General features: G+C 41.7%; 53 protein-coding genes, 1 tRNA gene and 2 pseudogenes (1 of these 56 running past the window's edge). 23 read left to right on the forward strand and 33 right to left on the reverse strand.

Going from position 1 to position 57,118, the window contains the following annotated elements:
- Together HWQ40_RS26850 and HWQ40_RS26855 are read left to right on the forward strand one after the other, a co-directional pair.
- Positions 1-1,032: the 3' portion of a 1-acyl-sn-glycerol-3-phosphate acyltransferase gene (locus tag HWQ40_RS26850; RefSeq protein ID WP_292784119.1), read on the forward strand. It extends 375 nt beyond the left edge of the window; only the last 1,032 of its 1,407 coding nucleotides appear in the window; its start codon lies off the left edge, out of view; it ends in the stop codon at positions 1,030-1,032.
- A gap of 241 nt (positions 1,033-1,273) precedes the next feature.
- Positions 1,274-2,281 carry an aldo/keto reductase gene (locus tag HWQ40_RS26855; protein WP_292784121.1) on the forward strand — a complete coding sequence of 336 codons (1,008 nt, stop codon included), beginning with the start codon at positions 1,274-1,276 and terminating at the stop codon, positions 2,279-2,281.
- 473 nt (positions 2,282-2,754) lie between these two features.
- Here the strand turns inward: HWQ40_RS26855 and HWQ40_RS26860 are convergent.
- A tRNA-Ala gene (locus HWQ40_RS26860) sits at positions 2,755-2,827 on the reverse strand.
- Between the two features lie 450 nt (positions 2,828-3,277).
- Here HWQ40_RS26860 and HWQ40_RS26865 point away from each other — a divergent pair.
- Positions 3,278-3,991 carry a Uma2 family endonuclease gene (locus HWQ40_RS26865; protein ID WP_292784123.1) on the forward strand — a complete coding sequence of 238 codons (714 nt, stop codon included), beginning with the start codon at positions 3,278-3,280 and terminating at the stop codon, positions 3,989-3,991.
- 38 nt (positions 3,992-4,029) lie between these two features.
- Here HWQ40_RS26865 and HWQ40_RS26870 read toward each other — a convergent pair whose 3' ends face one another.
- The 3 genes from HWQ40_RS26870 to HWQ40_RS26880 form a co-directional block, all read right to left on the reverse strand.
- On the reverse strand, positions 4,030-4,326 hold the full coding sequence (locus tag HWQ40_RS26870) for a hypothetical protein (RefSeq protein ID WP_292784125.1): 297 nt from the start codon (positions 4,324-4,326) through the stop codon (positions 4,030-4,032).
- 160 nt (positions 4,327-4,486) lie between these two features.
- The gene (locus tag HWQ40_RS26875) at positions 4,487-6,067 is read right to left on the reverse strand and encodes a reverse transcriptase domain-containing protein (RefSeq protein WP_292784126.1); all 1,581 of its coding nucleotides are present in this window, start codon (positions 6,065-6,067) and stop codon (positions 4,487-4,489) included.
- A 573-nt stretch (positions 6,068-6,640) separates the two neighbouring features.
- Entirely contained in the window at positions 6,641-7,093 is a 453-nt protein-coding gene (locus tag HWQ40_RS26880; RefSeq protein ID WP_292784127.1) for a VOC family protein, read from the reverse strand.
- Between the two features lie 75 nt (positions 7,094-7,168).
- Here HWQ40_RS26880 and HWQ40_RS26885 point away from each other — a divergent pair, with 75 nt between their 5' ends.
- A complete protein-coding gene (locus HWQ40_RS26885; protein WP_292784128.1) occupies positions 7,169-7,642 on the forward strand; it encodes a DUF4385 domain-containing protein in 474 nt (157 codons plus the stop codon).
- Between the two features lie 471 nt (positions 7,643-8,113).
- Here HWQ40_RS26885 and HWQ40_RS26890 read toward each other — a convergent pair whose 3' ends face one another.
- The 3 genes from HWQ40_RS26890 to HWQ40_RS26900 all read right to left on the reverse strand — a co-directional run bounded on the left by HWQ40_RS26890 (position 8,114) and on the right by HWQ40_RS26900 (position 8,987).
- Positions 8,114-8,362, reverse strand: a complete 249-nt coding sequence (locus HWQ40_RS26890; RefSeq protein ID WP_292784129.1) for a hypothetical protein — start codon at positions 8,360-8,362, stop codon at positions 8,114-8,116.
- Between the two features lie 84 nt (positions 8,363-8,446).
- On the reverse strand, positions 8,447-8,782 hold the full coding sequence (locus HWQ40_RS26895; RefSeq protein ID WP_292784130.1) for a DUF5615 family PIN-like protein: 336 nt from the start codon (positions 8,780-8,782) through the stop codon (positions 8,447-8,449).
- A complete protein-coding gene (locus HWQ40_RS26900) occupies positions 8,766-8,987 on the reverse strand; it encodes a DUF433 domain-containing protein (protein ID WP_292784131.1) in 222 nt (73 codons plus the stop codon). Before HWQ40_RS26900 ends, HWQ40_RS26895 begins: the two co-directional genes overlap by 17 nt.
- 152 nt (positions 8,988-9,139) lie before the next feature.
- Between HWQ40_RS26900 and HWQ40_RS26905 the strand changes: the two genes are divergently transcribed.
- The gene (locus tag HWQ40_RS26905) at positions 9,140-9,334 is read left to right on the forward strand and encodes a DUF433 domain-containing protein (protein WP_292784133.1); all 195 of its coding nucleotides are present in this window, start codon (positions 9,140-9,142) and stop codon (positions 9,332-9,334) included.
- A 39-nt stretch (positions 9,335-9,373) separates the two neighbouring features.
- Here the strand turns inward: HWQ40_RS26905 and HWQ40_RS26910 are convergent, their stop codons facing one another.
- The 4 genes from HWQ40_RS26910 to HWQ40_RS26925 all read right to left on the reverse strand — a co-directional run bounded on the left by HWQ40_RS26910 (position 9,374) and on the right by HWQ40_RS26925 (position 14,971).
- Positions 9,374-13,081, reverse strand: a complete 3,708-nt coding sequence (locus HWQ40_RS26910; protein ID WP_292784136.1) for a tetratricopeptide repeat protein — start codon at positions 13,079-13,081, stop codon at positions 9,374-9,376.
- A gap of 58 nt (positions 13,082-13,139) precedes the next feature.
- Positions 13,140-14,159, reverse strand: coding sequence for an aldo/keto reductase (locus HWQ40_RS26915; protein WP_292784139.1), 1,020 nt, complete (start codon positions 14,157-14,159; stop codon positions 13,140-13,142).
- A 196-nt stretch (positions 14,160-14,355) separates the two neighbouring features.
- Positions 14,356-14,691: a cytochrome c6 PetJ gene (gene petJ / locus HWQ40_RS26920; protein WP_292784142.1), complete on the reverse strand. Its 336-nt coding sequence runs from the start codon at positions 14,689-14,691 to the stop codon at positions 14,356-14,358.
- A 55-nt stretch (positions 14,692-14,746) separates the two neighbouring features.
- Positions 14,747-14,971 carry a hypothetical protein gene (locus HWQ40_RS26925; RefSeq protein WP_292784144.1) on the reverse strand — a complete coding sequence of 75 codons (225 nt, stop codon included), beginning with the start codon at positions 14,969-14,971 and terminating at the stop codon, positions 14,747-14,749.
- Between the two features lie 191 nt (positions 14,972-15,162).
- Here HWQ40_RS26925 and HWQ40_RS26930 point away from each other — a divergent pair, with 191 nt between their 5' ends.
- Entirely contained in the window at positions 15,163-15,963 is an 801-nt protein-coding gene (locus tag HWQ40_RS26930; protein WP_292784146.1) for a histidine kinase, read from the forward strand.
- 297 nt (positions 15,964-16,260) lie between these two features.
- Here the strand turns inward: HWQ40_RS26930 and HWQ40_RS26935 are convergent, their stop codons facing one another.
- From HWQ40_RS26935 to HWQ40_RS26950, 4 genes are all read right to left on the reverse strand, one after another.
- Positions 16,261-16,452 carry a YqaE/Pmp3 family membrane protein gene (locus HWQ40_RS26935; protein WP_292784149.1) on the reverse strand — a complete coding sequence of 64 codons (192 nt, stop codon included), beginning with the start codon at positions 16,450-16,452 and terminating at the stop codon, positions 16,261-16,263.
- Between the two features lie 125 nt (positions 16,453-16,577).
- Positions 16,578-16,979 carry a phage holin family protein gene (locus HWQ40_RS26940; RefSeq protein WP_292784151.1) on the reverse strand — a complete coding sequence of 134 codons (402 nt, stop codon included), beginning with the start codon at positions 16,977-16,979 and terminating at the stop codon, positions 16,578-16,580.
- Between the two features lie 354 nt (positions 16,980-17,333).
- Positions 17,334-17,666, reverse strand: a complete 333-nt coding sequence (locus HWQ40_RS26945) for a 2Fe-2S iron-sulfur cluster-binding protein (RefSeq protein WP_292784153.1) — start codon at positions 17,664-17,666, stop codon at positions 17,334-17,336.
- Positions 17,667-17,679: 13 nt separating this feature from the next.
- Positions 17,680-19,839 carry a Tex family protein gene (locus tag HWQ40_RS26950; RefSeq protein ID WP_292784155.1) on the reverse strand — a complete coding sequence of 720 codons (2,160 nt, stop codon included), beginning with the start codon at positions 19,837-19,839 and terminating at the stop codon, positions 17,680-17,682.
- Positions 19,840-20,374: 535 nt separating this feature from the next.
- Between HWQ40_RS26950 and HWQ40_RS26955 the strand changes: the two genes are divergently transcribed.
- The 8 genes and pseudogenes from HWQ40_RS26955 (at position 20,375) to HWQ40_RS26990 (ending at position 28,999) form a co-directional block, all read left to right on the forward strand.
- On the forward strand, positions 20,375-20,593 hold the full coding sequence (locus tag HWQ40_RS26955) for a hypothetical protein (RefSeq protein WP_292784157.1): 219 nt from the start codon (positions 20,375-20,377) through the stop codon (positions 20,591-20,593).
- A 1,776-nt stretch (positions 20,594-22,369) separates the two neighbouring features.
- The gene (locus tag HWQ40_RS26960; protein ID WP_292784159.1) at positions 22,370-22,753 is read left to right on the forward strand and encodes an EamA family transporter; all 384 of its coding nucleotides are present in this window, start codon (positions 22,370-22,372) and stop codon (positions 22,751-22,753) included.
- 27 nt (positions 22,754-22,780) lie between these two features.
- Complete coding sequence (locus tag HWQ40_RS26965; protein ID WP_292784161.1) at positions 22,781-23,137, forward strand: EamA family transporter; 357 nt, start codon at positions 22,781-22,783, stop codon at positions 23,135-23,137.
- A 90-nt stretch (positions 23,138-23,227) separates the two neighbouring features.
- The gene (locus HWQ40_RS26970; RefSeq protein WP_292784164.1) at positions 23,228-24,532 is read left to right on the forward strand and encodes an NAD(P)/FAD-dependent oxidoreductase; all 1,305 of its coding nucleotides are present in this window, start codon (positions 23,228-23,230) and stop codon (positions 24,530-24,532) included.
- A 45-nt stretch (positions 24,533-24,577) separates the two neighbouring features.
- The gene (locus HWQ40_RS26975) at positions 24,578-25,402 is read left to right on the forward strand and encodes a glycosyltransferase family 2 protein (RefSeq protein WP_292784167.1); all 825 of its coding nucleotides are present in this window, start codon (positions 24,578-24,580) and stop codon (positions 25,400-25,402) included.
- Positions 25,403-25,713: 311 nt separating this feature from the next.
- Entirely contained in the window at positions 25,714-27,186 is a 1,473-nt protein-coding gene (locus HWQ40_RS26980; RefSeq protein ID WP_292784170.1) for a TldD/PmbA family protein, read from the forward strand.
- 33 nt (positions 27,187-27,219) lie between these two features.
- Positions 27,220-27,579 (forward strand): annotated as a pseudogene (locus HWQ40_RS26985) (four helix bundle protein).
- Between the two features lie 79 nt (positions 27,580-27,658).
- Complete coding sequence (locus HWQ40_RS26990; RefSeq protein WP_292784173.1) at positions 27,659-28,999, forward strand: TldD/PmbA family protein; 1,341 nt, start codon at positions 27,659-27,661, stop codon at positions 28,997-28,999.
- A gap of 65 nt (positions 29,000-29,064) precedes the next feature.
- Here HWQ40_RS26990 and HWQ40_RS26995 read toward each other — a convergent pair whose 3' ends face one another.
- From HWQ40_RS26995 to HWQ40_RS27010, 4 genes are all read right to left on the reverse strand, one after another.
- Complete coding sequence (locus tag HWQ40_RS26995) at positions 29,065-29,505, reverse strand: pentapeptide repeat-containing protein (protein WP_292784175.1); 441 nt, start codon at positions 29,503-29,505, stop codon at positions 29,065-29,067.
- 171 nt (positions 29,506-29,676) lie between these two features.
- The gene (locus HWQ40_RS27000) at positions 29,677-30,690 is read right to left on the reverse strand and encodes an aspartate carbamoyltransferase catalytic subunit (RefSeq protein ID WP_292784178.1); all 1,014 of its coding nucleotides are present in this window, start codon (positions 30,688-30,690) and stop codon (positions 29,677-29,679) included.
- 165 nt (positions 30,691-30,855) lie between these two features.
- Complete coding sequence (gene mgtE, locus HWQ40_RS27005) at positions 30,856-32,208, reverse strand: magnesium transporter (protein ID WP_292784181.1); 1,353 nt, start codon at positions 32,206-32,208, stop codon at positions 30,856-30,858.
- A 419-nt stretch (positions 32,209-32,627) separates the two neighbouring features.
- A complete protein-coding gene (locus HWQ40_RS27010) occupies positions 32,628-33,749 on the reverse strand; it encodes a glycosyltransferase (RefSeq protein ID WP_292784185.1) in 1,122 nt (373 codons plus the stop codon).
- A gap of 1,696 nt (positions 33,750-35,445) precedes the next feature.
- Between HWQ40_RS27010 and HWQ40_RS27015 the strand changes: the two genes are divergently transcribed.
- The 3 genes from HWQ40_RS27015 to HWQ40_RS27025 all read left to right on the forward strand — a co-directional run bounded on the left by HWQ40_RS27015 (position 35,446) and on the right by HWQ40_RS27025 (position 39,687).
- Positions 35,446-35,745, forward strand: coding sequence for a type II toxin-antitoxin system RelE/ParE family toxin (locus tag HWQ40_RS27015; protein ID WP_292784187.1), 300 nt, complete (start codon positions 35,446-35,448; stop codon positions 35,743-35,745).
- A 10-nt stretch (positions 35,746-35,755) separates the two neighbouring features.
- Positions 35,756-36,055: a HigA family addiction module antitoxin gene (locus HWQ40_RS27020; RefSeq protein ID WP_292784190.1), complete on the forward strand. Its 300-nt coding sequence runs from the start codon at positions 35,756-35,758 to the stop codon at positions 36,053-36,055.
- 425 nt (positions 36,056-36,480) lie between these two features.
- Positions 36,481-39,687 (forward strand): glycoside hydrolase family 15 protein, encoded by a 3,207-nt coding sequence (locus tag HWQ40_RS27025; protein ID WP_292784193.1) that lies wholly within the window; start codon positions 36,481-36,483, stop codon positions 39,685-39,687.
- 66 nt (positions 39,688-39,753) lie between these two features.
- Here the strand turns inward: HWQ40_RS27025 and HWQ40_RS27030 are convergent, their stop codons facing one another.
- The 3 genes from HWQ40_RS27030 to HWQ40_RS27040 form a co-directional block, all read right to left on the reverse strand.
- Entirely contained in the window at positions 39,754-40,068 is a 315-nt protein-coding gene (locus HWQ40_RS27030; protein WP_292784196.1) for a YkvA family protein, read from the reverse strand.
- A 329-nt stretch (positions 40,069-40,397) separates the two neighbouring features.
- Positions 40,398-42,119 (reverse strand): serine/threonine-protein kinase, encoded by a 1,722-nt coding sequence (locus HWQ40_RS27035; RefSeq protein WP_292784199.1) that lies wholly within the window; start codon positions 42,117-42,119, stop codon positions 40,398-40,400.
- A 253-nt stretch (positions 42,120-42,372) separates the two neighbouring features.
- Complete coding sequence (locus tag HWQ40_RS27040; protein ID WP_292784295.1) at positions 42,373-43,221, reverse strand: alpha/beta hydrolase; 849 nt, start codon at positions 43,219-43,221, stop codon at positions 42,373-42,375.
- Between the two features lie 269 nt (positions 43,222-43,490).
- On the opposite strand from HWQ40_RS27040, the gene HWQ40_RS27045 reads away from it, so the two are divergent.
- Positions 43,491-45,023, forward strand: a complete 1,533-nt coding sequence (locus HWQ40_RS27045) for a SagB/ThcOx family dehydrogenase (RefSeq protein ID WP_292784297.1) — start codon at positions 43,491-43,493, stop codon at positions 45,021-45,023.
- Positions 45,024-45,098: 75 nt separating this feature from the next.
- On the opposite strand, the pseudogene HWQ40_RS27050 reads toward HWQ40_RS27045, so the two are convergent.
- The 3 genes and pseudogenes from HWQ40_RS27050 to HWQ40_RS27060 form a co-directional block, all read right to left on the reverse strand.
- Positions 45,099-45,224 (reverse strand): annotated as a pseudogene (locus HWQ40_RS27050) (IS4 family transposase); the annotation flags it as partial.
- A 947-nt stretch (positions 45,225-46,171) separates the two neighbouring features.
- Positions 46,172-46,900 carry an ABC transporter ATP-binding protein gene (locus tag HWQ40_RS27055; RefSeq protein ID WP_292784202.1) on the reverse strand — a complete coding sequence of 243 codons (729 nt, stop codon included), beginning with the start codon at positions 46,898-46,900 and terminating at the stop codon, positions 46,172-46,174.
- A 77-nt stretch (positions 46,901-46,977) separates the two neighbouring features.
- On the reverse strand, positions 46,978-47,202 hold the full coding sequence (locus HWQ40_RS27060) for a ferredoxin family protein (RefSeq protein ID WP_094353237.1): 225 nt from the start codon (positions 47,200-47,202) through the stop codon (positions 46,978-46,980).
- Positions 47,203-47,486: 284 nt separating this feature from the next.
- On the opposite strand from HWQ40_RS27060, the gene HWQ40_RS27065 reads away from it, so the two are divergent.
- From HWQ40_RS27065 to HWQ40_RS27075, 3 genes are all read left to right on the forward strand, one after another.
- A complete protein-coding gene (locus HWQ40_RS27065) occupies positions 47,487-48,845 on the forward strand; it encodes a GUN4 domain-containing protein (protein ID WP_292784204.1) in 1,359 nt (452 codons plus the stop codon).
- Between the two features lie 170 nt (positions 48,846-49,015).
- Complete coding sequence (locus HWQ40_RS27070; protein ID WP_214430640.1) at positions 49,016-49,210, forward strand: hypothetical protein; 195 nt, start codon at positions 49,016-49,018, stop codon at positions 49,208-49,210.
- On the forward strand, positions 49,185-49,367 hold the full coding sequence (locus HWQ40_RS27075; protein WP_292784210.1) for a hypothetical protein: 183 nt from the start codon (positions 49,185-49,187) through the stop codon (positions 49,365-49,367). Before HWQ40_RS27070 ends, HWQ40_RS27075 begins: the two co-directional genes overlap by 26 nt.
- A 68-nt stretch (positions 49,368-49,435) precedes the next feature.
- Here the strand turns inward: HWQ40_RS27075 and HWQ40_RS27080 are convergent, their stop codons facing one another.
- The 3 genes from HWQ40_RS27080 to HWQ40_RS27090 form a co-directional block, all read right to left on the reverse strand.
- Entirely contained in the window at positions 49,436-50,650 is a 1,215-nt protein-coding gene (locus tag HWQ40_RS27080; RefSeq protein ID WP_292784212.1) for an ATP phosphoribosyltransferase regulatory subunit, read from the reverse strand.
- Positions 50,650-51,606 (reverse strand): DnaJ domain-containing protein, encoded by a 957-nt coding sequence (locus HWQ40_RS27085; RefSeq protein ID WP_292784214.1) that lies wholly within the window; start codon positions 51,604-51,606, stop codon positions 50,650-50,652. The genes HWQ40_RS27080 and HWQ40_RS27085 overlap by 1 nt, the downstream gene beginning before the upstream one ends.
- A 74-nt stretch (positions 51,607-51,680) precedes the next feature.
- Positions 51,681-52,493, reverse strand: coding sequence for an inositol monophosphatase family protein (locus HWQ40_RS27090; RefSeq protein ID WP_292784217.1), 813 nt, complete (start codon positions 52,491-52,493; stop codon positions 51,681-51,683).
- Between HWQ40_RS27090 and HWQ40_RS27095 the strand changes: the two genes are divergently transcribed.
- The gene (locus tag HWQ40_RS27095; protein ID WP_292784219.1) at positions 52,487-52,684 is read left to right on the forward strand and encodes a hypothetical protein; all 198 of its coding nucleotides are present in this window, start codon (positions 52,487-52,489) and stop codon (positions 52,682-52,684) included. The two genes, HWQ40_RS27090 and HWQ40_RS27095, sit on opposite strands and share 7 nt — an antisense overlap.
- On the opposite strand, the gene HWQ40_RS27100 is transcribed toward HWQ40_RS27095, so the two are convergent.
- From HWQ40_RS27100 to HWQ40_RS27120, 5 genes are all read right to left on the reverse strand, one after another.
- A complete protein-coding gene (locus tag HWQ40_RS27100; protein ID WP_292784300.1) occupies positions 52,685-53,230 on the reverse strand; it encodes a thermonuclease family protein in 546 nt (181 codons plus the stop codon). It lies immediately after the preceding gene.
- Between the two features lie 25 nt (positions 53,231-53,255).
- Positions 53,256-53,624 (reverse strand): 2Fe-2S iron-sulfur cluster-binding protein, encoded by a 369-nt coding sequence (locus HWQ40_RS27105; RefSeq protein ID WP_292784303.1) that lies wholly within the window; start codon positions 53,622-53,624, stop codon positions 53,256-53,258.
- Positions 53,625-53,822: 198 nt separating this feature from the next.
- Entirely contained in the window at positions 53,823-54,440 is a 618-nt protein-coding gene (gene mreD, locus HWQ40_RS27110; RefSeq protein WP_292784222.1) for a rod shape-determining protein MreD, read from the reverse strand.
- Positions 54,441-54,465: 25 nt separating this feature from the next.
- Positions 54,466-55,260, reverse strand: coding sequence for a rod shape-determining protein MreC (mreC, locus tag HWQ40_RS27115; protein ID WP_292784224.1), 795 nt, complete (start codon positions 55,258-55,260; stop codon positions 54,466-54,468).
- 101 nt (positions 55,261-55,361) lie between these two features.
- Entirely contained in the window at positions 55,362-56,369 is a 1,008-nt protein-coding gene (locus HWQ40_RS27120) for a rod shape-determining protein (RefSeq protein WP_104908541.1), read from the reverse strand.
- 373 nt (positions 56,370-56,742) lie between these two features.
- Here HWQ40_RS27120 and HWQ40_RS27125 point away from each other — a divergent pair, with 373 nt between their 5' ends.
- On the forward strand, positions 56,743-57,105 hold the full coding sequence (locus tag HWQ40_RS27125) for a single-stranded DNA-binding protein (RefSeq protein ID WP_292745073.1): 363 nt from the start codon (positions 56,743-56,745) through the stop codon (positions 57,103-57,105).
- Positions 57,106-57,118: the final 13 nt, after the last annotated feature.

Below are 57,118 nucleotides of genomic sequence, written 5' to 3' on the forward strand. Positions count from 1 at the left end.
AAGTGGCTAGGTTGGCTGTTCTCTCTGCTGGGAGGTGTGCCGGTTCGTCGCGGTAGGCGACTAGATCGGCAAGCTATCCAAAATGCAAGGGAGTTGTTTGCTAATGGCGAACTTCCGATCGCAGTGGCACCGGAAGGCGGTACTAATGGTCATAGTGGCATTGTTAGCCCTTTAGAACCTGGCGTTGCTCAAATGGGGTTCTGGTGTGTAGAAGACTTAGAAAAAGCTAACCGTTCTGAGACTGTGATCGTTGTACCGATCGCTATCCAGTATCGCTACGTTGAGCCACCTTGGTCTAAACTGGATTGGCTGTTGAGTAAGTTAGAAGCTGATAGTGGCTTGAAAGTTTTGGAAATTGATTTGGGCAATAGCGAAGAGATTTACTATCAACGCCTCTGTCGGTTGGCTGAATATTTGATTACTGAAATGGAAGACTTTTATCGTCGCTTCTATCATCAAGACATTCCAAAAAGCATCTCAACTGATGAATCTGCTAGTGCTAATCAAGTATTAATTGCCCGACTCCATCGGTTACTAGATAAGGCTTTACAAGTTACCGAACAATATTTTGAAGTTCAAGGGCAGGGTAATTTTATTGACCGCTGTCGCCGTTTAGAAGAGGCTGGCTGGAGTTACATTTACCGAGACGATTTGCCAGATATCAATGCTTTAGCACCCTTCAAACGCGGTTTAGCAGATTGGATTGCTGAAGAAGCCGACTTGCGAATGCGGCACATGCGGATAGTCGAAAGTTTTGTTGCAGTCACAGCTACTTATATTCAGGAACAACCGACGGCGGAACGGTTTGCAGAAACAGCTTTGCTTTTATTCGATATGCTTTCTAGAATTCAGGATACAACACTTCCGGGGCGACCTCGGTTAGGTTTGCGACAGGCACAAATCACTGTGGGGGAGCCAATTTCAGTTACAGAACGCTTCAAAAATTGTCAGGGCGATCGCCAAGCGTCTAGACAGGCTGTGAGCGATTTGACACAAGATTTGCAAATCGCTTTAGAGAAGATGATTAAATAACAGAAATTCTAAGACTTTTTCGCTTGAATTTTGTTTGGAACAGCAATGATCATTATGAGAATAATTATTGTTATCATGTAATGCTATGCAAAAATTCCAGGCTATGACGCACATCGCTATTCAGGAACAGCTCGACAGCAAGACCGCCGACTGGATGGAAAAGGTCAGCGACGAACAATACCAGACCTAATCGTAGAGCAAGACAGTTCTGACCTTTAACTTAAAAACAGGAGTTCAAAAAATGCAGAAGCGCAAACTTGGAAACAGTAATCTGGAAGTCTCGGCTATCGGGCTTGGCTGCATGGGAATGAGCTTTTCTTATGGCCCGCCCAAAGACACGCAGGAGATGACCGCTCTTCTGGGGGCCGCCGTCGAACGCGGCGTTACATTCTTTGACACCGCCGAGGTCTACGGTCCGTTCACCAACGAAGAGCTTGTGGGCGAAGCCCTCGCTCCCTTCCGTGGGCAAGTGGTCATTGCCACCAAATTCGGGTTCGACCTGAGTCCTAATTTCGATCCTCGCGGGATGAAGGGTGCGCCCGGACTGAATAGCCGGCCGGAGCACATCAAGCAGGCCGTGGAGGGTTCACTCAAGCGACTCAAGGTCGAGACAATCGACCTGCTCTATCAGCACCGGGTTGACCCGAACGTGCCGATCGAAGACGTGGCAGGAGCGGTGAAGGAACTGATTCAGTCAGGTAAGGTTAAGCACTTTGGACTCTCTGAAGCAGGAGTGCAAACGATCCGTCGCGCGCACGCGGTTCAGCCGGTCACTGCTCTCCAGAGCGAATACTCGCTGTGGACGAGGACTCCTGAGAAGGAAGTGATACCGACCCTTGAGGAACTTGGAATCGGCTTTGTCCCATACAGCCCGCTGGGCAAGGGCTTTCTCACTGGCAAGATCGACGAAAACGCGACCTTTGACAGCTCCGACTTCCGCAGCACCCTGCCTCGCTTCACGCCCCTAGCTCTCAAGGCGAATCAGGCCCTGATTAATCTGCTCGGAAGCATCGCAGAACAAAAGAAGGCGACACCTGCTCAGATCGCGCTTGCTTGGCTGCTGGCCCAGAAGCCGTGGATTGTTCCGATCCCAGGCACTACGAAGTTGCATCGCTTGGACGAAAACATTGGGGCAGTCTCAGTCGAACTCACGCCCGACGATCTGCGTGACATTGATGACGCCGCCTCCAAGATCACGGTACAAGGGGCTCGGTACCCCGAAAAGCTGGAGCAAATGACCGGTCGTTGAGCGGCAAAAAATGTGTTCTCTGGTTGCATTCCGTAGCTCACTAAGCAAGGCAGATAGCTGGCAGCGATAGAGGAGGGAGAGCAGTATGCGAGTTGGCATTCTAGGTTCGGGATTGATGGGTGGCAAATTCGGGACGCTCTTCGCCCGTGCGGGGCATGAGGTGGTGTTCAGTTACGCGCGCCGCCACTTCGAGCCATCGAGCAATCATTTCTTCTACGCTTTTCCTTGCTTTCCTCTCCCTCTCCATTGTGCGACAATTGACAAGCATTAGTTGTCCTTTGAGAACAACAAGCATAAAGTGATCTTTTTGGACAACTAGTACCGCAAGGCGGAATTCAAAATTCAAAATTCAAAATTCAAAATGAATACAGCGTAAGCGTTTCGTTGATTTGGAATGGGTGGTTTATTTACGCCGTGCTGTACTAGTGCTTGTTGTCGCAAATAACAGGTTTTGAGTAATTAGGTTTTAATAATGGAGCTAAGCGGATTCGAACCGCTGACCCCCTCAATGCCATTGAGGTGCGCTACCAACTGCGCTATAACCCCAGAACCCTTAGTAGGTAAGCTTAAAAAGCTTACTAATTAGTTCTATAAATTGTATTAGCTTAATTATTATGCAAGTTTATGCAAGTTAAGTCAAGATAACTATATTAAGTTATATACCAGACAGTATGTCTAATTCAGCTTGATGTGCCTTAATTTCAACAACTACTCTATTTTCAGCAGTGTCAGCTAAATTTAAAGATAAGTATTTCTGATTACCATTAAGTGAACACCCTAGCCACCAATCGGTTTATCGAATTCTTGACGAACATATTAAGCAGAAAGAGAGAAAGGAGAAAGCGAGAAGCCCTGGCTATTTAGGAGAGCGATTGACGCACAGGACCCGCGATGGGCGAGAGTTGGAGGTGGAGGGTTGCTGATGCGGGAATTGCTCATCCGAGGTGATTTGCACAAGTCATAATACAGTAAGACTCCTTGCTAGAGCAGAAAATCATGGTCAACCTATCACTCAAGCAGCGAATTCCTCATTTAGAAAATGGCGATCGCCTCACTTGCTACGAATTTGAGCGACGCTATCAAGCAATGCCCCGTCATCAAAAGGCAGAATTAATTGAAGGAGTTGTATACTTGGCATCCCCATTGCGCTTTGAAAGTCATGCGGAACCACATGGTCATACAATCACTTGGTTGGGAGTTTATGAAGCATCAACCCCTGGTGTAAGATTGGGAATTGAGCCAACAGTCCGTTTAGATCGAGACAATGAACCGCAACCAGATGGAGTGCTATTAATCACACCAACATCTCAAGGACAATCTCGTTTGAGTGGTGATGATTACATCGAAGGTGCGCCAGAACTGGTAATAGAGATAGCAGCTAGCAGTGTTGCTATTGATTTACATGACAAGAAAAAAGTTTATGGTCGTAATGGAGTAAAAGAATATATTGTTTGGCAAATATTTGAAAACAAATTAGATTGGTTTAGCCTGCAACAAGGAGAATATATATCCTTAGAAGTGGACGCAGATGGAATTATCAAAAGTCAAGTATTTCCTGGTTTGTGGTTATCAATGTCCGATTTACTTGCTGGCAATATGCAGCAAGTATTGGCTGTATTGCAGTTGGGATTAAATTCGTCAGAACATCAAATATTTGTGCAGCAGTTGTCTAGTCAGAATTCAGGAGTCAGAATTCAGAAGTCAGAATAGTTACAGAATCAGGAAAATATTTGACAAATATTTTGGCATCAGTCTATTTTTTGAGGAATGAGACTGGCGCTTTTGGTTACACTATCCCAAACAATCCAGTTAAGAGAATTATCTAAATCTTCGGGACTGTTTGAAACTTTAAAATATAGCTTTTCTTCACGTTTTCTTTCAATGGCAAAGTCGGCATTTTGAGCATAAGCGACTATAAAACCTTTATCTCGCAAACAATATATCGCCCAGGCTTTCAATGATTGCTTGTATGGTTCGTGTGGAATTGGCGGTTTTGTGATTGTGTCTTCAATTACTTTAAATATTTGCGTGAGTTTAGCGGTCATAGTAGATACTTTTGTTATTACCCCTAAGTTAACTAGCTTCTGGATCGCAACGAATTTCAATCATAAAGCCATCTGTTTGAGTCGATGGGGAGTATTATCTCCCGCACCTCTCAGTTAAATCTGGGCGTGCGACTTTCACCGCACCCAGCTTCCGATGTTCTCAGCTTGCGCTTTTGCTCATGTGCTTGTAATCGTGGCAACTCTCATGAATTGCTTCTAGATTGTTTGTCTTCCAATTGGAATGGTTTTCGTCGATGTGATGCAGATGAATCCGTTCATCATCGATAAATTTTAATCCGCAGGAGGCACATCTATAGTTTTGCTTTTTAAGTGCTTTAGAGGTATCACCGAAATAAAGTTTACTGTTGCGTTCGCTCCAGTAGGATGTATCTCCGTCATAGGGTGATTTAGTTCCTGTGACTGGATTGTGTTTATTTTCGGAGTAGGAAACTTTTGGGAATGCTTTCTCTATTAGTTTTATGCTAGAGTGGCGATTTTGTTTAGTTTCTTTGTTGAACACCGTATAAGCTCTTTTTTGGATGTGGTATAGGGTATTCCTGGAACCATCCATCTTACAGAACTTGTGGTAATTTCTCCAACCTCTAACTACCGGGGCTAATCTCTTAGCTTTTGTGGTAGAACCATAATTCGAGTTGTTGACGATGTTTTTTACTTTCTTACGGAACGCTTTGAAGTTATCCACTGAGGGAGTACTTCTAAATTTTCCGTTGCTTTGAACTTTGAAATTCCAGCCAAGGAAATCAAATCCATCTGTCGCGGCGGTAATTTTGGTTTTCTTTTGGCTTACATTCATTCCGCGTTTGCGGAGGAACTCGCTGATTCTTTCAAGTATCTCTGTCGCATCGTCTTCGGGTCGGAGTATAATAACCATATCATCTGCGTATCGTACTGAAGGTTCGACGATTTTGTATGTCGATGTTTTAGGTGTTAATTTTCTACCTTCTTTGTACTGAGTATGATATCTGTGTATACTTTCGATTCCGTTGAGTGCAATATTTGCTAATAGTGGACTAACTACTCCCCCTTGAGGTGTACCCTGTTCAGGGAATTCTGGGTTGACTCCTGCCTTAAGGCATCGGAATATACCGAGTTTTAAGCCTTTTGGTGCGATGAGTTCGTCCATTATTGTTGAGTGGTTAATCCTGTCGAAGCATTTTTCGATATCGAGTTCTATGACTCGTTTTTCTATTCCATTGCTTTGAGAGCGTAGGTTAGTGAAGATGTACTTTTGTGCATCGTGGGCAGAGCGCCCAGTTCTAAATCCGTAGCTTCTAGCGTGAAATGTGGCTTCGTGTGCTGGTTCGAGTGCGTATTTTGCGAGGCATTGCCAAGCTCTATCTGCAATGGTTGGTATTTTAAGCACTCTGGTTGTCCCGTCCTTCTTAGGGATGGGGATTTCCCGTAGTCCTTGATGCTTCCAATTTCCATTATTCATTTTCAGTAGTTCTTCAAGGTTGAAGCGTTCTTCAAATGAGAGGGATTTCTTACCATCTATACCAGCCGTTTTCTTACCAGCGTTTAGCTGAGATACTTGTCTTATTGCAAGAAATCGAGCCGAGGTGGATTTTAGAATAAGCTTTTGGAGTAACCGTGCTTTCCGCTTGTCTCCAACTTGAACAGCTTTGTACACGCGCTTTTGAAGGCGGAAAAGATTTCGGCGGAATTTCTTCCACGGTAGGGCTTTCCAAGATTCACTAGTTTTGTAACTGTGTCTAATCATTTTCTCTTCTCTGGTTAGTGTATTCTGAACACCTCAGACCAATTACGGTCTGTCCTACCCGAATTGTGGGGATTCCTCCTCTCGTCTGGGCTACTTGGGGTTCGACTGCCCCTAGACCCACAGTTCGTTTTTATTCGTTCCCTCGGAGAGATTGATGAGCCACTGCGTTGCGGGGGTTCTCCCCGTTGTAGCATGTGGCGTTGTTCCGTTAGATGTAGCCAGTTCGACTACTGGATTCCCTAGACTCTTTGCCGCTATTCGATGCCATATTCGGCGGGAATGAACTCCAGTGAGGTCAGGGTTTTTAGTTGCGCCCTGCCTTTTCCTAAGTCGCTTTTTTAGGCTCGTTTTCATCATAGGAACTCCCTGTTAGCGCCAGTGTCAACCCGCAACGGTCGTCTGATTGCGCCCTGTTCCCAGCTTCACTCTACAAGAACCGAGCTTGTTCGGTGTGGGCAGATAAGGAGTCAATTCTGAGTCTGAATGGCAAGACTTGCACTTGCATCTGACCGAGAGTTCAGCCTTTTATGACAGTAATCTGCTGTCGGGCTGGATTAGTTATTTACGGGCTGATTACCGTGATTCACTAATCAACGAATCGCACGGATCGTAAAAATACACTCCTCTACCAGTAGGACGAGTGACTGGGCCATGTGCGATCGCTATTTTATTTTCTCTGATCACTGCCACCGCGCGATCAAATAACTGCGGATCGATGTCAAAGGCTAGATGATACGCTCTAGTGAACGTCTTTTCTGGATTCGGATTTGGTGGAGATAATTCTGGTTCCCCAAATAAATCTAGAATTGTACCATCGGGAGTGATGAAGTTGGCTACTTTCCCAGATGCGACTAGTTCCACTAGGGTTGCGGGTACTTCGTCGCCTGTGAGTTCGTGCAAACCCAGGATTGTGCCATAAAAATAGCGCGAGGCTTGCATATCCTTGACGTTGAGGGCAATGTGATGTACTCTACGCAGACTTCCTGGCGCAATAACACTGTTCAGGGATTGGGTGCTAGATAGCATAATCAACAAAATCTCAATACTTAGATAGAAGTTGAACTTTTTTTTAAAGTTTACTATTCCTAATAAAAATCTATCATGGCTTTTGATTATTCTTTAGACTTTAAAAATATTGATTTTCGCCAACATCCTGAACTCTATCGTGTTGGCAAGGGTGAGCAGGGTGTACTTTTGGTAGAACCATACAAATCAGAAATTCTTCCTTACTGGCGGTTCAAAACTCCAGATATTGCTAGAGAGTCGAGTGAAAAAATCTACGAGATTTTTCTTGATTATTTAGAGAAAGATGATTTTGTTGGTGCAGATATGGCAAGGAAGTTTATCCAAATGGGCTATACTCGCTCTCGCCGTTATGCTAATCATAAAAGCGGCAGGAAATATAAACAAAATTCGGAAACTTCAGGTTCCAAAAAAGAAATTCTTCCCTATGAAGTAGACCCAGTGAAAGCGGAATCAGCAGCAATATTTAAAGCCAAGTGGGTAGAAGCAAAGACAAACGAGAAATATCAAAAGCTTTTAGTCAAACATAAACAGATGTATGAAGTAGATTAGTAACTTTCGTAGGGTGCGTTACCTTGCTAACGCACCCTCCAAGATATTTTTGGTACGTTAGCAACAGCTAACGCACCTTACCAAACAGCTAATGAGTCTTTGATACTCGTGAACGAGTCTTTAATACTCGCCGACGAGTCTTTGATACTCGTGAATGAGTCTTTGATACTCGCTGACGAGTCTTTGATACTCGTGAATGAGTCTTTGATTCTCGCCGACGAGTCTTTTAGACTCGTGAATGAGTCTTTGATTCTCGCTGACGAGTCTTTTAGACTCGTGAATGAGTCTTTGATACTCGCCGACGAGTCTTTTATACTCGTGAACGAATCTAGAGGACTGATTTCAGAAACTTTTTACATTGTCGCTGATTAATTAAGAGTAATGCGATCGCATCTTTTCTCTCAGCAATCCAAAAATAATCATGCCCAGTATTACTAAATACGGCTCTCAAGGTGTGTTTAGTGGTAATGACTATGAAAACGCTTGTTCAGCTAGAATTTTATCGTGATTTACCGATGTATATTTAAATCCACTTCCCTTTGGTGCAGGAGTAAGAGATAGACCTTGCTTTCGTGGAGGTAAATAGCCACGTTGGCAAAGGAAATCTTCTAAAGCAATTTCTGTAACGACATTAGCAGGTATAGAAACTTTCTGATCTTTGATATAGGCATTGAGAGCATTAGCGATCGCATCTGGCAGTGTAATATTGAAGGATTGCATAAGCTGGTTATATTGTGGCCGATTAATTTAAGATTAACGCGATCGTATTTCCTCACTCAGAAATCCAATAATAATCATAGTTGCCTAAGTGATCGCATCTGGCAGTCTGATAGTAACCACATCACCTGGTTGAATCGTTACTAAAGCTTCTTGAACTTTAGGCATCAGAGGTTTTAGAACTTCTAAACGATTGCTGGGAGATGCGAGAACGATTATAGCTAGGTCAATATTATTCAAATTTTGTTGAGCTGTTAAGTTTTGATCAATGGTGATGAATACATCAAACTTTGTCTTCGCTAGTCGCAATAACTCACCATTCTTTTTACTTGCCCATCCTTGCTCTGGTACAGTCACAACCTGATGACCTGTGATTTCTGGCTTTAATTTCTTAGGTAGGCATTCATCAAGCAGCACTTTCATAAGAAGATAATACCGTTTTCAGAGCTAGCTTGAGAAATGCTGTTGCCTGTGCGCGGCTCACAGTGGGAAAATCTTCTAGAAAGTCATCGAGGCGATCACTTGCTTCGAGATAATCAACCAATGTTTGTACTGGTACGCGAGTTCCATAGAAAACTGGTGTACCAGAAAGGATGTCGGGAGAAGTTTGTATTAGTTGAGATTCCATATCGCATCTGGCAGTGTGATATTGAAGCATTGCATAAGCTGGTTACATTGTCGCCAATTAATTTCAGAGTAACGCGATCGCATCTCCCCCTCACCAAGCCAACCAAAATCATACTGTGCAACAATAGCTGTAGCTTAGTCAGAGTACAAAATATGGACTGGCGACAGTACATTCATTCAGACCCCAAAATTTTGCTGGGTAAGCCGATTGTCAAAGGAACTCGTTTATCTGTAGAGTTCTTATTGGGTTTGTTTGCTGCGGGGTGGACAGAACAACAAGTGCTAGAAAACTATCCTACTCTTACCTCAGAAGCACTAAGGGCGGTATTTGCTTTTACAGCAGAGTGAATTTTTGACTTTACGGTGTAATTGTAATCGCATTTCCCTTTATTCACCCATTGAAACTTGACTGCGGTCAAACAACCACCCATCGCCGACTATTTCCTCTAGGCGTTGATTGAGTCGGGAAAGGAAATATTCTGGCTCATTCAGCCGTTGCTGAACAAACCAAGTATTAAATGCTTCCTGCGTCTCAATTCCTTGCCTACCAGCCGCCCCTGATATCATCGTCAAACTATGCCCTTGAAATTCCTCTAACTGGGGATGACCTTCACCTCGGTCGTTGCAAAAGAAAATTGCCGTTGCTCCTAGTAAAGCTTCTAGTTCATCACCTTGAGGGATTCTATTATAGAAAACACGGATTAACTGAATGGTTTGTGCTAAGGAAGTTTGAATTCTCAGCGTCAACCAGATTGCTTGAGCTAGGTAAACCAAACCGTTGCTTTCATCTGCTACACCTAAATTACTCAAAACTGTTACCAAATCACTGTATGCACGAACCTGTGTAAGTGCTGAAACAGCTTGCAGATTTAGCTCTAATTGCCTAACTTTATCTCCAGTTTTACCTGCAAGAGAAGCCATGTTGTTGAGGGTAGCAGCCTTACCTTTAACATCGCCAATCTGCTCAGATATTTCCAAGTCTTGCTCCCAGAGTGCGATCGCTCTAGCTATATCCCCTTGGTCGGCGATTACCTGTGCTATGTTGCCCAAGGTAGCGGCTTTACCTTTGACATCGCCAATTTGATCCTTTATTTCCAAGGATTGTTCCCAGAGTGCGATCCCTCTAGGTATGTCTCCTTGTTGGGCGATTACCAGTGCCATGTTGTTGAGGGTAGTGGCTTTACTTTTGACATCGCCAATCTGCTCAAATATTTCCAAGGATTGTTCCCAGAGTGTGATCGCTCTAGGTATGCCCCCTTGTTGGGCGAATACCTGTGCCATGTTGTTGAGGGTAGTGGCTTTACCTTTGACATCGCCAATCTGCTCAGATATTTCTAAGGATTGCTCCCAGAGTGCCATCGCTCTAGGTATGTCTCCTTGTTGGACGATTACCAATGCTATGTTGTTGAGGATAGTGGCTTTACCTTTGACATCACCAATCTGCTCAAATATTTCCAAGGATTGCTCCCAGAGTGCGATTACTCTAGGTATGTCCCATTGGTCGGCGATTACACTAGCTATATTGTTGAGGATAGTGGCTTTTTCTTGTAATTCCTCTTCAGGGCAAAGGTCTAAAGCTTTCTGATAATGGGCAACAGCCTCTTGCACAAAACCCAAAACATATTCGGCATGGGCGATGGTTCTCAAGATGCGGTAGTCTTGAAAAACTGCCAGAACTTGCTCACATAAATCAAAAGCTTCCACAAAGCGGGAATTGTTTAGCCAATAGGTTGCAATCCCATGCCCAATGCTGACAGCAATCTTCTGCTCTTTTGCCAGCAGCCCCAAACGTAGAATTTCCAGTGCTTGCGCTTCCATTTTTTGCTTAGACTCCTCCCACCAAACTTGATGGATTTTCCTCACCGCTTGCTGTCGCGTTGTTTGCCATTCTTCCTGAATCAACACTTTTTCTAGCAACGATTCTAAAATTGTCGTCATCCGGTAATTAGCTGGCTGCATGGGATGAGTAGTGGCAGACTCAACTAGACTGAGGCTGGTTAGCTTTTGCAGAAAAGAGGCAGAGGGGGAAATAGCATTGATGATTTCAACAGTAACGGGCAAGTGAAACACACTCAACCGTGCAAGAAACTTTTGTTCTTCCGGTTCCAAAGCATCCAGCAGAGTTTGTGCCAAGATATTTTCGCGAAGGAACTTATCCTCAGTATCTTCTAGGCGACTCAGCAGTTCATCCGCCGCTAGTCCTGGTTGCTGAATTACCTCCAACAGCCACTTCAGCAACCGGGGATTACCATCAGCAATGTGAATAATTCGCTGACTTCTTAACTGCTGCCTAACTTCTTTATCTAAGGGAAAGCAGATTTTATCAATATCACTGCTGCTCATCCCTGCTAAAGATTCCAAATGTAGGCGATGAGGTGGCAAAGTGTCTTCTTTCAAATAGCGACAGGTGACAATCAGCCGACTTTCTGCCCCGTTTTCTGCCAATGCCGCACAAATCGCTCCTAAAATTTCGTAAGCATCTGCCGTCATCCGCAGTGAACCATCTTCAATATTAGCTGTGGAGATATTCTGCTCAAAATCATCCAGCACCAGCAGCAAAGGTTGGTTGTGTTCCTTTTCAATCGCCTCAAAAAAGTTTTGCAACCGCCCTTTAAGAGACACCTTTGGTTCATTCAAAAGTGCAGGCACATGTGCAAACCGCTCAAACTTATTAGAAAGCTTATTCAGCAAACCTATTTCATCCAGAGGCCCAATCAACACAACTCGCGCAAAGTTAGAACGCTGCACTTCCACCCGTGTACATAACCGCGCCGCCAAGCTACTTTTACCCAGTCCCCCCATCCCCGCAATAAACACACCAATTTGATCGCTAGTTTCCCGCAATGCCTTGAGACACCGTTGCAAATGCCGCCTGCGTCCGACAAATTCAAACCGACTGGCAACTTTAACTTGATTATTCTCATCGAGAAATTCTTGCTCTGGCGCTGTCAACTTCAGCTTTTCACGATTTCTTGTTCTCAGCGCTGTCACCAGTTGGTTAATGGGGCGCGTATCCCGATACATCCGCAACAGATGCCAGTCGGTGCATTCTTGGTCAATCATCTCCTGCTGCGCTGCTTTGACTGCTTCTTCAACAGTTGCCCCCGTCGCCAAAGCTTGATAAAGTGTCTGTGCCGCTACAATACCCGTGCGGTCAAACACCGGACGCGCCCAGCCTAAAACTATACCTGCCCCCGCCTTCACCAATGCCTGCGCCATCGAGGGTACTGTCCCTTTGTTAGGAACCTGTCCGGTATGACAACCAGAGAGAAAAGTTACACGCGGCCAACGTCCCCGAAAGGCTTTAGCTAAATCATTGACGGTAGTAAGTTGCAAATTCCCCACCTCATCCTCAGTGATGAAGCAGGGGGTATTGTCTGGCAGTGTTGCACCTTTTGGCAGTAAATAGCCGTAGCCTTTTTGGGTATAAATTATCCCGTGTCCTGTGAGGTGAAAGACATCAAAATAGTCTTCTGGGTAGGATTTCACCAAATTGGCTAACTCTACAACCGAGCCACTTTCCTCGACAATCAACGCCAAAGGCTGCTCTTTAGTTGCTTGCAAAATGTTCGCTTCTTCCTGCTCAAACCCTAGTGGTGGAACTCTGGGATCTTCAGGAGAAGTCGCCATGAACAGCAACCGCAATGGGCGATTTTGCACGCCAATCACTGGGGTTTGACGCTGCTGCACAGAACGCACTAGTAAGACGGAAATATCCTCGCGTTCTAGTAAAAACCCTGCATTAGCATATAGCAATTCCCAAGGCAGATGTGCCAATCCCAACGCTAGCCGTTCTGTTTGGGGGTTCAACCCCTGCGCTTCGCTGGTTTGAATCAAATCTAGATAAATCGTTTGCTCATCCGCATCATTCAGCGCCTTTCTCAGCCATCCCTCATTACCATCCAGCCATTGATAAAGTTGCCGTCCCAACTGGGTGAGATAGGGTAGGCGATCTCTTTGTTGAGCATAATAATTTTGCTCACACAAATCAATCAGCGCTGCCAACTCCGTTTTATCCAGGCGACGTAAGCCATAATTACAGCGCAGTTCAAAAGTTTGCTGTTGACTGAGGGCGAAGGTGAAGTTTAGGGGCATGGCTGACAGCAGTAGTTTCCACAGTAACCTTCACCGTATTATCACCTTTTTCCCGAAATTATCGCCGATATTCGTCGCCACAATCGCCGATTAGCTGGTACAAATCGCGTGATTGGCGAGATACTGCATTGATGCGATCGCGATCGTCTGCATCTAAACTAAAACTAAATACTTTGGCGTTATCTTCTATATGTTCAGATACTCCAAGTCTGGCACCAACTATCACACCGCCCACAGTTGGCTGATCTAAAATGTAACGTACTGCTACGTTAGAAATGCTTACCCCATGCTTATTAGCAATTTCCTTCAAGATAGCCAGCAACTCTTGAAATAATCGCCAACCACCCCAAGCATCAATCATATTTTTATATTTTTTCAAACTAGCAGTAGATAAATCAAATCCTCGTGGTTCCGGTTTACCTAAATAGTTTTCTGATAACAAACCGCCGCACAGTGTACCGTAACTAAAAAGCTTTATATCATGCTGTTGACAAAAGTCCACCATATTAACTTCAGGACGGCGGTCAATAAGGGAAAATTGCACTTGGTTAGAAACAATTTTGATACCTGCTTCAGTAATAATCTTCAAGTTTTCCGTATCAAAATTAGTTAAACCTAGATGCTTAATTTTACCCTCAGTCTGAAGTTCTGCCATATATTTGAGGGCATCCAGATAATTTTTATCCTGATATTCCCACCAGTGAAATTGCATCAAATCTAACGATTGTACATTCATCCTTCTCAAGGAAATATCAATATTTTCCTCGACGAGTTTTTTCGTCATCTTGCCTGGACGAGGTACCCATTTTGTAAAAGCTTGCACCTGAGATAAAGCATCTTTCCCACGAGTATCAATTAGTTGACAGCGAAACTCACCAATAAAATCTTCTGCGGGGCCATAATGATCTGCTAAATCCCAAGTAGTAAAGCCAGCATCTATATATTTGAACATAGTCTCAATAGCGGCTTGGGGATTTATCCGTCCGTGTCCGCCAGAGACTTGCCACATCCCATTTAATATGCGGCAGATGTTCAAATCGGGAGTAAATTGGAGACGACTAGCTGCGGGTAAGTTCATTTTCAATTTATGAGTGAGGAGTGAGAAGTTAGGAGTTAGGAGTTAGGAGTGAGAAGAGTTAATAATTAGTGAGTTGACAAGGGGGTTTTTACAGCCTTTTTAACTTTTCTACTTTATTATGAATGATTTAGGACTGCTAGAGTTAATAACGGCTAAAGTCTTAACTCCTAACTTCTAACTCCCAACTCCTAACTTTTTAACGCCAGCCTTTTTCAGCTTGTTCGAGGACGTAAGCAGCAACATCTTGAATTTGTTGTTCATTGAGGCGTTCCTTGTAGGCTGACATATTATTTTTACCATTGGTAACTATAGATGTAACTGCCTCTATTGAATCCATGCCATACTTTTTCAGGGCTGGCTTTTTGAGATTTTTACCTCGCCTGATGATGTTGCTGCCGTCGATATGACAACCAGCACAATGAACGCTAAATATTTGTTCACCGTTAACTGTGTCTGCTGCACTAACAGGCAAAGTAAAAGTACTGATTAATAACAAAAACGTTACTAATACTAATGTAAGTAGTTTTTTCAATTAACTTCTCCAGATTTGGACATACTAGTTACAGGCATAAGTATCAGAACCAATACTAGAGGGATTCAAAGTCAGTTGTAAATCCGGCAAAATTTGCACAATCTTCTTGAAAAGCTTCTGCATCACTAACATCCTCAATTTTATAAGACATGATGCGCGTACCATCTGGCATTTTTTTGGAACCAATCAATTCACCTTGATATTTCTCTGCGATCGCTTTAAAATCAACACCATAGAGTTTCCAGGCATCACCCGAACAAGTAATATTTACTTGCCACATATTTAACTCCCAATTACTACCAACAAATATTCATCATCTCATAAATGGGCAACATCTTACACATCACCTCTTTGGGGTTGGAATTTTCTATCTAAAGGAAGTGCCTAGCTTAATCAGGCTACGCCATAATGTTGAGGTAGGAACATCTCTAGAAAATTTTATCCAAATTAGTTAAATTCCAAGAGTTGAAAATGCCTAACAATATCAAGCAACAAATTCAAGCCGACTTACAACAAGCAAAAGAAACTGGACAATTAAGAACTGAGCGGATTCGAGAAATAGTAAAATCCGCAGTTTCTCAAGTAGCTTCTGAATTTAAACAAGGTTCTAGTGAAGTTCGTAGCATTGTGAAAGATGCAGTTTCTGCTGTAGTTGAAAACTTCCAAGAAAAAGGTAGCGAACTCAAAGATGAAGTGACAGCTTCCATTGAAGGAGCGTTGGAAGGAATTAATAGTCAAAGACACGAAAGTATTGCTAAAACTCAGACAGATATCAAGCGGCTACAGGCTCAACTAGATGGTGAAGAAGAACAACTCCAGCAAGAGGTTGATGTAATTTTGGCAGAGATTGAAGAGACAGGTAAGGAAAAACCTGCGAGTACCAAAACTGCAATTGATTCTGCTGTCAATGCAATTAAAGATAGTGAAGAAGTAGGATTATTAAAGAAGCGTTACGCGCAACTGCAAGCACAGCTAGCCATTGTCCGAGCTAATATGGCTGCACGCTACGGCGGACGTAATATGGAAGTTCAAGATTATCTAGACGAGGCTAAACACTGGTATGATAAAGCTCGTCCCCAAGCAGAGTCTATGGCTGTACAGGTAGAACAGAAGCGATCGCAACTAGAAGAGCAATTAGGTGAAGCTGGTACATCTTTAGCAAGAAAAGAGCGCCAAATCAAACAAACGTTGAGGCAGTTACTTTTAACAGCAGCTGACTTGTTCAAAGATAAGCAACCTGCTGATAAAGAGCGGGAGACTATTCATAAATAGACTGTTTTAACGTTTAATTGACTTACAAAAGTAGGGTGGGAAATTCTCACCCTACTTTTGTTGAAACAGTAGTTTTCATTAAATTTTTATCAAAAGCCCTTACCCTAAATTCCTCTCCCCAGCTGGGGAGAGGGACTTTGTTTGAAAACTTTGAAATTAGCTCCCCTTCTCCCAATTTGGGGAGAAGGGATTGGGAGATTGGGAGATAAGGGCTTTACTATTGCACTGTATTATAAAAAGTAGTAAATGGGTAATTGTCGTGCAACAATTACCCATTTATAAAACTCTTATTGCGTATTAGTAAATACGTCCTTCTCGATTAACTTGCTCGTCATGCTTGGCGATAACCCAAATTGCATGAATACTACCGGGAAGCCAACCTAAAACTGTAAGCACAATGTTAATAATCAGAGTCGGGCCAACTCCAACTGTCAAGAAAACACCTAAAGGAGGAACTAACAAACCTAGAAGAAAACGAACTAATTTCATGATGTTACAACTTTGTGATTTTGTTTAATTACATTCATTTGAGGATGCCGAGTTAGGAAATCCATCTTCGGAGATTTTATGTAGGTGAGAAACGTTATTTAACTGGCGTTTCTACTCCTTCTAACTTATCTAGAAGAAGGTAATTCAGCTTTATTATTTAGATCACCACTGCTAGTTAAAAGGTTTCTTTCAACAAAGTAGTTGTTAATAAAGGTGTTAGCAAAGGTTAAAATTACTGGACCAAGCAGGAAACCAATAATTCCGCGAACTGCGAACCCAGGAACTAGCACTGCTGCTAACCAAAAACACAAACCGTTGACGACGAGCGAAAATGCTCCAAATGAGAGAAAGTTAAGTGGTAGGGAAAGAGCAGACAGAACTGGTTTAACTGAACCGTTAATTAGACCAATTATTAAAGCGGCAATCAAAGCTGCGGGGAAATTAGCAATATTAACGCCTGGAACAACTAAATCAACAATCAACAGGCTCAAAGCTGTAGCTAGCGCGGTTAAAAATGGAGTCAACATTTTTTCTTACCTAAATAACTAGAGATTTTTTTACGACTTCTTATATGATCTTTAACTATCTGCTAGGGTTTCACCTCCCTTGCAAGATAGAATTTCTTTCTACCATTAGGTCTATCATTGAGAAAACTATAGTGATTCTAAATACACTTTATGGGCGCATAGCTGTATGCCTATACATTAAACATAGGAATAGAGACGTAGCAGTGCTACGTCTCTACAAGGGTTCTGGATAACACATATTAATTTCTGGAGATTTCTAAGGTATTGCAATGTTTTTAAGGGCGCGTTAAACAAATTTAACGCTCCCTAGAAATTTAAGATTAATTTAATGTCACAAGGCAAAAATCACTCAGGTTATCCCGACTCAGGCTTATAGTAAAGGGCTGATTTATATAAGACTTGTTCTTGATGGGTTTCTAAAGTGCAATCAGACAAAGGATAAGTTACACAAGTAACAACATAACCAGCCTGTATTTCGCTGGGGCGCAGAAATTTTTGCTCACTTTGATCGACTTCACCACTAATAAGTTTAGCAATACACGCAGAACATTCGCCTTGTTTACACCCAGATGGTAGGCGGATACCAGCTTCCTCCGCCATATCCAGAATATATTGATCGTCTGGTACTGGAATGGTGCGATCTAATCCAAGTGTAGGATTGATAAATCGAACTTGATAAACTACCATCTGCTGTTTCTAATTATTGTTTAACTGCTTTCATCGACAAACTAATCCGTTTGAGTTTCTCGTTGATTTCTAACACCTGGACTTTGACTACTTGTCCAACTTTGACAATTTTGTTGGGATCGTCTACAAATCTATCAGCAAGTTGGGATATATGCACCAAGCCATCTTGATGTACGCCGATATCCACAAATGCACCGAAGTTGGCGACGTTCGTCACAATTCCCTCTAGTTCCATTCCCACATTTAAGTCCCTGATTTCTTTAATTCCTTCTCTGAAGGTGGCATACTTAAACTCAGCACGAGGATCTCTACCTGGTTTTTCGAGTTCGCTGAGAATGTCGCGCAGTGTGGGTTCGCCGACGCTATCGGTAACGTATTTCTTCAGGTTGGTCTTTTTGAGTTTTTCGGCAATTTGTGTTACCTGATTTAATGGCACACTTAGATCGGATGCGATCGCCTCTACTACAGAATAACTCTCTGGATGCACTGCTGTATTATCCAAAGGGTTATCACCACCGCGAATCCGCAGAAAACCCGCTGCTTGTTCAAAAGCTTTTGGCCCCAACTTCGTAACTTTCAACAGTTGTCGGCGATTTTTAAAGGCTCCATGCTGGTTGCGATGGGCGACAATATTATTGGCAACAGTTGCCGTAATCCCAGAGACGGAAGTGAGAAGTTCTTTGGAAGCGGTGTTTAAGTCTACGCCGACGTAGTTAACGCAGCTTTCCACAGTGTCATCCAATTTCTTTTTCAACAACTTCTGATCGACATCGTGCTGATATTGTCCCACACCAATCGATTTGGGATCGATTTTCACCAGTTCCGCCAAAGGGTCTTGCAAACGGCGACCGATGCTAATGGCACCACGGACGGTAATATCTAAATCGGGAAACTCTTCCAGCGCCACAATACTAGCAGAATATATAGATGCGCCAGACTCATTCACCATCACCTTAACTGGTTTGCGTTCTATGGTTTGCAATACTTGCGTGACAAATTCCTCTGTCTCGCGGGAGGCTGTACCGTTACCGATGGCGATTAACTCAATTTTGTACTTTTCAATCAGATTTTTGACAGTTTGTGCTGCTTTGAGTCGCTGTTCAGCCGCTTGGTGGGGAAATACCGCCTGATATTCCAAAAATTGTCCAGTTTGGTCGAGGACGGCAACCTTACACCCAGTTCTAAATCCAGGGTCTATCGCTAGGGTTGGTTTCATCCCTGCTGGTGCAGACAGCAGCAACTCCCGCAGATTAGTTTCAAATGTCTTAATTGATTCTATATCTGCATAAACTTTTTTATCAGAAATTACCTCTCCCATTAGAGAGATTTTCATCAAGCGGTTGAATGCATCCTTCAGCATCGCCTGATAAAAATCCCGAATTGTCCGTACTTTGGTTTTGATTTCTTTCGACTCAAGATAGTAAAGTACCGTATCCTCATCAAAAGCAATTTCAAAGCTTAATACTTTCTCAGTTTCACCCCGACACAACGCCAGCATATTGTGTGGTGCAATATTTTTTACCCTAATTTGATAGTTACGATACATCTCAAATTTGGTTGTACCTTCGGGATAATCATCTTTGATGCGGGAGACAAATACACCTTCTTCTAAAAGATAGTCGCGGATATATGCGCGTAACTCAGCTTTTTCAGCGACTTCTTCCGCTAAAATGTCAGCAGCACCTTTGAGCGCCTCTTCTGCTGTTTTTACTCCCTGCGTTTCCGAAATATACTTAGCCGCTGCTTCCTCTAGTGAAGCCGTTGCAGCATTTTTGACATTTAACGACTTGATGAACTCTGCTAGGGGTTCTAGTCCTTTTTCTCTAGCGATGGTGGCGCGGGTGCGGCGCTTTGGTCGATAAGGTAAGTATAAATCCTCAAGTTCAGTTTTTTGTAAGCAGGATGAGATTTTGGCTTTAAGTTCATCTGTAAGTTTACCTTGTTGAGCGATCGCACTTAAAATCACCGATTTCCGTTCTTCCAGTTCTGTTAAATAAGTATATCGATCAGCCAGTTCACGTAGTTGCACTTCATTCATCTCATCGGTGCGCTCTTTCCGGTAACGTGCAATAAAGGGAATTGTTGCACCCTCCGCCAAAAGTTCCAGCGCGTTTTGCACCTGATGGGATTTGAGGTTTATTTCAGTTGCCAGTATTTGAGGAATGTTCAGCATTAGGTGTCTAAAATGAAAATGCTACTTCTAAAGGTAATATGCTAGATCCTTATCCTGGCGCAAGGCCAAAGTTTTAAGCTAATTTACCAGAGGATTGCTCGCAAGAGTACAATTGGCGAAATAGACAAAACCCACCTACGCAAGTTTTATAACCCTTTCAATCCGCGTAGATGAATGAGAATTTGTCTATCACAGCGCAGCTTGGCTGAGTCGGGAGAAAGGCAAAAGTAACATCATCCACAGAAATTGTCTGTTCCTAAACACTAGGCAAAATCGCGTAGCGTTTCGTACCTAATTTTAAAGCCTGCTACGCACACCATCCACCACAAAAAAAGAGTTGTCAAGCTTTTAGGCCCTTCATCTGTCGCAATAATTATTCCAATTGGCTTAATATATAACGTTGCATAATCTTGACTTTCTATAATATTTATTTCGCTCGACTGTTGTAGCCAAAACCTTGTTGGGTGTAAGATCAACCAACTTCCAAAAAATTCGTTTTAAAAACACTACAACCTTTAGTTCAGAGGTTAGTAAAATGGCTTTGTTTTTCTTGATACCACTATGTACTGCTTTAGCTACTGGCTATTTCTTCAAAAAGAGTAGTGATGAAATTGCATATCTTGCAGGTGTATTTGCAGCTATTAGCTTGATTTTAACTTTAGTATTAGCACCTTGGCAGATTCAGTTTGGATTATTAATCATTGTCTTCGTCATTACCAACAGACTTTTACAAGATAATGAGTCCAAACAATAGGAAAACAACCTAGAGAAACCTCTATCCAGGCAAAAAAACTTAGCGTTGTTTTTGTTGATACCACTATGTACTGTTTTAGCTACTGCCTGCTTGTTCAAAAAGAGTACTAATGAAATTGTCTGCTTTGCAGCTATTAGCTTGATTTTAAGTCTAGTATTAGCACCTTAGCAGATTCAGTTTGGATTGTTAATCATTATTACCAACAGACTTTTGTGAGGATAATGAGTCCAAACGATAGAAAAACCTCTACCCAGCCAAGGAAAATTGGCGGACTACTAACTCTGTCTGAGATAGGTAAATTTAGATGAAGATTTTTGTGGATAGATAAAAAACAATTCAAACTCTTGATTGTCATCTAAAAATTACGGCTGTAATTTAGTGTAACGTTGTGTGATATTATCAGCACAAGTAGTGTTGTTCAAGTTTCAATTTTCCTTGAATCAACTCTTAGCTTTGCATTTATCGAGTCTAATACTAACTCTTTACTTCTACAAGTTTAATAACCAGAAATTACTTCATAAATGTACAAATTTCCAAGACAAAAATTCATAATAAATGAGGATTTTTATTTTATGAAGTTTTTGTTTAAGTGTATTTGTCAGTAGATAAATTTTTGATAAAGTATGGCGATAAATTTGCAACATACCTTTCTCGTGGTATTCTAGTAAGTAATTACATGTAACAATAAATTTGGAGAAAAAAGCCTATTTAAAACTACGAGGAAAAATCAAGCAAACCTAATACTAAATGGTGTAGAAGGATCTCAAATTCAATGCAAGCAACGTCAACTTAAAGTTGATTAGCCAACGCTAGTTTGAATTAGTTGTTTTGTTAAAAAGGCTCCATTTGGACATTCAGTAAAATTCCCCATAAACCTGTAAAGCGTATTACTGTAGATTGATTTATCTCCTATCTATGATTTACGCAGCCAGTCAGACTTGTATTACTTATTGTGTTCCCATGCCCAAAAAGAGCACGTATACATACTCAATTTGAGTAAAAACCTTTACTTTTATAAATCGGCTTAATTGCCAGCTGAGATTACAGATATGTCTGTGAGTCGGGAGAAAGTTTATGATATGTCAATACATTAATCAATTTTCCTGGAACAAATAGAGAATATTTATCAATCCAGCTAGGTTTTATAGTTTGAGAAGATCAATAGTATCTTCAAAAGATTTCTACAACAGGATACAACTGATGAAAGTTAATGAATCGGTTAATCAAAAATTCTAGCACTCCATTTTGATTTAGGTGCATCTGTTGAATATGTAGGTGGAATCGGAGTTCAGCATCAGCGATGTCTATGATGGGCTACATCTACGCACACTGCAAACTTTGTGTATGTAGAGAGAATTTGTGACAAAGTTCTCAACCTTCCCTATGTCTGCATCTACTACTAGATTATCGCGATCGCGCTAAAAAAAAATAGTGTTGGAGCAAACCTGGGTAGCACAGAAAATATCTGTAATTCACAGTTGGGCAAACTCTAAATTGATTGTCCCAATTGCCAAGCAATAAACTGGTTTGCTTGGGAGTATAATCCAGTAAAACAATTAAGCCTGCTTTACTCCGAATCATATCGAACGTTTCCATGATAGAGCAATCATCTTGGAATATGACATAGTATTTAGTTTTTAACTCTAGGGCATGAGCTTCAACGATCATTTTGATATCAGTCACTTCAACATAGTCTTCCTAATGTTCAAAACAACTGGTTTTTTACTGCCCAGTTCATACCTACTATCTTGATTAAGGCAAAGTACGATGAAATCTATGTCGCAAAAAAGTTCAAACTTTAAAATAATCCCTTATATTATTTTATTTGTAAGTATTTTATTTAGTATCTGTGGACAATTGCTGATGAAAAATGCCATGATTTATACAAATGAGGGAGTATTTACTTGGGAGTTTTTTCAGAAATTATCATTAGCTATTACTGTTTACTGTTTAGGAATAGTAAATTGGATATTGGCTCTGCGCTCTGTAAAATTGAGTATTGCTTATCCCCTGACTAGTTTAAATTATGTTGGGATACTTTTCGGTTCATACTACTTTTTTAATGAGGTTATTACATTAACTCGAATAGTAGGAGTCATCACTATCTTCGTGGGTGTTCTTTTAGTAGTTAATCCCATAAGAAAGTTCAAATTTAGATAATTAATTACTTCAAAGAAAAAGTTAAAAATGAGTATTTTTACTTGGCTAAATTTAATGCTTGTCGTTTTGTTTGGAACAACAGCTCAACTTTCACTCAAATATGGACTTTACATTTCTAATTCTAATAAAGGAGAAAGCGGCTCTCTCAAAAATCTCTTATTATCTCGTTATTTTTTGATTTGGTTTATCTGCTATACATTTATGACTATATTGTGGCTTTATGTATTGCGGACAATTCCTTTAAGTCAAGCGTTTCCAGTTTTAGGATTAATGTATGCATTTGTACCAATTGCTTCTCACTATCTTTTAAAAGAAGAGGTTATGTTTAGCCAGTGGTTAGGAATTTCCGTTATTATAACTGGCGTAATTCTAGTTGTACATTAACAGCTTAATAGGCAAATAATCAGATTATTAATACTAACAATTTCTGAACATCATCCTCTAAAACATTTTCACAAAATCTAAATTTAATTTATGAATATAGGCATCGTTGGCGGAGGCATAACTGGGCTAGTATTAGCTCAACGTCTTTCACATCAAGGACATAAAGTCACTGTCTTTGATAGTAACAAGCAGCTTGGTGGACTTACTACCTATCATGATTACGGATTATTTACCTGGGATCGCTTTTATCACGTTATCCTACCTTCTGATACTCACTTAATAAATTTTCTTAGAGATATTGGTCTTGGAGATAAATTGCGTTGGCATCGAAGTTTAACAGGTTTTTACGACAAGAAAAAGTTTTATTCTATTAGTAACAGTATAGAATTTCTGCGTTTTCCTCTATTTGGACTTATAGGTAAAATCAGATTAGCTTTTACTCTCCTATATGGTTCACGCCTTAATAACTGGCGGCGTTTAGAGAAGATTTTAGTTGAAGATTGGCTATTGAAACTAGGTGGTAAAAACACATACGAAAAGCTCTGGAAACCTTTGCTTTTATCCAAATTAGGAGAAAACTATAAGCGAATATCAGCAGTTTTTATCTGGGCTTATATCAAACGACTATTTTCAGCGCGCGATTCTTCATTAAATAAAGAACAACTTGGTTATGTCTCTGGCGGTTATAAAACTGTTTTTGACCATATAGAAAAATTAATTTACGCGGCTGGAGGTCATATCCACAAAGGTATTGCAGTTAAATATATCGCACCTCATCCAGGGGGTGGAATGTGGGTAGAATATCAGGGTAAAAAAGAGCATTTTGATAAAGTCATCTTTACTGGCCCAGTTAATATCTTGCAACAGGTTGCTGCCAAGGAACTAGTGAAAGTTTTAGGCACTGGTGAAACAGTAGAATACCTGGGTGTAATCTGCATGGTACTGATTACTCATAAACCTCTAGTTCCTTATTACGTAGTAAATATCGCCGATAAAAATATTCCTTTTACCGGAGTTATTGGTATGAGTAACTTAGTTTCTTTACAAGAGACAGCAGGGTATCACATTACATTCCTACCAAAATATATACTTTCCACTGACCCGTTGTTAAAACAACCAGATGACGAATTACGCCCAATATTTTTCCAAGGTATACGTTTAATGTTCCCCGAACTCAAAGCAGATGACATTGTGGCAGCACATATTAATCGAGCGATTAAAGTACAGCCACTACAAGTTTTAAATTATTCCAGCCTTGTTCCAAAAGTGAGTACTGAAAACGATGATTTTTTCGTTGTCAATACCTCACAGTTGGTTAATGATAGCGTCAACAACAACGCAGTAGTTCGACAAGTCGATGAATTTCTCCAAAAATCAGCATTACTGAATTCTTGAAATTTGAGTAATCACATTTTATTTTAAAAATCACACGAGGTCTTTATGAGTCTTTTTGTACTTTTACCCGCATATAACGAGCAAGAATCAATTCGACCCTTGTTCAAAAAGTTTCAAACATTGCAGCAAATCTTTAATATAGAGATAGAACTGATTCTTGTCGATGATGGCAGTAGTGATAAAACTGCTCAGACTGCTTTAGAAGAATCTCAATCACTGGGTATATTACTGAAATTAGTCCAACATCCCAAAAATGCTGGTTTAGGTCAAGCAATTAAAACAGGTTTTACGACTTTCTTAGAAATTTCCAAAGAAGGTGATTTTTTAGCAGCGATGGATTGCGACAATACTCAACCACCAGAACTGTTAATAAAAATGTATGACACTATGATAGCTGGTAGCTATGATATTGCGATCGCATCTAGATATCGAAAAGGTTCTAAAGTCATAGGCTTATCAAAATTTAGAGAGCTGATGAGTTACGGAGCCAGCTGGCTTTTCAGAATTGTAGCCCGTGTACCAGGCGTAAAAGACTACACTTGTGGTTACAGACTGTATAACCGTACTTTCCTCAGTAAACTGGATATGTATTATGGGGACAATCTATTCACTGAAAGTGGATTTGCTTGCATGATAGATTTACTGCTAAAAGCCAAAGCCCTCAAACCAAAAATCGTAGAAATTCCAATGATTTTGAGATACGATCAAAAGCCGACTGCTAGCAAAATGAAAATTCTTAAAACTATTACTCGAACACTGAAGCTCTTGTTTAAGAATCTAGCATCAACAGAGCCAAATTCCAATTTAGGTCAGACTTTAAAAGAGCAAGAGACAGTGAGAATTCCACTTAAAATGGCAAATCGTAAATAAACCTGAGAAGAAAAGTCTGGATTCTTTGGTTGAGAACAGTGCCAGGTAAATACATAAGTATAAGTGTATTTTATTCTACACTTACACTTTCAGCGGAGCTTTCCTTGCTCCGCTTTTGTATTCTGACTTGTGAATTCTTCGTCAAATAGCTTCAAATTTATAGTCTGTGGGCGGATTTGCCAAGGCGTTGTTAAAGGGGAGGGAAATCCACACGTTTTTCTAGCAACTGTGGCTTTTGCTCATTTGTTAGACTGAACAAACCAGGATTTTTCAGTCAAATCTCTGAACTACGCCAGCAGACGAGGCTACCCATGCTTACAAGTACGCTACTTCTCTCGAATCAACTTCCCACTCTCCAATATTCCTCCACACCAGAGCGTTTCGATGAAACTTGGGAAGCCCCCCTGGCTACCCTTCTGGGACTAGGACGCGCCGCTGGTGCTGACTTCATCGAATTATTTTTAGAGCGTCGCAACTATATTAGTTCTCTTGCAGAAGACGACGCTATCACAAGTATTTCACCCAGTCTGTCTACAGGCGCGGGAGTCAGGGTATTTCGCGGTAAAGCTGACTGCTACGTTAGCACCAATGACCTTTCGTTTTCCGGTTTGAAAGCAGCCTTAGAAAAAGGTCTTTCTATCTTGGGATTACAACTACCCACTCCTAAAGCTTTCATCCCAGAAATCAACCTAGAATTACTGAGAGATTATGCCACCAAAAGAGGTAAAGATGCATGGCTACCTGTGTGTAGCTCCATCCGAGAAATGGGAGAAATCCTCCTAGATGGTACAGCCCACCTGAAGCAAAAAGCTAGCCACGTCCAATCGCGCCGTGCTACCTATTTCCGGGATTGGCAAGAAGTTTTAATCGCCGCCAGTGACGGGACTTTTGCCCGTGATATTCGCCTCACGCAATCAGTAGGATTTAACCTATTGTGTGCTGATGGTGCTAATCGTACCTCAATTGGCGATCGCGCGGGTAACACTAGTGATGCCAACTTCTTGAGAACCTGGGATTCTCAACAAGCCGCTGAGAAAATAGCAGAATCGGCTGGAAAAATGCTTTACGCAGATTACGTGGAATCGGGTACTTATCCCATCATTATGGCCAATCACTTTGGCGGCGTAATCTTCCACGAAGCTTGCGGACACCTGCTCGAAACCACTCAAATTGAACGCAATACCACTCCCTTTGCTGACAAAAAAGGCGAAAAAATTGCCCATGAAAGTTTGACAGCCTGGGATGAAGGGCGCTCTGAAAATGCCTTCGGAACAATTGACATGGATGACGAAGGTATGCCTGCTCAAAGAACCTTATTAATTGAAAAAGGCGTTCTGAAAAACTTCTTAGCAGATAGAACAGGTTCTACACGCACCGGACACCCCAGAACTGGAAGTGGACGCCGCCAAAATTATACCTATGCTGCTGCTAGCCGGATGCGTAATACTTATATTGATTCTGGCGAATATAGCAATGATGAATTATTTGCCTCCGTTGATAAAGGTATTTACTGTAAAAAGATGGGTGGTGGTAGCGTTGGTGCTACGGGTCAATTTAACTTTAGTGTTGATGAAGCCTATTTGATTGAAAATGGCAAAATCACCAAACCGCTAAAGGGAGCAATTCTCATCGGTGAAGCCAAGGAAATTATGAATAAAATTTCCATGTGTTCTCAAGATTTGGAGATTGCACCAGGTTTTTGTGGCTCAGTCAGTGGCAGTATTTACACCACAGTCGGACAACCTCATATCAAGGTTGATTCTATTACCGTCGGTGGACGATAAGAATTTTAGACTTTAGATTTTGGATTTTGGATTGTGAGTGAGCAGGAGTTTAAGGCTAGAACAAAGCAGCTGGCATTACGAGTCATTCGTCTAGTTGAGCAACTGGCACAAACTAGAATTTCTGATGTCATTAGCAAACAGTTATTACGTTCCGCAACTTCAGTTGGTGCTAATTATCGAGCAGCCTGTAGAGCTAAATCAAAAGCTGATTTAATTGCCAAACTCAGTATCGTGGAAGAATAAGCTGATGAAACGCTTTACTGGTTAGAGCTTGTTATTGAATCTGGATTAATGACAGCAGAAAAACTAAAAAGCCTAATGCAAAAAGCTAACGAAATTCTAGCTATGACTGTTGCATCAATAAAAACACTACGAGAAAAATATAAGTCATAACATCCAAAATCCAAACTCTAATATCAAAAATGGAATCGTTTCCAATCCAAAATCTAAAATCCAAAATCTAAAATTGACTATGCCGAATATCAATGAAATTGCAAATTCTGCCAAGGACAATGCTGATAAGCTTGGCATTAAGAAATTCGACATTTATGGCTCAACAGTAGATGACACTAGCGTGCAAGTAGACCAAGGTGAGCCAAAACAGGTCAAAGCTTCAAACCGCTCTGGTGTTACTGTTCGTGTTTGGAATGAAGATAATACAATGGGTGTCACCAGCACCACAGATGTAGACCCCAAAGGATTGGAATTAGCTTTGAAAACTGCCTACGAAGCCAGTTTCTTTGGTGTTAAAGAAAATGTTCCTGATTTTAGTCCAGAGGCTACTACTCCGATTTCAAGTAAACCTCAGGCTAAAACATCCCAAGCACCTGTTGCTGAACTTATAGAAAAATTGTTGGTAGCTGAAAAAGAATTACTAGCGGCTCATCCAGCAATTAAAGGTGTACCTTATAATGGTTTGTCACAAAGAGATATTGACAGATTTTATCTCAATAGCGACGGCGCAGTGAGAACTGAATCTCACTCTTTGACATCAGTTTATCTTTACAGCAAAACTGAGGAAGAGGGCAAAAAGCCGCGCAGTGCAGGCGCTTTTAGAATCAACCAAAATTTAGATAATCTAGATATTAATGGTTGCATCAAAGAAACCGCCGATAAAACTATCAGTCACTTGAATTATGAAAAAATCAAAACTGGTAAATATCGAGTTGTTTTCTCTGCGGAAGCTTTCTTAAGTCTGTTGGGCGCTTTTTCTAACTTGTTCAATGCCCAAAGTATTTTAGACAATCAAAGTCTATCTACTCCTGATGATTTAGGTAAGCAAATTGCTTCTCCTCTGATTTCAGTTTTTGATGATGCACTGCACCCAGCTAACGTTGGTGCGGAAAGTTTTGATGGCGAAGGAACCCCCACTCGTCAAATCTCGCTAATTGAAAATGGCGTTTTAACAAGCTTTCTCCATAGTGCAGGCACTGCTAAAAGATTAAATGCCCAGCCAACTGGTAATGCTAGTATTGGCGCAAAAGTCAGCGTCAGTCCCAATTTTTATCACGTATTTTCAACAGCAACTCCTGAGCAAGAGTTTAGCTTAGACACTGCTGAAAATGTGATTTTTATCGATGATTTACAAGCTCTCCATGCTGGAGTTAAATCCTTGCAAGGTTCCTTTTCTTTACCGTTTGATGGTTGGCTAGTTAATAAGGGAGTAAGGACGAGTATTGAGTCAGCAACTGTTGCTGGCGATTTCTTGGAACTTTTGAAGTCAATTATTTATGTAGAAAAAGAGCCAGAGTTAACGCCAGGGGGAGTCTGCCCGAAAATCTGGGTTAATGAACTATCGATTACCGGCGAATAAAACTTAGGAAGTGCAGAGTTAAGAGTTTAACTCTTAACTCATCACTTGGAAATCATGACTCACCATTAGTCTTCACCGCCAATGCTAATGGCAGTATTAAATACATCAGCACCGCTTAAATCAATACCAGCTAAAACAGCGCCATCTACGTCACTATTATATAAACGGGAATTACTCAAATTCACGTTGGTAAGATTGGCATTATTTAACATCGTATCGCTAACAAATGCTTGTGTGAGATTAGCAGACTTTAAATTAGCTCCAGTTAAATCTGCACCTTCTAAGTTAGCACCTTCGAGATTAGCTCCTTTTAAATTTGCATTTCTCAAGTCAACACCGATTAGATGAGCGCCTTTGAGGTTAGCTCCTGCTAGATTGCATCCCGAACATTCTCTAGTTTCTAACAAGCGGCGGACAGGGGCGGAATTTTCTGCTTTGACGGGAATGGGAGCAGCTAAGGATAGCGTGCTGAGTAAGGCTGCTGCCGTCAAAAAAATTCGTTTCATAATTTACCTCGGACACTTCTAGAAGTCATTAAATTCTGAACTTCTACGATACCAGTGTGCCAAGATTACAGAATTCTGTCCTCATGCCATCGGAGGAATAATAAATTCGATCAGATTAGATATTGTTCCGTAATGTACTCCGATGGGAGTAAATTTCAAACTGAGATTATATTAAGCCTTGCCGCTACCTAATAGGTACAAGAGTGCCATCCGAACAGCGACACCGCTGGTAACTTGTGATTGAATTAGACTAAACTCTGGGTCATCCATCAATTCAGAACTAATTTCAACACCACGGTTGACTGGGCCTGGATGCAAAACTTTGACGCTAGGTTTACAAAGTTGCAGTTTTGTGCGTGTAATGCCAAATAGCTGATGATATTCTCGCAAACTTGGCAGCAAATGAGCCGTCATCCGTTCCTTTTGCAGACGTAAAGTCATGACAAAATCGGCATTCTGCAAAGCTGGTTCTAGCTGCCAATGTAGAAATAGTTGGGGATTGGGGGAATAACTTCTGCCTTCTACTTCCTCCGAGATAAACTCGGCAAAGAATTTAGGTAAGAGGGTTGGCGGTGCTGCCAAATGCACTTCGGCACCACTGGCAATTAAACTCCAAATATTTGATCGCGCCACACGAGAATGGAGAATATCCCCAACAATGGCAATCTTTTTCCCCTTTAAAAGTTCCAGTCGCGGGTGATCTGGGTCAATTAGAGTAGTTATGGTAAATAAATCTAGCAGTGCTTGAGAAGGATGCTCATGTTGACCATCACCAGCATTGAGGACGCTAACTCGTACACCTAGACGATCCATTTCAGCCGCGATCGCATTTGGTACTCCTGCCTCTCGATGGCGGACTACCATAATATCAGTTCCCATAGCCAAATAAGTTTTCGCCGTGTCGAGAATTGTTTCTCCCTTAGTCATAGAAGATGTGGCGGCGGCGAAGTTCAGCGTATCCGCACTTAAACGTTTGGCTGCAAGTTCAAAACTGCTGCGAGTCCGGGTAGACGATTCAAAAAATAAATTCGCCACCACCTGTCCCTGCAAAGTTGGCACTTTCTTTGTCCGCCGTGATAGCACCTCTTGAAAAGAGGCAGCAGTTTGCAAAACTGTATCGTATTCAGTGGTGGTGAAGTCAGCTAGGGAAAGAATGTGATGACGATTCCAGGTAGTAGTAGGCATAGAATTTGGGGAGTGGGGAGATGAGGGAGTGGAAAAGCAGGGGAGCAGGGGAGCAGAGGAGAAGTTGCAGTAAGTTTTTCCCCTCTGCTCTTCTGCCCCTTTGCACCTCTGCCTCTTGTGCCCAATGCCCAATCCCCTATGCCCCATGCCCAATGCCCAATCCCTTCATGTTGGTAAATGGAAAACGTTTAAAGCTAAAGAAATTAGGCTGAGGAACGTTAAAAACCCAATTGTATCTAGCATTGTAGTCACTAACGGGCCACTAACCAAAGCAGGGTCAAGCTTCAGCCGTGTCAAACCCATTGGCAGTAAAGTACCGAGTGTAACAGCTACAATTGTATTAGTTGCCATTACCATTCCGGCAATTAAAGCCACCCATCGTTCTTGGGGTCGCGCCCAAATTAAAGAAAGCAGGATCATGGTTGTGGCTAAAGCGAGAGCTGTACCTAAACCAGCTAGAAGTTCCTTGCGAAGAATTTTTAAGGTATCTTTGGGTGTTACCTCTCCCACTCCCAAGCCGCGAATTGTTACCGTTAATGATTGAATACCGACAGTACCACCAGTGTTAGAAAATATCGGCATGATTACTGCTAGAACTGGCACTGCGGCAATTACAGATTGAAATGGCGCGATCGCACTGGCTGCACCAATATACATTGCCATGATACCCAACAGCCAAGGCAAGCGGTTACGGATGGTGAGTAAGGGAGAGGATAAAGCAGCTTCATCACCACTCACACCCGCCAGTTTTTGGATATCTTCTGTGGCTTCTTCTTCCAAAATATCCATGACATCATCAATGGTGACAATGCCAACCAATCGGTCTTCTCGATCGACAACGGGGATCGCGATTAAGTCGTAACGCTGCATAATTCGCGCCACTTCTTCTTGAGGAGTTTCAGTTCTCACTTTGATGACGCGATCACTAGCGATATCTTTGATGAAAACATCGGGAAAGGTAAACAGCAATTGACGCAGTGAAACTACTCTCACCAGCGTCCGGTTATCATCTGTGACGTAGGCGTAGTAAATCGACTCCTTGTCTTCGTCCTGACGGCGGATTTTGCTCAGGGCTTCGCCTACAGTCAATCCTTGCCGCAACCGGACATATTCGGTTGTCATCACCCGCCCAGCAGTGCCTTCTGGATAGCCGAGAATCGTTGCTGTTGCTTGTCTTTGTTCTGGACTCAGTTCCTGCAACAGCCTTTTGATTACCCCAGCAGGCAATTCATCAAATAATTCTGCCCGTTCGTCGGGACTCATCTCTTCTACAAGGTGCACCACCTGGACATCATGCAGAGAATTAATTAGTTCTTCCTGTACCTCTGTCGGCAGATATTCAAATACATCAATTGCCTGACCTTTGTTGAGTAAACGGAATGCGATCGCCCGTTGTTGTTCAGGTAATTGTGTAATGTATTCTCCCACATCCACAGGTTGCAAGCGATTTAAATCCCATTTCAACTGGTTTAAATCGGTAGTATCAGTCAACAAATCACGAATATCTTCTGTGAGCATGATATATATCTCCTAAGTCTCCCCCGCGCTGGGAGACTTCCTCACCACAGCTCAGAGGAGGTTGATACTGCCATCTTGTGGACTATGGTCCATAAAATTTCAACAATTCAATATCGATAGCTAAATCAAAGCATTGCTAGTCATCATCCTAACCTGGAATAGCACTCTCCGGTAGATACTGAGAAATTTTTAGATTTTTAGTAGCTTTATGTACATTTTTTAGCTTACTACCCGGATTTTTTGGGGAATTATTCTGCGATCATAGTAAGTTTTTCCACTGATATAATCTGTGAAAACTGGCGATCGCTAATTAATAAATAACCATACGGATGGCTAAAAAAGGAGAGTTGTCTCCAAACCAGGGATTAGAAAACTTCTGCGTATTAACAAATGCTTGAGATACTCTTACTTGAGTGTTGTTAGCTGATTACTAAATCATAAATAGCTTCTAGCTTGGCAGTTTGCTTGCGAATATCAAAATTTTCGCAAATAAACTCTCGTCCTTTTTTACCCATACTTTTAGCTAAAGCCTGGTCAGACAAAAGAATATCTAATTTTTCTGCGAGAGCTTGATCGTCTTTTTCATCAACTAAAAAGCCAGTTTCTCCATCTAAAATAGCATCAGGGATAGCGCTATGCCAGGTAGAAGCTATTGGTAAACCAGAAGCGGCGGCTTCCAATATTGAAAGCGGTAAACCTTCGCTATCACCATTCTTTGCTGTTTGACTGGGTAGAGAAAATATTTCTGCATTTCTCATGGTTTTTTGAATCACTTCATAAGGTTTTGCCCCCATAAAATTGACTCTATTACTAATACCAAGCTCATCTGCTAGAGTTTTTAATTTTTCAGTCATTGTGCCATTTCCAATTTGAATAACTGACACATCTGGATGCTTACTGGCAATCCGGGCAAAGGCTTTTAATAGGGTATCAATTCCTTTTTTTTCAGTATGTCTGCCTACACATAAAATATATCTTTCACTTTTTGATTCACTGGCTGGGGCAAATTTTTCTAAATCTATACCACTATTTAGTTTAATAATTTTATCTTCAGGATAACCATATTCAATCATCTTTTTATATAAGAAACTAGAAAAAGCAATAAATTTAGATGCTTTTTGTTTTAATTCTTCTTCATGAAAAAGAAATTGATAGAATGCTGGATTACCTGACAGCCACATAGATCGACGTGAAACTGTGATATCAAAACCATAAAATGTAACGATGAAAGGAATATTTAATTTTTCTGCCAATCGCATTGCGTAAATACCATCTGGCCCAAAATGTCCGTGGATTAATTTTAGATTTTTTAGTTCAGCCTGTTTTCCAAACATATTTGGTGAAGCAGAAATTATATGAAATAATTGCTTAATTTTCCATTGGTCATCATCACTAATAGCAATATTGTCAAAAGGAATTTCTTCTAATAGTTTACAAGTCAGAAATAACGGTTTGTATGTTTGTAAATTCTGGGCTTGTTCTCCGATAAAAGTTTCTGATACTCTCGGATAAGCTCGACGATACATCCCAACTGTTTTCATTGTGTTACTCCTAATTTAAGATTAATATTTATCTTTCTAAAAAATGAACGAGATATTGGGTAAAAAACTTTTAAGTTCGTTATGCATTTACGCCCTTAGTTCTATCTGCTGCTATGTTGTATAAAATGGTAATTACCTGATTGATTCAGAACAGCAATAACAATACCAATTTTTAGTTTTTCCAAGCCAATATTAGTCTAAATCAAGGCTTTAATTATTTATGTTAGTAAGTGAAATAATAATTTTTCCGGAAGCTATTGTTTAGTAAATATCTTAGGGTGTAATAAAGCAAACTAGGATATTTATTATCTAAACAAACCTATTAATTTTTTATGACTTACGCATTGATAGACAAGCCAAAATAGCAACTATGCTTTTCAAGGCTTCTAGCTAGATTTTTGCTAGCCTACACAACTAACAAAATATGGTTTGTAAAAGGCTGAACCAAGGTATTTATGTGAATGCACAAGACGATTTATTTGTACAGTGCATAAGCCCTATTTTTTATCAAACTTGATTGGGTTGAGGATAGCCTCCCTTTGTTTACTGTAATTATTTGCTGAATGTTTAACACAAACACATCAATTTTAAAACATATCTACATTAAAATTATATTTATTTAATAAATATTTTTATAAAAATGATTTATTTTATACCAGCATAAGCATAACCTCGGAGTAGTGATTTAGTTTAGACTAGCATAAGCTCATCCTTCGGAGTTAGGCACTCTTGATTTTTTGACATCATCCCGCCACTGATATTATGTCCGGCTAATTAGTTATAATTCCCGAATCCATGCACAAAGCCCAAAAAGCCCTCACCTCTGCGATCCTAATGATAAGTTTTTAACCGGACACGATATGATTTAGTACACCGAATCAATATTGGATTCCCAAGACCACTCTTGAGAGTTCCTCTTTCTAAGACTCGACTCCTAAGAAACAAGGCAGGAGGCAGGAGGCAGAAGGAAAGAGGAATTGACGTGTTTCTTCCATCCATAACGGAAGCGAGCGCGTCCGTAAACAGCTTATATCAAGTCCGGTTAATCACTTATGATTACCGCATCTGTGCAAAAATCCCAAAAGCCTCTTTCCCCTTGCTCCCTGCCCCCAGCAAGAACTGTGGTCTAAATGATAAGTCTTTAGCCGGACATGATATTACTTGGAGGGATTTTTCCACTCACGCAGAGATCGATATTTCTAGAGGTGATTACGTTTTTGTATACCCTATGGTACGGAATCCCATCTCAATCTCCCATTCTCCATAGCCCAAGTGCAAGAAACCCACTACTTTAACGGGTTGAATTCTGCAAGTAGTTCTGAACCAAACCATGAAAACATCTACCAAATTGCTAGTTCGCCTGGACTATTACTCCATCTATACAAGTAGTATTTGGTATCAAGCAACTTCATGCGTAGTCACCTGGACGACGAAGAATCAGAAATGGGTTAGCAGATTTTACCTCATAGTCGCGGTAAAGTGTTTGAGCTTTAGCGATCGCTCTTAGGTGTGCCTAATTTTCTCTATACTTAGATATGTAATAAAAAATTGATACTATGTGATAGGCGCAATCGCTCTTTTCCTAAAAGTCACTTTTTGTAAGTGACTTGCAAAAAAGTATTAATGGTGGTATTGTGAATTTAAAGTTACGAGTTACGTAACGCATCACACATACTACTGTTCTGCTGCCGTTATTATGTCTCCGTCAAATGATTTTCCGAAGTACAAGGATAAAAGGACGGAGGAGTTTGTTGCTGGTAAAAGGGTAAAAGAGTTTCAGTCTTTTGAGAAACAAGCGTATAAACGACTTGAAATATTAGAGGCCGCCACTAGTAAGGAGGATCTAATGCAGCTACCTAGCAATCGCTTTGAGTCTCTAGGAAGAGATAGAGAAGGTCAGTACAGTATCCGAATTAATGAGCAGTGGAGAATTTGTTTTAATTGGACAGAAGGATCTCTTAAACCATTCAACATAGAAATCATAGACTATCACTGAAAGAGGTAAAATGACACGTCCACCTATCCACCCTGGAGAAATTCTTGCTGATGAAATTAATGAATTAGGTATGTCTGCAAGCGAACTAGCGCGTGTTCTTGATGTGCCTAAAAATCGGATTACCGAAATAATTAATGGACAGCGAGGAATTACTGCCGATACAGCTTTACGATTGGCACAGTATTTTGGGATTAGCGCTGAGTTCTGGATGAATTTGCAAAAAAATTATGAGCTTAGGTTAGCTGAACAAACAGTAGGCAAAAAAATCCAAGAGACCATTCGCCCTCGCGTATTAACTTCTTGTACATAAGTCACAGCTTATACTACCAGAGCTACTAATACAGCTATTAAAATGAGACTGCGACCACCCACATATCCAGAACAACTGCGAAATCTCCTACAACAAATTGTGTGGTTACAAATGGTGAGGTGAAATTGACAACAAATATTCCTAAAGAGTGATATGTGTAGCAACCTGCAATTATAAATCCCCCAACCAGGCTCACTTTGGGTATAAATTATCGTACGTATTAATGTGTGTTTGAAAAATATCATGTTTTAGTTTGCGATCGCTAAAATTCAGTATCCAGAGGCGTATTAACAAGAGATAATAATAAACTCACACCACCCTTAGCTATTGTCCCATCAACCATTACAGAACTTATTCTGGCTTGGTTTAGGTAATTCACTTGACAGTCACAGGGTCAAATTTTGCAAGTTGTTCTAAACCAAATCATGAAAACATCTACCAAATTGCGAGCTAGCCTAGACTATTACTACCAGCAAATCAAAACAATCATCCTGACTCGCCAGAATCCGATTACTGGTTTACTACCTGCGAGTACAGCGATTACAGCCCACGGCGATTATACTGATGCCTGGGTGCGAGACAACGTTTACAGCATTTTGGCAGTTTGGGGTTTAGGACTTGCATACCGCAAGATTGACGACGATGAAGGACGCACCTATGAATTAGAACACAGTGTCATCAAACTGATGCGCGGGTTACTCTTTGCAATGATGCGACAGGCTCATAAAGTAGAGACATTTAAACATACTCAGTCGCTACTAGATGGACTGCACGCCAAATATAATACCGCGACCGGCGATATTGTTGTTGGTGATGATCAATGGGGACATTTGCAACTTGATGCCACATCTATATTTTTATTGATATTGGCGCAAATGACCGCAGCCGGATTGCAAATAATCTATACGATTGATGAAGTGAATTTCGTCCAAAATTTAGTTTACTACATTGGACGAGCTTACCGCACACCAGATTACGGCATTTGGGAACGTGGGAATAAAATTAATCGTGGTAGTGCTGAGTTAAACGCCAGTTCTGTAGGCATGGCAAAAGCTGCTTTAGAAGCTATCAATGGACTGGATTTGTTTGGTGTGCGTGGTAGTCAAGCATCGGTAATTCATGTGCTACCAGATGAAATCGCCCGTGCCCGGATTACGTTAGAATCCTTATTGCCGAGAGAATCTGGTTCCAAAGAAATTGATGCGGCGCTGTTAAGTATTATTAGTTATCCTGCCTTTGCGGTAGAAGATTTGGAGTTACGCGATCGCACTTTAAACGATATTATCAATAAACTCGCTGGTAAATACGGCTGCAAACGCTTTCTGCGTGATGGACACCAAACCGTTTTAGAAGATAATCAACGTTTACACTACGAACCGTGGGAACTCAAGCAATTTGAGCATATTGAATGCGAATGGCCGTTATTTTTCACTTATTTAGTTCTAGATGGATTATTTAGCGGCGAACAAGAACAAGTTAAAAAATACCAAAATCTTTTAGAATCATTACTCATAGAACAAAATGGTTTGCGTTTATTGCCAGAACTTTATTATGTTCCAGCAGAAAACATAGAAGCAGAAAAGTTAACACCTCAAACGCAACCACGTTTCCCCAATGAAAATATTCCCTTAGTATGGGCGCAGAGTTTATATTTTCTTAGTCAAATGTTGAGTGAAGGGGTACTGGCGGTTGGTGATATCGACCCTTTGGGAAGACATTTATGTGTGGGCAAACAGCGCGAGGCATTGGTACAAATTGCCTTGTTAGCAGAAGATGAAGATTTACAAACGAAACTAGAAGTTCACGGAATTGAAGCACAAACGCCTACTCAAGTAGAACCGATTCAAGTGAGAAAAGCTGGAGAATTTTCCGCTATTTATACCCAAATCGGACGTAACGATAAACTTGGTTTAACTGGGCGCCCAGTGCGGCGGCTGCGGAGTTTAACAACATCTAGAATATTTCGGATTAGCGGTGAAACAATTGTATTTTTGCCTTCATTCTCAGACTCTCAACAGTTTTACTTAACTCTTGATTACCATTTTTTGCTGGATCAAATTAGAAGCGAACTAGCTTACATTCAAAAATATTGGAGCGATTTAGGTCGTCCTACCTTGACTTTAATGTTGACGCACACCATGTTAGAAGCAGGTTCGGAAGCATTACTGGAATTGATGCAAGAACTGAAAGATGGTGTTTGTAACGGTGTACGGGTGAAATTAGGGCGGCTAAATCAGCTAATGCTAACAGCCGGAATCCAAAGAATTGATTTTCTACCCAATGCAGAATTTTCGCGATCGCCAGTAAAAAATGCTAGCCCACGTTGCTATTATTTAGCATATCATCCTGAGAAAAATTGGCGCCTAGGACATACCCAAGAATTTCAAATGGAGTGTGAAACTAACTTCGGATTATTACTTTCTTATTTGCGTTCATCAGAGAATATCTACGAGCAAATTGAGTTATTGCAAACTTTAACTCGCTTGCAGGGAATGAAATTTGATACGGGGTATGGTGGCCCAGGATATCCTGTCACCGTAGGCGATTTACTAGATGAAGTTTACACCAAAGCTGGAGATTTAGGCATTTGGGCAGTAGTGCGTCGGGCTGCGGGGTTACGTCAAATGGTTGATATCAGCCTATCAGATGCAGTAACGAGTATTTTGGTAAGGGGCAAGCAAATTGCTGTGGGTAAAGCTTACAGTGAAGCGTCCTTGATTAGCGTACCCATGTCCCACGATGAAATTGCCGATAAAATTAATCATTTTTGTCGTGAGGATATCCGCGATCGCGTCCTCACTCAAGAGATTTTAATCTATCTTGGCATCTTAATTCGCTCAGAACCCGGACTATTCCAAGGACTACTAACGCTGAGAGTCGGCTATCTCATCTTATTGATCACCAGCGAACTAGCGCGGGAATTGCATCTCACTCAAGATGAAGCTTACGATCACTTAATGCAACTTTCACCCTTTGAAGTTAAAGTGCGCTTGCGTCAGGTATTAACTGGATATACTGGCATGAGTAACCTGTTACGCCAGCAAGAATCACTGCACGTCAAACAAAAAGAAAGTGATATTGCTTGGGTGGTGCTACCAGGAATCGCCGAAGGGATAGAAGTTCCGCCTGGAGGTTGGCGACGGTTTCGCCAAGCCGAGGGTGCGACAGGGCGCGTACCAAAAGAATTTTTTAAACAAGTTTGGCTATTAATGCAACATTGCAAGGGTTTAGTAATTGGCGATAAATTAGAGCGGCGCAATCGTTTAGATAGTGAGATAATGCTGTCGGAAATGACAGCCGGTGAAAGAAATTTTGCTCTGTTAGTTGAGCATTTGCTGAATAAAATCGAAGCTCCAGAATACCGACAAGTTAATATTGAAGCATTAATTGAATTAGGAGCGATCGCAGCCAATAATCCTAAGCTGCAAATTGAAGAATATATCGTTTTGGATGTGTTAATTGGTCATGCAGTGCGATTGGCATGGTTAGAGAATCATAGTCAACGCAGCGATCGCTATGATGAGGATAAGGCGAGTGCGTGGCGATCGTTTTACAATACTTCTCCTAGAGATTGCGCTAGTTATATTTTGAAGGCATTCAGGTTCTTGACGGAATTTGTGAAAGATTTTTAAACGCAGAGGGCGTTGAAAAAAAAATATCCCCCACCTTAGACTCCAAAAGCAGGGGTTTTATTAAAACTACTTAACAGAAACAGCATCAACATCAATAGTGCTTGCAGTGGAAGTAGAACCCTCTGGAGTATTAGGTACTTCAGTACCCACCTCACCCTTACGAGCTTTCCAGCCTTCAATCACTAGCCCAGACACCTCACTAACTAGCAGAGTCAAGAGGAAAACATCATCAATCTGTCCCACAACGGGTATAAAATCTGGGAGAACATCAAATGGGCTGACCAAATAGACCAACGTTCCTAAAATTACCCACCAACGGTATTTGGGGTTACGAAGTACATTGCGATACCAGGTGTAAAGTGATTGGATTGAAAATTTCATATTTTGAACCTCCAGTTATCTTTTATTTTGACAAATTATGCTAAAAACTCACGGTGCGAATAACCGTCCTAGTTAGTTAGGAAGACGCTACTAGTAATTTGTCAACAAAGATAAATAAGTAGGTAGTGGGTTCATCCTAAACATACATGAGTCCAATATAGACCGAACAAGAACAACCCCTTTCCTACTAGCATTGGGGAGTAATATTCAAAGCCTCTCCTTTTTTACCCAATTTTCGGGTGCAAGGCTGATTAATCGCTTGGTGCTGATATTTTCTGCTCTAGCCATAAGAGATATGCCTATGTACTGATTTTACTTTGCTAGAGATTTTATAAATTGCTCGGTATAGTCTTAAACTTCTGTGCAGATCCCAAAGAATAATCTTCCAATTTAAAATCAGCAAAAGGCTTCTTTTCTAACCTATTCCGTAGCGCCTCGTCAAGAATAACACCTGATGATTCTCTTTTAACACCAATAATTATTACACTTGTCTGATATGTAGTTAAATCCTGATTTGCCTGACAATCACTCCGTTGGAATTGACCCAAATTCAATAAGTGATAACTTTTGACACTTGGTGTATTAATAAATAATTTTTGAACCAAAAGTTGTATTTGTTTAGAACGTTCTAAAGCTAGACGTTCTTGAACTGATCTATTACCTTTACAAGAAGCTGTGCCGACAGAGATAATCTCATTGGGAGCTTCCATTATCTTCTCTATACCTTCTTGTTCTAAGTTCAACTTCAAAAGGTCAACACTAATAATTTCATCATTGTATTTAATTTGAAAATTGCTACCTAAAAGCCATTTATATTTTAGTGATAAAACCGTTATATTAAACTCAGCTATCCTTCCCTGGCTATCCCTACCTTCTTGATAAGAAAAGTAATCGATGTTACCTTTTTTTTCTGGATATTGTCTGTAATAAGATGTTTCAGAAAAATCTGATTTTCGCGTTGCTAAAGCCACGATACTAAGTAATCCTAATACCACTAATAGAACTGCAAAAAATGCCAATAGCGGCACTTTTTCCAGCTGCTTATTTGGAGGTAATGAGTTGTGATTAATATCTACAGGTAAATGTTCAAGGTTAGAAGATTCTAGTATATTACTATTTGTCAGAGTAGTGTCTGTTAATTGAGTTTCGATTTCTTCTAGGGAATACAAAATTTCTTGAGTACTGGCAGGACGTTTTTCTATATCTGACGCTGTTAGCCAATCAATTAAATTCAATAGTAAGGGTGAAATCTGGGTAGCATGATTTTGCCAGTGCAACAAATTTTGCTGGACATCATACATCTCCAAAGGATGATATCCTGTCAGCAAAAATACAAAAGTGCGTCCCAAAGCAAAGAAATCTGACTGCGGTACTGCTTGACCATTCATTTGTTCTGGGGCGCTGTAGCCAGATGACATAAGTGCTGTCATCTTGTCGCCGTTGCTTAGTTGGTCTTGGTAGGTTTTATTAATTTCACTGGCGGTGCCATAATCAATTAGTACTAGATTCCCCCAATCCTTCTCAAAGGGGGATCTAATCATGATATTAGATGGCTTAATATCTCGATGTAAATACTGTTTGCTATGTACTACATCTAAAATTTCTATCAACTGTCTTAACCAGTCTATGGCTTGTTCTTGGGATATGGGGCTATTTTGCTGCTGTAGCCACTGTTCTAAGTTGTAGCCATCGATTTTTTCCATTGCAATGCAATGCAACACTAAACCATTTCGGGTTTGATACTGGAAGTAACTATCTTCTTTGGGAATTCCGGGATGCTTGAATTGTCCCAACACGGTTACTTCTTGCTGAAATAGTTCTACTGCTTTGGCGTCGCCTGATAAATCCTCTTTGAGTATCTTGAGAATTTTGGGGGTATCTTGCTCGTATGCCTCATAAACTTTACTAAAACCTGTTTTGTCACTCATCAGGCACGTCACCCGATAACGCCCTAGCAATTCTAGATGGGAACCACAACTTTGACAAAAGCGGTTTTGCTGATTATTTGGGTGATTTGGTTTAGGGCAAACAGGGTTGATACAAAGGCTCATGACAGGAGAGTGGGGAGTGGGGAGTGGGGAGTGGGGAGGAGGGGAGCAGGGAGCAGGGAGCAGGAGAGACAAGGGGACAAGGGGGACAAGGGGGAATTATTGAACAAGTCTCTCCATTGTCTCCCCCCTCTTCCTTGTCTACCTTGTCTCTTCTCCATTCCCAATGCCCAATCCCCTATGCCCCATGCCCAATCCCCCTAAACATCGCTTCTATTAATTCTTCTGTTGCTGTATGACTAATCCCGTCTAATAATCATGAGATTTTTGATCTGTGTTCTGCCAAGAAAGCTGCCACAGTTTGGTTAAATGCCTCTGGTTGTGTCAAAAATGGCCAATGATTACCGGGAACTTGGCAGATACGTAAGTTTTTAAGATAGGTTTTGTAAGGTTGAATTTGCCATTTTTGGCGGTTCAGTCCTTGTTTTGGCTGTACGAATAGGGCAGGGATGTCAAGGGGAATTGTAAAACCGGGCACTTGCATGACTGCCTCAAAAATTCCGTCACGGGCAGCTATGGTAAATTTGCTGCCCCAACTTTCATCGGCTTTTTGTTCTATTCCTGCTTGGAAGACTTGCTGCTGTAAGGAAGTCCATCCTTGATATTGCTTTAATTGCCGTGCTTGTTGTTCGGCTTCTTCCTGACTGGCAAAGGGCCCCATGCTTTTAAGAAAAGGCAAGAAGCGATATAACATTGGGAAAGTTACCCTGAAAAGACTAGGCATTTTCCAGATAAAAATCGGATCGACGAGAATTATACTCCGTAAACGCTTTGGGTTTTGTCTTGCCCAGATGGCGGTTAATTTACCTGTCCACGAGTGACTTACAATATGGGCAAAAGTCCATCCAAGACTATCCATAAGTGCTTCAAGGTCTGCGATCGCACTCTCAAAGCTATAATCTATCTCTGGTTTACTACTTTGGCCATGTCCGCGCATATCTGGCGCAACTATGTGGTAATCCGCCGCTAAGTAATCTCCTAAACTAGACCACACCAGAGCATGATCGCCTAAGCCATGTAACAGCAGTAAAGGTTCTTGACCTTGATTCCATTCTAAATAAGAAAGTTGGATATCAGGCTTTGATAAAGTTTGACGTACAGGCATCATTGCACATCCAGGCTTAGATAGTTTTGCGTTTATATGGTACTGCGAAAGAAGATGGAGAGCAGAGGAGCAGGGGAGACAAGGGGGACAAGGAGGAATTATTGAAAATCTCTCCTTTGTCTCTTCTCCATGCCCAATGCCCAATGCCCAATTCAATTGTTACCATTTACCACTTTATGACTCTGAGGATTGTACCAATTGACACGAAACAATGAGGCTAATGAATGCCAAGATCAAGAAAAGGATGCCCCAAGGATATTAAAAGTACTATGCCAGAATTACACCAATCAATTGCCCAGCATTATCACGAACGGACTAAATACAACCCTGAGACTCTCGCTTCCAAAAGTCAGCGGTTAGACTGGACTAAACAGCCAGTGCCCTTCAAAGAGTACAAAATTGGCTCTACTTTTGATCTCAAACCCTATATCCAAGAAAAAGCAGAGGCTTATGCTAATAACCCAGATGCTCAATGGTGGCAAAGACTTTCACGGCTATTGTTTCGCAGTTATGGATTGACGGCGAAAATGCCTTCTATGGGTAGTGCAGTGTATTTACGTGCTGCTCCCAGTGCAGGCGGACTATACCCTGCCGAGGTGTATGTGGTTTCCCGTGGTACGTCGTTATTGCCGCCTGGTCTATATAACTACCAGTGTCGAACTCATTCTCTCATGCATTATTGGGAAAGTGATGTTTGGCAAACTCTCCAAGCAGCTTGTTTCTGGCATCCTTCTTTAGAAAATACCCAATTAGCAATTATTGTGACTGCGGTTTTCTACCGTTCTGCGTGGCGCTATGAAGATCGGGCTTACCGTCGGATTTTTCTGGATACGGGACATCTGTTGGGTAATATCGAGTTAGCTGGTGCGATTACTGATTATCGCCCCCATTTAATCGGCGGCTTTGTGGATGAATCGGTCAACGATCTGCTTTATGTCGATCCGCAACAAGAAGGTGCGATCGCTGTCTTACCTCTGGCAGACTTGTTAGATGTTAATCAAAATTTACCATTGGGATGTACTGCTTTACCTTCCGCTACTGAAACCAGTTATCCTCAAATCCCCGATGGCGAGCTACTAACATATTTCCATCGACACACCCAGATACAATCAAGTGTAACTGGTAATTTTAATCTACCAACTATTAAACAAGAAAAATCTTTGGAGGATAAATACAATTTTCCTTTCTGTTTAAAAATTCCCACCACCACCGCACCTATAAACTGGGGACAAAAACTATCAGAACTGGAAAGCACTATGTATAAGCGACGCTCTACCCGCGCTTACAATGGTGATGATTTAGGCTTCGATGAATTGAAAAGTTTACTCGATTTCACTTACCAACCGCAAAATTACATCGACCAAAGCTTAGATATTTCTCCAGACTACTTCGATCTAAATTTAATCGAAACATTCATTGCTGTTTGCGGAGTCAAAGGACTGGAAGCGGGTTGTTACTATTACGCGCCCAAAGCCCAAGAATTACGCCAAATTCGGTTTAAAAACTTTCGGCGAGAGTTACATTTTCTCTGTTTAGGACAAGAATTAGGACGGGATGCAGCAGCAGTGTTATTTCATACAGCCGACTTGAAAGCTGCGATCGCACAATATGGCGATCGCGTTTACCGTTACTTGCACATGGATGCCGGTCATTTGGGACAACGCCTCAATTTAGCTGCAATGCACCTGAATGTAGGCGTCAGTGGTATCGGTGGATTCTTTGACGATCAAGTAAATGAAGTTTTGGGTATTCCTGCTGATGAAGCTGTTTTATATATCACTACATTGGGACACCCAAGATAAAAATAATCCCAGAGGCGCAAAGAATCCAGAGAGCTTCTTTCTGTGTCCTTTACGTCTCTGTGCAAGCTTACGGGGCTAGGATGGAGAGAAAATAAGCCTCATCGCCCTTTCTCGTTGTTGGTAGTACTTGCGCTGGTTAGGACTTAGTATCAATAATTCGGCAACTAACTCGTAGTCATCTTCCATGAAATTGACCCAATTAGATCCATTTGACACTCCCCGCGATAAATCGACGGGGATTCTTGGTTCAATGAGACCACTTAAACTAGGTTCCTTGCGTTACCTAGCCTAGAGGTGGGACTCTCCCCAAGCGTTAACTTTCCGAGGCAAGAGCGGTAGTTGCATTGCTGCAAGTCCTGTTTAACTTGAAACGATTTTGTTTCAGAGTTCTGAGTCGTCTAGCTCCTATGAATCTTTTACCTACTGCTAGGAGGAAACTAGAACAATGCAGTAGAACCGCATAGATGAGGCAGTGCGGTCTTGGGGTTTCCCCAAGTAGAGCAACTGCCGTTCAGTTATCAAGGAACAGATTGCTGTTAGGCAGTTAGGTTTTTATACAGGTTGATTACCATTCCTGTTAAAAATAAGATAACACAAAATGTTACTGGGCGATAAATCCCCCACACAGCTTTCATCCTCGACTTTAAAGACATTAGAACCTAAAAACTTTTTGGGTTTTTAGGTTCTAATTTCGGGGTTTTCAGCCAAAAATTTTATAATCCAATATAAAAACTGCTATGACGGCGAATAGTCCCTCCAGATTCTTTAATTCGACCGACATATTTTTTGATACCCATACATTTAATTTATGGTTGGGGTCTAAATACCCATCCATGACGTAATTCAGAATTGCGAATTGCGAATGGGGATTTTGGGAAATCCGGGTAATTTACGTTTTTGTCAGTTTTTCCTGAATGAATGTCCTGTTTTGCCTCTCGACTAGCTGTAGATGTGATTAGAAACGGATTATTAGGGAGAATTCTTTGAGCATCGAAAACGACGGTCGCGGCAGTGGCAGGTAGTGTTATGGCTTTTGTATTAGTTATAGATAGCGTCGGCGCAGCCCAACCTAGTCATCGCTATAGACTGGTGAAGCTCCGATATTAAGCTGGTGTTATGTTGAATGGGGCAAGAGTGATTAAAAAGGGTTAATGTCTCTTACCTGCTCCCAGATATAGCTCACCCACTTTCGGGTCATTCAACAATTCTTCACCAGGGCCGGAGATCGCATCACGTCCCGATTCTAATACATATCCACGATTAGCCATCTCTAAAGCTTTACGAGCATTTTGTTCTACTAATACGATTGCAGTACCCGCCTGATTAATTTGTTTAATCTGCTCGAACACTTGTGTCACCAAATTCGGCGACAAAGCAGCAGATGGCTCATCTAAAATCAGCAAACCAGGTTCTAACATCAAAGCTTTGCCCATCGCTAGCATCTGGCGTTCTCCTCCAGAGAGAGTACCAGCAGGTTGACGACGGCGATCGCTTAGTCTGGGAAACATAGTAAATATCTTATCTTTAATTGGTTTCAGGGGAACGTTAAGCACAAAAGCACCCATCTCCAAATTCTCTTCAACACTCAGAGAGGGGAAAACATTGGCGATTTGCGGTACATAGCACATTCCTCGTTGGACAATTTGATTGGACTTTAGCCCCACGATATTTTCACCTTTGAAGGTAATTGTGCCTGTGTGGGGGATCAAAAGCCCAAAAATTGCTTTTGCCAAAGTAGATTTACCTGCACCGTTGGGGCCAATCACTGTCACCAATTCCCCTGGTGCAACCTGAAAATTCACACCTTGCAGGATATCTACATCTTTGATGTATCCAGCGTGAACATTTTGAACTTCTAATAAATAATCATTTGTCATTGGTCACTTGTCATTGGTCATTGGTCAACAGTCAAGTCAAACATAACTATTGACTGTTGACTGTTGACTATGGACTATTACGGAGTTTTTTGCAACTCTGGTCGTTCTTCTGCAAGAATCGCCCCTTCTACAGGACAAACTTGGAGACAGATGCCGCAGTCGATGCAAGTGGCAAAGTCAATCCAGTACCAATCAGTTCCCTTGGTGTTTTTGCCTGGGCCATCATGAATACAAGCTACTGGACAGGCATCTACGCAGTCAGCAACGCCTTCACAGACTTCTGTAACAATTGTATGCGGCATGTTCTCGATTCCCTCTCTTCTGTATCGGCTCTTTCTAGACTAGCAGGGGAGTGGGGACTGGGGATTGGAGATACTGGTGTCAAGGTGAGTCTGCATAAGACTGCAATTTTTATTCATTACTAGCTCAGAACTCGGAATTTTCAAATTTACCTTTAGTAGTAACAAAATCAAGGTTTTTGGCGTAAGTAAGCTGTCTTAGCTATTGCCGTTAGGTTCTAGGGAAATTCAGGCAAAAATACTATAATTTGTTACAAGCGTAATTTATCCTACTCCTGAAACGCAAAATGCCAGAGGTTTCGCTACAGCTTTTCTTCTCTTACTCTCACAAAGACGAAGCTTTACGGGATGAACTAGCTAATCACCTGAGTACTTTGATACGGCAGGGTGTAATTTCAAGCTGGCACGATCGCAAGATACTACCAGGAGAGGAGTGGGATCACCAGATTAATGACAATTTAAACACAGCCGATATCATTCTGTTGCTCGTCAGTTCAGACTTTATCGGTTCAAATTATTGCTGGGATGTTGAAGTCACGACAGCAATAGAACGTCACAATACAGGAAAAGCTCGTGTCATCCCAGTTATTCTGCGAAAGGTTGATTGGAGTGACACACCGTTTGCTAAACTGCAATTTTTGCCCAAGAATGCCGATCCTGTTACCTCTTGGACTAATCGAGACGAGGCATTTACAAATGTAGCTCAGGGAATTAGGGCTACTGCTCAACAACTCAAGGGAGAACGTCAACAAAAACTAGCACTTGCAAGAAAGGAAGTTGCTATAGCTGAGTATCGTCAGTTGGTTGAGGAATTTGCGGCTGATGGCGAGATTTCTTTTGTGGAATCCGAAATATTGAAGGATTTACAAAAACAGCTAGGATTAACTCATGAAGAAGCTCGTACAGTGCGAGACAAAGTATTAGAACCTTATGGGAAATACAAGGAAAATCTAGACAAATACAAGCAAATTTTTACCAAATTAATAGATGAACAAGGATATCCGTTAGGGGAAAAAGCTAAAGCGGATTTGAAGAAATTGCAGCAATATCTGAAGCTTAAAGATGGGGATGTAGCCCTCATAGATAATGAAGCTGAAGTACAAAGACTGCCACCAGAAGAGCAATTTACTGGTAATGATCTCCTCTCTGAGAAGGGTATAGACTATACGCGATTGCGCGATTTACTCAAAGCTGGTAAGTGGGAAAAAGCAGATCAAGAAACTCTGGCAGTTATGCTCAAAGCCACTGGTAGAGAAAAAGAAGGCTGGCTTGATACCGAATCTATCAAAAAATTTCCCTGTACTGACTTACGCACTATTGACCAACTGTGGGTAAAACACAGCAATGGACGCTTTGGCTTGAGTGTGCAAAAGCGCATTTGGGAAAGCGTTGGAAAAGACTATGAAAAGTTTTGCGATCGCGTCGGCTGGCGGAAGTGGAGAATAGTTGTAGTTGACAAATGGTTTGGATTGAAACAACAAACCGAAAAACAAAGCGAATGGCTAAGATACTCAGACTTGAGGTTCGACACAAGTGCCCCCAAAGGACACCTTCCGGGTGCCCCCGGGAAAGGGTTTCGCGGCAATGAGGGGTGGGTGGAGGTGGGCGTTCGTGGATTCTCTCTTCTCTCGCGTCAAGACTTGTAAGCTCTAACATATAAGGCTTACAAAAAATTGTGAAGTTTCACAAACAAGTCATTTTGCACGAAGTATTGCAGTTTATAGGTTTCCGTTACTTGGCACTGTCGTTTTGCAGAAGTCAAAGCGAGCAGAAAATTTTTAGCCTACATTCCGCACTTATCCACTCATGAGGTGAAATGGAACCGACGCCAGAGCAGAAGACGGTGATGTACAGAATTTGTCAACAATTAACAAAAATGTACACACCTATATATTTAGTAACTACCGACACTAGAACAGGCGACTTAATCATTATTGCTGGCGAAGAGATAGAAGCATCAATTAGCCCAGAAGGAAAGGTGAGTTATGAGTCAACCGAAGCCGAATTTTGAACACATGACAATGAAAGACCTAAGAAAGTACATCTTGGCTCATAGAGACGACGAAGATGCTATTCATGCAATAGCGATACGTCTTCGTAATCAGGGGAAAACAGGTACAGTTGAAGAGTTTTTAGAACACGTCAAACAGCAAACTCTTGGGGATTAGCGAGTGGGAAGTGGGGAGACAATGAGAATAACTATGCCCAATGCCCAATGCCCCATGCCCCACGCCCACTAAAGCAATGGTTCTATTTTTGGTGAGCCATCAGCTTTGATCCAAGCAATTTGGGCAATGCCGCGATCGCTTGCATATTGGCGAATCGCCTCTGCATCCCTTCCGCCCAAATCAATTTCTACCCGCACCAAATCAGTAGAATTTCTGAGTTTTTGCGCGTAGACAAAGGCAGCAGCGTTAGCACTAGGCGTCTCTGGTGCTACCAACCAGTCACTCGCTGGAGTTTCCTGTGGTAATTGCTGAGTAGACAACAAAACTTGGTATAAATCTTCAATACTTAGTCCAAAACCAATTCCGGGAATGTTTTCACCTTGAGGATGATATAGCCCCAAAAGCTGGTCATAGCGACCACCGCGCCCTAAAACTCTGGTTTGGGATTCGGTATCATTGACAACCTCAAAGACAATACCAGTGTAATAATCTATAGTCTGGATGAGGCTCAGATCAAGGATTAACGGAAATTTTTTCTCTGATTCTAGTAATTCTACTAGGGATTTGAGGTTATTTACTGCCTCTCGCTGTTCTTCATCTAAATCCAAACTACTGACTTTTTGTAACACGTCTGCACTTGGCCCGCGCAAATCCAGAATGATTTGGGCGCGATCGCGCAGTTTGTCACTTAGGGGTAAATTATCTATGGTGATGCGGTCAAGATGAGCGATCGCACTGCGAACTCGATCTTGGAGATTAGCAGGAAAAGCACTCAGGAGCGATCGGGTAATTCCCGCCTCACCTAAAATTAAATGCCATCCCTGCAAACCCAATGCTGCTAAACAATCTGCTACTAACAGCAGTACTTCCGCATTCGCCAGCAATCCGCCAGTACCTAACAACTCCACCCCAGCTTGATAAAACTCTTGCTGACGATTATGCCTACTTTCCCAAGTGCGGCGAAACACATTGGCGTTGTAATACAACCGTTGTGGATAAGTGACACCAGCCATCCGAGTCACAACAGTACGAGCAATAGATGCTGTTAATTCTGGACGTAGCCCTAATTCATCATCTTCGCCATTTTGTTGTAGTTGAATCACCATCTGACGCTGAATTGCTTCCCCCGCCATTAGGGTATCCATCCGCTCTAAAGTCGAGGTGATAATCCTGTGATATCCCCAGCGATGAAACACCTGCTGTAACCGCTCTTCAATCCAGCGTTTTTTCTCCACATCCAAGGGCAATAAATCCCTGGCTCCCGCTGCTGGTTGATACACCATTATTTTTTCTTCCCACCAAACAAACCACCGAACAAACCACTACCAGATTTATCTGGTTGCTTATCTCCATTATTGGGGGATGAAGTCACCTTCTGATCGCTAGGTTGTTGTCCTAAAGCCTTATCTATTTTAGGTTTCCATTGCAGAGCCGTTTCGTCACTGGGGTCTAATTTTAGAGCGTTGTCAAAGTGGATTTTTGCCATTTTTAGCTGATTTTGCTTCAAATACACCATTGCAATTAAGCTATGACAGCGACTATTTTTCGGTTCTAGCTTCAGGGCATCCTGCAACTCTACTTTCGCTGGGGCAAATTGATTTTTGTCAATCAAAGATTGAGCGCGACGAATATACTGTTCTACAATCAAGTCTTCTTTTGGTGGTGCTGGCGCTGGTGCTGGTGGTGGATTTTTTGGTGTATTTGGCTGAGGCGTACCTGATTGGGCTTTGGGTTGAGCAGGCGGCGGCGCTGCGGATGCTTTACCCGCGCTCCGCATTAAATACACTAAATTCAACTCACTAGCTTGGGCAATGACTTGCAGCGCTTGTTCTAAAGAATCATATTGGGTTTGGGCTAGTTTCGCGATCGCAGTTTTATAAAAATGATCGATATTAGCTGCCTCAACTAACTGTCTAGCCAAGCCAGTGTTTAGAGTTACCGCACTAGACTCTTGTACCAGACGCTTGCCAATTTGCGACAAAATTAGAATATATTCAGTGCGAGTGCGATCGCCAGACAGTTTTTCGTAAGCTGGGTTAACCAACTTTGATAACAATTCGTTACCGAGATGTTTTTGAGCAGCAGTTTCAGTAAGACTACTGTCTGGGTGCAAACGGCGGGCGACTTGGAGATAGCGTTTGCGAATCTCTTTGACATCGGCATCAACTGGAACGCACAGCACTGCGTAATGATCTATGAAATCATATTTAAATAGTCCACGATCTATTTTGAAAGACATATAGAGTTTTTGCACCAAAGGAGCAGTTAGATTGCTTTTAGTGTACCCAAAGTCGGCGGGAAAGCCCCCATCTGTTACACCCAAGCTGACAGTGGTGGAACCCGTAAAAGTTCGTTACTGAGAGAGTCGTGAATATAACTATTTGTGGCAAGAATTCTACCTAACTCAATTTTGACAGCAGTACCATCGTAGGCGGTGATTTTGCCCCCGGCTTCTTGTACTAAAATTATCCCAGCGGCAATATCCCAAGGAGAAAGTCCCCGTTCCCAGTAACCATCGACACGTCCACAGGCAACATAGGCCAAATCTAGCGATGCCGAACCGCTACGTCTAACTCCTTGGGTAAGATGGGTGAGGTGACTAAATTCTGCGTAGTTGTTATCAGAGGTTTCACGGCGATCGTAGGCAAATCCTGTTACTAGTAGGCTTTTACTCAGTTCAGATGTTGCCGAAACCTTGATGGGTTGACGGTTACGCGTTGCTCCTAAGCCAGCAGCAGCACGGAATAGCTCATTGTGAAATGGGTCATAAATTACACCAACTTGGGGAACGCCATTAATTAACAACCCGATGGAAACAGCAAAAAATGGGTATTGATGAGCGTAGTTGGTTGTGCCATCTAAAGGATCTATTGCCCAAAGATATTCATTTTCTTGATTACCTAATTTCCCTGATTCTTCAGCAAGGATCGAGTGCTGGGGAAAGTGGCGGCGCAAAATTTCTAAAATCAACTCCTCTGAGGCTTTATCAGCAGCGGTGACTAAATCACCAGGGCGTCCTTTTTCAATAATTGCGTCTTCTAACTTACCCAAGTAACCTTGCAAAATAGCACCAGCAGCCAAGGCCGCTTCTGTCGCAATATCTAGAAAAATTTGTAGATTTGTCATTTGTCATTTATTGGGCATGGGGCATTGGGCATTGGGCATTGGGCATTGGGCATTGGGTATTGGGTATTGGGCATGGGGCATTGGGCATTGGGCATTGGTTATTAATTCTTCTCCTTGACTTCCTCACTCCCCCACTTTCCCCCTCAGCACGGGCTAAACGCCCTGCTACCGCTAACAGCACTCAACACTGATTAAAGATTTTGGCGGCGAAACTCGGCGGGAGTGAGGCGCATAGGCTTTTCTGGGTTCCAGATTCCTTGCCCCATGAGTCTAGCCCATTGTTGGGCACGTTCTAAACGCTGGTCATACTTATGGTTAGGCGATCGCCCTACAAAGATTGCATTTCCTTGTTTGACTAATTCTTCATTCAATAACACCTTATTTTTCCACACATAAGCTAGAGTTCGCCCAATTTTGTCTTTTGCTTCTAAATCAAACTCCAGCGTTACCGATTGTTCTACACCACTAATTAGATTCTCTAACTGTTCTTTTGCTGCTTCCCCCCAAGGGCGCTGTCGCAAATCTGGTGCATCAATACCCACTAACCGCACTTGGGAAATCAAATTTGGTTGTTCAGCCATGCCTAACACTTCCAAGCTTTGACCACTAACTACCCGCGCTACTTTCACCTGGGCTTCATTGTTTGGCAATTGGTTTTTACCTTGGCAACTCACCAAGAGCAATAAGCAAGCCAAAATAGCTATTTTTCGCACCCTCTCACCAAGACGCATAGGCATCAGAAATTTGGTGATTTTGAATTGTTTATTCCTCATCTAAGGGTAAACCCGCTTTAATTCTTCCCTTAGCAAAATAGCGTCCAAACTGGAGTTCATAGACTTCATCTTCATCTTGCGTCTCCACTTCCAAGTCAGAACGGGGGTAACTCACACACAACAAGGCATAACTTTGCCGACGTAAATCTGGCGACAAGCCGATCGCCTCTGGTTGGTAAATTTCTCCTGATAACACTCTCACAGCACAAGCAGTGCAAGCCCCGTTGCGGCAGGAAAACGGTAGTTCCACCCCTTGTTTTTCGCCAGTGTGCAGGATGTAGCGGTCTTCTGGTACTTGTAGAGTGTATGTTTTGCCAGTAGCGCGATCGCGAACTTTAATTGTGTATGTACGGGACATCTGGATTTGCGTTTTGGGATTAGGACTATCAGATTCACTGTAGCTTGAATCCATATTGCCAGAGGTTGCCCAAATTCCATAAATATTTAGGTTACAGGGTACAAAAGATAATTTTCTTTACTGTCACCTGTAACCTATTCCCTTCCTAACTCCTAACTCTTGTACAGACGCGATTAATCGCGTCTCTAACTCCCTTTACTATTGCTCCAACAATTTCATCCGTTGCCACCAAAGATTCAGGGGATAATAGACCACAGGTGCCCACAGACTACTCAGAATGGCAGAGGCAAGAGCGACACGCTGATAATATGTCCAAATATCTGTCACCTTGCGCTCATTGCCCAGCAAAGTTAATTGCAACCCAAAGATAGTTTCTGCCAAAACTGCCAAAACAAAGACAATTACAGCAATCGAAATAAAATCTTCTTCAATAAAACGCTGTTTCTGGAGCAGACCAGTTAAAGCTCCGACTATACCTAAACTGATGGCATGAGTAGGATTAGGTGATGTCATTGAATCTTGAAGTAGCCCCAGAACTATACCTGCCAATGCTCCGGCAAACACCGTGCGCTTCACACTCCAAGCTACCACCCAAATTAATAGCCAGTTAGGGCCAATTCCCAACAATTCCATACCTGGGAATCGGGTTGGTAATAATAGTAAACATAACAGTACAGAACTAGCCGTCACTATCCAACCAAACAACTGACGTATACCGGGATGCCAACGAGCAAGCGGCTGGATTCGGAATTTCGATTTTCGCTCTGACGATTTTGGCTTTTTCTGCCTGCTACCACCAAATGCAGGAATCTTCATTTTTCTATGGATTTTTTCAAAGAATTTACTTAGACTTTTGCGGTACTTGATTTGCCGACTCTTGGTTTTCTGGCTTGGGATAAACAGCTACCCAATCGAGAGAGCGGATTGGCGGAAAAAGCTCAATTTTTGCCACTGATGCCGGAAGTTTCTTTAAATCCAGCGACTTAATTCGTCCTACTGCCAAACCGGAGGGAAATTTCTGACTATAAGTAGATGTGGAAACTAAATCACCTACTTTGACATTTGGAACTTTTTCATAAAACTCCAATACAGCTTCAGCAGAAGAATCTCCTCGCAAAACGCCTTTAGCTGCTGTGCGGCTAATCGATACACCCACTTGACTCTTGAGGTCACTGATTAACAACACGCGGCTAGTATTAGGAGTTACACTCTCCACCAAACCCACCAATCCGCCTTCTGCTTTGACTATGAAGCCTTCCTGAATCCCTGCACTCGCACCACGATTCAGCATAACTTGTTGCCACCACTGGTCAGCGCTACGTCCTACCACCCGTGCTGGAATTGGGCGTGATGCCAGCGGCTCTTTTTCCACATAGCTTAATAAATCTTGTAACTTTGTCTTTTGACTTTCCAAATCTACTATACGGGTTTGCAATTCCATTATCCGGGCATCTCTAAGACGTTCTTCTGGAGTTGGTCCTGACTGCAACATCTCTAATGGACGGGTAATTGCCTGGTATGTCTCAAGCACTAGTTCACCTTGAGTCTGTCGCAATATCCAAGCACTACCAACTACTAAAGCTAACAACCCAATTTGCAACCCTTTACGATCCCACCAACGCCGTATTGTCACCATATATACCTGTATGTACTTATATAAATTAAGTTCTACTTGGATTCTATTTATATAGAACCCAAATAGAACTCAAATAGAACTCAATTCTGATATTTTTTTTGCTACATATTGCGAGAGCTTTCGGTAACAACTCGTTCCAACTGTTTAAAGTTTTCTAACACACGACCTGTTCCGAGCACAACACAGCTCAAAGGATCGGCAGCAATGTGGGTAATAATCCCTGTTTCATGGCTAATGAGGGTATCTATGCCTTTGAGCAAAGCACCGCCACCAGCTAACATAATACCTCTGTCAATAATGTCTGCTGCCAGTTCTGGCGGTGTGCGTTCCAGTGTCCGCTTCACAGCTTCTATAATTACTGATAGCGGTTCCAACATACTTTCACGGATTTCCGGTCCTTTGATTGTTACAGTTCGCGGTAGACCAGAAAGCAGATGTAAGCCTCGGACTTCCATCATGGCGTCATTATCATCATTAGTCGGATAGGCAGAACCCATCCGAATCTTGATTTCCTCGGCAGTACGTTCACCAATGACTAAGTTATGAACTTTCTTAATATACTGAACGATCGCATCAGTCAGTTCATCTCCAGCAATGCGTACTGATTCGCTGATTACCGTACCTTGAAGACTCAGCACTGCAACTTCTGTTGTCCCACCACCAATATCGATGATCATGTTGCCAGTTGCTTCGGCAACAGGTAGTCCTGCACCAATAGCCGCAGCTACAGGTTCATCAATTAAATAAACTTTTCTTGCTCCTGCTTGGTGAGCTGCATCCATGACAGCTCGCCTTTCTACTCCGGTGACGCCACTGGGAATACCAATGACGATTCGGGGTAAAATCAAAGATTTACCTTCATTTACACGCTGAATAAAGCTTTTTAGCATCAGCTCGGCTATCTCAAAGTCAGCAATTACACCATCCCGCAAAGGACGCAGAGCAATCACATTTCCCGGTGTGCGACCGAGCATTTTTTTGGCTTCTTCTCCTACTGCTAGTGCTACCTTTTCATTGACATCGATAGCAACTACAGAAGGTTCTTGTAGTACAATTCCTTTACCAGATACATAAACCAGGGTGTTTGCAGTACCGAGGTCGATACCCATATCCCATGAAGTGCGAAAGTTCCTAAAAATACCCACGCGTCTGTAAGCCCCCTATGTGCGATACTTCTTGACTACAACGGTAAGAGTTAATCGTGCTTGATTCGATTATGTTTGTATCCTAAGTTGAGTAAACTAGACAATATTTTTATATGATTCCCAGAAATATTTAGTATGTCTCAAGCCCCGTACTTTTTGATATTCTCTGGTTAGATTAGTATATCCGTATACTTTTATGTGTTTACTCCAAATAGAGTGTATAAATTTTCAAGTCAATTATATTGTTAACTGTTTAACACATTATTTTCAAGTCTTTCACAATTCGCTATGATGAAAGTCAGAACTGCTAAGTACGTTTGTACTGAAAGGTAACGCGATGAGTATCAATGTTGTCAACCTCATTGGTCGTGTAGGCGGCGACCCAGAGATTAAGTATTTTGAATCTGGTAGTGTGAAGTGTAGATTGACACTAGCAGTAAAAAGGCGATCGCGTAACAGCGATCAACCTGACTGGTTCGAGTTGGAACTATGGGGAAAGACAGCAGAGTTTGCAAAGAATTATGTGCAAAAAGGTAAACAAATTGCCGTTAAAGGTTCACTGAAGTTCGACGCTTGGAGCGATCGCCAAACAGGAGTTAGCCGCTCTAAACCAGTTATTCTAGTAGACCAAGTGGACTTATTGGGTTCTAAGCAAGATGGAGACGGAGGAACGGGAGATATGTCTCCAGAACATTTTTAATTGGGCATTGGGC

Origin of the sequence: Nostoc sp. NMS9 (assembly GCF_017114995.1) — a bacterium.
Taxonomy (GTDB): Bacteria; Cyanobacteriota; Cyanobacteriia; order Cyanobacteriales; family Nostocaceae; genus Nostoc.

What these genes read in the sequence shown, in the direction of transcription:
- HWQ40_RS26875 (WP_292784126.1), bottom strand. Translation starts at nt 6,067, where the DNA reads ATGATTAGACACAGTTACAAAACTAGTGAATCTTGGAAAGCCCTACCG.
- HWQ40_RS26855 (WP_292784121.1), top strand. Translation starts at nt 1,274, where the DNA reads ATGCAGAAGCGCAAACTTGGAAACAGTAATCTGGAAGTCTCGGCTATC.
- HWQ40_RS26990 (WP_292784173.1), top strand. Translation starts at nt 27,659, where the DNA reads ATGCCGAATATCAATGAAATTGCAAATTCTGCCAAGGACAATGCTGAT.
- HWQ40_RS27125 (WP_292745073.1), top strand. Translation starts at nt 56,743, where the DNA reads ATGAGTATCAATGTTGTCAACCTCATTGGTCGTGTAGGCGGCGACCCA.
- HWQ40_RS26905 (WP_292784133.1), top strand. Translation starts at nt 9,140, where the DNA reads ATGGACTGGCGACAGTACATTCATTCAGACCCCAAAATTTTGCTGGGT.
- HWQ40_RS27000 (WP_292784178.1), bottom strand. Translation starts at nt 30,690, where the DNA reads ATGCCTACTACTACCTGGAATCGTCATCACATTCTTTCCCTAGCTGAC.
- HWQ40_RS27045 (WP_292784297.1), top strand. Translation starts at nt 43,491, where the DNA reads ATGCCAGAATTACACCAATCAATTGCCCAGCATTATCACGAACGGACT.
- HWQ40_RS26930 (WP_292784146.1), top strand. Translation starts at nt 15,163, where the DNA reads ATGCCTAACAATATCAAGCAACAAATTCAAGCCGACTTACAACAAGCA.
- HWQ40_RS26885 (WP_292784128.1), top strand. Translation starts at nt 7,169, where the DNA reads ATGGCTTTTGATTATTCTTTAGACTTTAAAAATATTGATTTTCGCCAA.
- HWQ40_RS26950 (WP_292784155.1), bottom strand. Translation starts at nt 19,839, where the DNA reads ATGCTGAACATTCCTCAAATACTGGCAACTGAAATAAACCTCAAATCC.
- HWQ40_RS27065 (WP_292784204.1), top strand. Translation starts at nt 47,487, where the DNA reads ATGCCAGAGGTTTCGCTACAGCTTTTCTTCTCTTACTCTCACAAAGAC.
- HWQ40_RS26955 (WP_292784157.1), top strand. Translation starts at nt 20,375, where the DNA reads ATGGCTTTGTTTTTCTTGATACCACTATGTACTGCTTTAGCTACTGGC.
- HWQ40_RS26970 (WP_292784164.1), top strand. Translation starts at nt 23,228, where the DNA reads ATGAATATAGGCATCGTTGGCGGAGGCATAACTGGGCTAGTATTAGCT.
- HWQ40_RS26965 (WP_292784161.1), top strand. Translation starts at nt 22,781, where the DNA reads ATGAGTATTTTTACTTGGCTAAATTTAATGCTTGTCGTTTTGTTTGGA.
- HWQ40_RS26890 (WP_292784129.1), bottom strand. Translation starts at nt 8,362, where the DNA reads ATGCAATCCTTCAATATTACACTGCCAGATGCGATCGCTAATGCTCTC.
- HWQ40_RS27055 (WP_292784202.1), bottom strand. Translation starts at nt 46,900, where the DNA reads ATGACAAATGATTATTTATTAGAAGTTCAAAATGTTCACGCTGGATAC.
- HWQ40_RS26910 (WP_292784136.1), bottom strand. Translation starts at nt 13,081, where the DNA reads ATGCCCCTAAACTTCACCTTCGCCCTCAGTCAACAGCAAACTTTTGAA.
- HWQ40_RS27100 (WP_292784300.1), bottom strand. Translation starts at nt 53,230, where the DNA reads ATGCCTATGCGTCTTGGTGAGAGGGTGCGAAAAATAGCTATTTTGGCT.
- HWQ40_RS27080 (WP_292784212.1), bottom strand. Translation starts at nt 50,650, where the DNA reads ATGGTGTATCAACCAGCAGCGGGAGCCAGGGATTTATTGCCCTTGGAT.
- HWQ40_RS27085 (WP_292784214.1), bottom strand. Translation starts at nt 51,606, where the DNA reads ATGTCTTTCAAAATAGATCGTGGACTATTTAAATATGATTTCATAGAT.
- mreC (WP_292784224.1), bottom strand. Translation starts at nt 55,260, where the DNA reads ATGGTGACAATACGGCGTTGGTGGGATCGTAAAGGGTTGCAAATTGGG.
- HWQ40_RS26935 (WP_292784149.1), bottom strand. Translation starts at nt 16,452, where the DNA reads ATGAAATTAGTTCGTTTTCTTCTAGGTTTGTTAGTTCCTCCTTTAGGT.
- HWQ40_RS26915 (WP_292784139.1), bottom strand. Translation starts at nt 14,159, where the DNA reads ATGAACTTACCCGCAGCTAGTCGTCTCCAATTTACTCCCGATTTGAAC.
- HWQ40_RS27105 (WP_292784303.1), bottom strand. Translation starts at nt 53,624, where the DNA reads ATGTCCCGTACATACACAATTAAAGTTCGCGATCGCGCTACTGGCAAA.
- HWQ40_RS27070 (WP_214430640.1), top strand. Translation starts at nt 49,016, where the DNA reads ATGGAACCGACGCCAGAGCAGAAGACGGTGATGTACAGAATTTGTCAA.
- HWQ40_RS26980 (WP_292784170.1), top strand. Translation starts at nt 25,714, where the DNA reads ATGCTTACAAGTACGCTACTTCTCTCGAATCAACTTCCCACTCTCCAA.
- HWQ40_RS26945 (WP_292784153.1), bottom strand. Translation starts at nt 17,666, where the DNA reads ATGGTAGTTTATCAAGTTCGATTTATCAATCCTACACTTGGATTAGAT.
- HWQ40_RS26870 (WP_292784125.1), bottom strand. Translation starts at nt 4,326, where the DNA reads ATGACCGCTAAACTCACGCAAATATTTAAAGTAATTGAAGACACAATC.
- HWQ40_RS27010 (WP_292784185.1), bottom strand. Translation starts at nt 33,749, where the DNA reads ATGAAAACAGTTGGGATGTATCGTCGAGCTTATCCGAGAGTATCAGAA.
- HWQ40_RS26865 (WP_292784123.1), top strand. Translation starts at nt 3,278, where the DNA reads ATGGTCAACCTATCACTCAAGCAGCGAATTCCTCATTTAGAAAATGGC.
- HWQ40_RS26975 (WP_292784167.1), top strand. Translation starts at nt 24,578, where the DNA reads ATGAGTCTTTTTGTACTTTTACCCGCATATAACGAGCAAGAATCAATT.
- HWQ40_RS26995 (WP_292784175.1), bottom strand. Translation starts at nt 29,505, where the DNA reads ATGAAACGAATTTTTTTGACGGCAGCAGCCTTACTCAGCACGCTATCC.
- mreD (WP_292784222.1), bottom strand. Translation starts at nt 54,440, where the DNA reads ATGAAGATTCCTGCATTTGGTGGTAGCAGGCAGAAAAAGCCAAAATCG.
- HWQ40_RS27035 (WP_292784199.1), bottom strand. Translation starts at nt 42,119, where the DNA reads ATGAGCCTTTGTATCAACCCTGTTTGCCCTAAACCAAATCACCCAAAT.
- mgtE (WP_292784181.1), bottom strand. Translation starts at nt 32,208, where the DNA reads ATGCTCACAGAAGATATTCGTGATTTGTTGACTGATACTACCGATTTA.
- HWQ40_RS27090 (WP_292784217.1), bottom strand. Translation starts at nt 52,493, where the DNA reads ATGACAAATCTACAAATTTTTCTAGATATTGCGACAGAAGCGGCCTTG.
- HWQ40_RS26880 (WP_292784127.1), bottom strand. Translation starts at nt 7,093, where the DNA reads ATGCTATCTAGCACCCAATCCCTGAACAGTGTTATTGCGCCAGGAAGT.
- HWQ40_RS26960 (WP_292784159.1), top strand. Translation starts at nt 22,370, where the DNA reads ATGTCGCAAAAAAGTTCAAACTTTAAAATAATCCCTTATATTATTTTA.
- HWQ40_RS27040 (WP_292784295.1), bottom strand. Translation starts at nt 43,221, where the DNA reads ATGCCTGTACGTCAAACTTTATCAAAGCCTGATATCCAACTTTCTTAT.
- HWQ40_RS27020 (WP_292784190.1), top strand. Translation starts at nt 35,756, where the DNA reads ATGACACGTCCACCTATCCACCCTGGAGAAATTCTTGCTGATGAAATT.
- HWQ40_RS26940 (WP_292784151.1), bottom strand. Translation starts at nt 16,979, where the DNA reads ATGTTGACTCCATTTTTAACCGCGCTAGCTACAGCTTTGAGCCTGTTG.
- HWQ40_RS27030 (WP_292784196.1), bottom strand. Translation starts at nt 40,068, where the DNA reads ATGAAATTTTCAATCCAATCACTTTACACCTGGTATCGCAATGTACTT.
- HWQ40_RS26925 (WP_292784144.1), bottom strand. Translation starts at nt 14,971, where the DNA reads ATGTGGCAAGTAAATATTACTTGTTCGGGTGATGCCTGGAAACTCTAT.
- HWQ40_RS27060 (WP_094353237.1), bottom strand. Translation starts at nt 47,202, where the DNA reads ATGCCGCATACAATTGTTACAGAAGTCTGTGAAGGCGTTGCTGACTGC.
- HWQ40_RS26900 (WP_292784131.1), bottom strand. Translation starts at nt 8,987, where the DNA reads ATGGAATCTCAACTAATACAAACTTCTCCCGACATCCTTTCTGGTACA.
- HWQ40_RS26895 (WP_292784130.1), bottom strand. Translation starts at nt 8,782, where the DNA reads ATGAAAGTGCTGCTTGATGAATGCCTACCTAAGAAATTAAAGCCAGAA.
- HWQ40_RS27015 (WP_292784187.1), top strand. Translation starts at nt 35,446, where the DNA reads ATGTCTCCGTCAAATGATTTTCCGAAGTACAAGGATAAAAGGACGGAG.
- HWQ40_RS27075 (WP_292784210.1), top strand. Translation starts at nt 49,185, where the DNA reads ATGAGTCAACCGAAGCCGAATTTTGAACACATGACAATGAAAGACCTA.
- HWQ40_RS27120 (WP_104908541.1), bottom strand. Translation starts at nt 56,369, where the DNA reads ATGGGTATCGACCTCGGTACTGCAAACACCCTGGTTTATGTATCTGGT.
- HWQ40_RS27025 (WP_292784193.1), top strand. Translation starts at nt 36,481, where the DNA reads ATGAAAACATCTACCAAATTGCGAGCTAGCCTAGACTATTACTACCAG.